At 38.5% G+C, this 57,671-nt stretch carries 38 protein-coding genes, 2 tRNA genes, 3 rRNA genes and 2 pseudogenes (1 of these 45 only partly in view); 13 read left to right on the top strand and 32 right to left on the bottom strand.

The window, feature by feature from the left end; all coding sequences use genetic code 11:
• The first annotated feature begins 87 nt into the window (after nucleotides 1-87).
• The 5 genes from AC0IWE_RS00725 (at nucleotide 88) to AC0IWE_RS00705 (ending at nucleotide 5,464) form a co-directional block, all read left to right on the top strand.
• On the top strand, nucleotides 88-306 hold the full coding sequence (locus tag AC0IWE_RS00725; protein ID WP_055912256.1) for a hypothetical protein: 219 nt from the start codon (nucleotides 88-90) through the stop codon (nucleotides 304-306).
• Between the two features lie 49 nt (nucleotides 307-355).
• Nucleotides 356-1,660: a DEAD/DEAH box helicase gene (locus AC0IWE_RS00720; protein WP_471791534.1), complete on the top strand. Its 1,305-nt coding sequence runs from the start codon at nucleotides 356-358 to the stop codon at nucleotides 1,658-1,660.
• A 108-nt stretch (nucleotides 1,661-1,768) separates the two neighbouring features.
• Complete coding sequence (locus AC0IWE_RS00715; RefSeq protein ID WP_029274124.1) at nucleotides 1,769-2,002, top strand: DUF1456 family protein; 234 nt, start codon at nucleotides 1,769-1,771, stop codon at nucleotides 2,000-2,002.
• A complete protein-coding gene (locus AC0IWE_RS00710; RefSeq protein ID WP_471791533.1) occupies nucleotides 1,986-4,682 on the top strand; it encodes a TonB-dependent receptor in 2,697 nt (898 codons plus the stop codon). The genes AC0IWE_RS00715 and AC0IWE_RS00710 overlap by 17 nt, the downstream gene beginning before the upstream one ends.
• A 44-nt stretch (nucleotides 4,683-4,726) precedes the next feature.
• On the top strand, nucleotides 4,727-5,464 hold the full coding sequence (locus AC0IWE_RS00705; protein WP_471791532.1) for a GDSL-type esterase/lipase family protein: 738 nt from the start codon (nucleotides 4,727-4,729) through the stop codon (nucleotides 5,462-5,464).
• 414 nt (nucleotides 5,465-5,878) lie between these two features.
• On the opposite strand, the pseudogene ettA reads toward AC0IWE_RS00705, so the two are convergent.
• A pseudogene (ettA, locus tag AC0IWE_RS00700) lies at nucleotides 5,879-7,557 on the bottom strand (energy-dependent translational throttle protein EttA).
• Between the two features lie 122 nt (nucleotides 7,558-7,679).
• On the bottom strand, nucleotides 7,680-8,747 hold the full coding sequence (locus tag AC0IWE_RS00695) for an SDR family oxidoreductase (RefSeq protein ID WP_471791531.1): 1,068 nt from the start codon (nucleotides 8,745-8,747) through the stop codon (nucleotides 7,680-7,682).
• 149 nt (nucleotides 8,748-8,896) lie between these two features.
• Here AC0IWE_RS00695 and AC0IWE_RS00690 point away from each other — a divergent pair, with 149 nt between their 5' ends.
• A complete protein-coding gene (locus AC0IWE_RS00690) occupies nucleotides 8,897-9,478 on the top strand; it encodes a Crp/Fnr family transcriptional regulator (protein WP_471791530.1) in 582 nt (193 codons plus the stop codon).
• A 382-nt stretch (nucleotides 9,479-9,860) separates the two neighbouring features.
• Here the strand turns inward: AC0IWE_RS00690 and AC0IWE_RS00685 are convergent, their stop codons facing one another.
• Both AC0IWE_RS00685 and AC0IWE_RS00680 read right to left on the bottom strand, forming a co-directional pair.
• A complete protein-coding gene (locus AC0IWE_RS00685; RefSeq protein ID WP_471791529.1) occupies nucleotides 9,861-11,390 on the bottom strand; it encodes a DUF4394 domain-containing protein in 1,530 nt (509 codons plus the stop codon).
• A 178-nt stretch (nucleotides 11,391-11,568) separates the two neighbouring features.
• The gene (locus AC0IWE_RS00680; protein WP_471791528.1) at nucleotides 11,569-11,877 is read right to left on the bottom strand and encodes a hypothetical protein; all 309 of its coding nucleotides are present in this window, start codon (nucleotides 11,875-11,877) and stop codon (nucleotides 11,569-11,571) included.
• Between the two features lie 757 nt (nucleotides 11,878-12,634).
• On the opposite strand from AC0IWE_RS00680, the pseudogene AC0IWE_RS00675 reads away from it, so the two are divergent.
• Nucleotides 12,635-15,188: pseudogene (locus AC0IWE_RS00675) on the top strand (ATP-dependent Clp protease ATP-binding subunit).
• A 63-nt stretch (nucleotides 15,189-15,251) separates the two neighbouring features.
• On the opposite strand, the gene AC0IWE_RS00670 reads toward AC0IWE_RS00675, so the two are convergent.
• From AC0IWE_RS00670 to AC0IWE_RS00600, 15 genes are all read right to left on the bottom strand, one after another.
• Nucleotides 15,252-16,124, bottom strand: coding sequence for a hypothetical protein (locus AC0IWE_RS00670; protein WP_471791527.1), 873 nt, complete (start codon nucleotides 16,122-16,124; stop codon nucleotides 15,252-15,254).
• A 224-nt stretch (nucleotides 16,125-16,348) separates the two neighbouring features.
• Nucleotides 16,349-17,221, bottom strand: coding sequence for an ATP-grasp domain-containing protein (locus AC0IWE_RS00665; RefSeq protein ID WP_471791526.1), 873 nt, complete (start codon nucleotides 17,219-17,221; stop codon nucleotides 16,349-16,351).
• Nucleotides 17,222-17,280: 59 nt separating this feature from the next.
• The gene (locus AC0IWE_RS00660; RefSeq protein WP_471791525.1) at nucleotides 17,281-18,348 is read right to left on the bottom strand and encodes a PA0069 family radical SAM protein; all 1,068 of its coding nucleotides are present in this window, start codon (nucleotides 18,346-18,348) and stop codon (nucleotides 17,281-17,283) included.
• An 88-nt stretch (nucleotides 18,349-18,436) separates the two neighbouring features.
• Nucleotides 18,437-19,690 (bottom strand): carboxypeptidase-like regulatory domain-containing protein, encoded by a 1,254-nt coding sequence (locus tag AC0IWE_RS00655; protein ID WP_471791524.1) that lies wholly within the window; start codon nucleotides 19,688-19,690, stop codon nucleotides 18,437-18,439.
• Between the two features lie 782 nt (nucleotides 19,691-20,472).
• On the bottom strand, nucleotides 20,473-21,156 hold the full coding sequence (locus AC0IWE_RS00650; RefSeq protein ID WP_471791523.1) for a carboxypeptidase-like regulatory domain-containing protein: 684 nt from the start codon (nucleotides 21,154-21,156) through the stop codon (nucleotides 20,473-20,475).
• 196 nt (nucleotides 21,157-21,352) lie between these two features.
• Nucleotides 21,353-23,005: a DNA repair protein RecN gene (recN, locus tag AC0IWE_RS00645; RefSeq protein ID WP_471791522.1), complete on the bottom strand. Its 1,653-nt coding sequence runs from the start codon at nucleotides 23,003-23,005 to the stop codon at nucleotides 21,353-21,355.
• Between the two features lie 96 nt (nucleotides 23,006-23,101).
• Nucleotides 23,102-24,412, bottom strand: a complete 1,311-nt coding sequence (locus AC0IWE_RS00640; protein ID WP_471791521.1) for an alpha/beta fold hydrolase — start codon at nucleotides 24,410-24,412, stop codon at nucleotides 23,102-23,104.
• 126 nt (nucleotides 24,413-24,538) lie between these two features.
• Nucleotides 24,539-26,578: a M56 family metallopeptidase gene (locus tag AC0IWE_RS00635; RefSeq protein WP_471791520.1), complete on the bottom strand. Its 2,040-nt coding sequence runs from the start codon at nucleotides 26,576-26,578 to the stop codon at nucleotides 24,539-24,541.
• A 93-nt stretch (nucleotides 26,579-26,671) separates the two neighbouring features.
• Nucleotides 26,672-27,043 carry a BlaI/MecI/CopY family transcriptional regulator gene (locus AC0IWE_RS00630; RefSeq protein WP_463496437.1) on the bottom strand — a complete coding sequence of 124 codons (372 nt, stop codon included), beginning with the start codon at nucleotides 27,041-27,043 and terminating at the stop codon, nucleotides 26,672-26,674.
• Nucleotides 27,044-27,429: 386 nt separating this feature from the next.
• The gene (locus AC0IWE_RS00625; RefSeq protein ID WP_471791519.1) at nucleotides 27,430-28,551 is read right to left on the bottom strand and encodes a redoxin domain-containing protein; all 1,122 of its coding nucleotides are present in this window, start codon (nucleotides 28,549-28,551) and stop codon (nucleotides 27,430-27,432) included.
• A 163-nt stretch (nucleotides 28,552-28,714) separates the two neighbouring features.
• Nucleotides 28,715-29,608 carry a type IX secretion system protein PorD gene (gene porD, locus AC0IWE_RS00620; protein WP_055912802.1) on the bottom strand — a complete coding sequence of 298 codons (894 nt, stop codon included), beginning with the start codon at nucleotides 29,606-29,608 and terminating at the stop codon, nucleotides 28,715-28,717.
• Complete coding sequence (coaBC, locus tag AC0IWE_RS00615; RefSeq protein WP_471791518.1) at nucleotides 29,605-30,801, bottom strand: bifunctional phosphopantothenoylcysteine decarboxylase/phosphopantothenate--cysteine ligase CoaBC; 1,197 nt, start codon at nucleotides 30,799-30,801, stop codon at nucleotides 29,605-29,607. Before coaBC ends, porD begins: the two co-directional genes overlap by 4 nt.
• A 72-nt stretch (nucleotides 30,802-30,873) precedes the next feature.
• Nucleotides 30,874-31,200: a DNA-directed RNA polymerase subunit omega gene (locus AC0IWE_RS00610; RefSeq protein ID WP_025145617.1), complete on the bottom strand. Its 327-nt coding sequence runs from the start codon at nucleotides 31,198-31,200 to the stop codon at nucleotides 30,874-30,876.
• Between the two features lie 3 nt (nucleotides 31,201-31,203).
• Entirely contained in the window at nucleotides 31,204-31,836 is a 633-nt protein-coding gene (locus AC0IWE_RS00605) for an outer membrane protein assembly factor BamD (RefSeq protein ID WP_471791517.1), read from the bottom strand.
• Complete coding sequence (locus AC0IWE_RS00600; RefSeq protein ID WP_471791516.1) at nucleotides 31,751-32,152, bottom strand: outer membrane protein assembly factor BamD; 402 nt, start codon at nucleotides 32,150-32,152, stop codon at nucleotides 31,751-31,753. The genes AC0IWE_RS00605 and AC0IWE_RS00600 overlap by 86 nt, the downstream gene beginning before the upstream one ends.
• Nucleotides 32,153-33,282: 1,130 nt before the next feature.
• Here AC0IWE_RS00600 and AC0IWE_RS00595 point away from each other — a divergent pair.
• The 6 genes from AC0IWE_RS00595 (at nucleotide 33,283) to AC0IWE_RS00570 (ending at nucleotide 40,358) form a co-directional block, all read left to right on the top strand.
• A 16S ribosomal RNA gene (locus AC0IWE_RS00595) occupies nucleotides 33,283-34,804 on the top strand.
• 254 nt (nucleotides 34,805-35,058) lie between these two features.
• Nucleotides 35,059-35,133, top strand: a tRNA-Ile gene (locus tag AC0IWE_RS00590).
• Nucleotides 35,134-35,150: 17 nt separating this feature from the next.
• Nucleotides 35,151-35,224 (top strand) — tRNA-Ala (locus AC0IWE_RS00585).
• A 412-nt stretch (nucleotides 35,225-35,636) separates the two neighbouring features.
• Nucleotides 35,637-38,512, top strand: a 23S ribosomal RNA gene (locus tag AC0IWE_RS00580).
• 127 nt (nucleotides 38,513-38,639) lie between these two features.
• A 5S ribosomal RNA gene (gene rrf / locus AC0IWE_RS00575) occupies nucleotides 38,640-38,751 on the top strand.
• The 16S, 23S and 5S rRNA genes sit together here with 2 tRNA genes alongside, the layout of an rRNA operon.
• Before the next feature lie 626 nt (nucleotides 38,752-39,377).
• A complete protein-coding gene (locus AC0IWE_RS00570; RefSeq protein ID WP_055906548.1) occupies nucleotides 39,378-40,358 on the top strand; it encodes an acyl-ACP desaturase in 981 nt (326 codons plus the stop codon).
• 124 nt (nucleotides 40,359-40,482) lie between these two features.
• Here the strand turns inward: AC0IWE_RS00570 and AC0IWE_RS00565 are convergent, their stop codons facing one another.
• The 13 genes from AC0IWE_RS00565 to AC0IWE_RS00505 form a co-directional block, all read right to left on the bottom strand.
• The gene (locus AC0IWE_RS00565; RefSeq protein WP_471791515.1) at nucleotides 40,483-43,878 is read right to left on the bottom strand and encodes a methylmalonyl-CoA mutase family protein; all 3,396 of its coding nucleotides are present in this window, start codon (nucleotides 43,876-43,878) and stop codon (nucleotides 40,483-40,485) included.
• A 451-nt stretch (nucleotides 43,879-44,329) separates the two neighbouring features.
• Nucleotides 44,330-45,988, bottom strand: coding sequence for an alkaline phosphatase PafA (gene pafA, locus AC0IWE_RS00560; protein ID WP_471791514.1), 1,659 nt, complete (start codon nucleotides 45,986-45,988; stop codon nucleotides 44,330-44,332).
• 67 nt (nucleotides 45,989-46,055) lie between these two features.
• Complete coding sequence (locus AC0IWE_RS00555; protein ID WP_471791513.1) at nucleotides 46,056-47,345, bottom strand: bifunctional folylpolyglutamate synthase/dihydrofolate synthase; 1,290 nt, start codon at nucleotides 47,343-47,345, stop codon at nucleotides 46,056-46,058.
• Between the two features lie 309 nt (nucleotides 47,346-47,654).
• Nucleotides 47,655-48,494: an energy transducer TonB gene (locus AC0IWE_RS00550; protein ID WP_471791512.1), complete on the bottom strand. Its 840-nt coding sequence runs from the start codon at nucleotides 48,492-48,494 to the stop codon at nucleotides 47,655-47,657.
• Nucleotides 48,494-48,895 carry an ExbD/TolR family protein gene (locus AC0IWE_RS00545; RefSeq protein ID WP_025144642.1) on the bottom strand — a complete coding sequence of 134 codons (402 nt, stop codon included), beginning with the start codon at nucleotides 48,893-48,895 and terminating at the stop codon, nucleotides 48,494-48,496. The genes AC0IWE_RS00550 and AC0IWE_RS00545 overlap by 1 nt, the downstream gene beginning before the upstream one ends.
• Nucleotides 48,895-49,599 (bottom strand): MotA/TolQ/ExbB proton channel family protein, encoded by a 705-nt coding sequence (locus tag AC0IWE_RS00540; RefSeq protein ID WP_055906534.1) that lies wholly within the window; start codon nucleotides 49,597-49,599, stop codon nucleotides 48,895-48,897. Before AC0IWE_RS00540 ends, AC0IWE_RS00545 begins: the two co-directional genes overlap by 1 nt.
• Nucleotides 49,599-51,440, bottom strand: coding sequence for an HU domain-containing protein (locus AC0IWE_RS00535; RefSeq protein ID WP_471791511.1), 1,842 nt, complete (start codon nucleotides 51,438-51,440; stop codon nucleotides 49,599-49,601). The genes AC0IWE_RS00540 and AC0IWE_RS00535 overlap by 1 nt, the downstream gene beginning before the upstream one ends.
• Nucleotides 51,441-51,807: 367 nt before the next feature.
• Nucleotides 51,808-52,224, bottom strand: a complete 417-nt coding sequence (locus AC0IWE_RS00530) for a glycoside hydrolase family 18 protein (RefSeq protein WP_471791510.1) — start codon at nucleotides 52,222-52,224, stop codon at nucleotides 51,808-51,810.
• The gene (locus AC0IWE_RS00525; protein WP_471791509.1) at nucleotides 52,142-52,774 is read right to left on the bottom strand and encodes a glycosyl hydrolase family 18 protein; all 633 of its coding nucleotides are present in this window, start codon (nucleotides 52,772-52,774) and stop codon (nucleotides 52,142-52,144) included. Before AC0IWE_RS00525 ends, AC0IWE_RS00530 begins: the two co-directional genes overlap by 83 nt.
• A gap of 269 nt (nucleotides 52,775-53,043) precedes the next feature.
• The gene (locus AC0IWE_RS00520) at nucleotides 53,044-53,262 is read right to left on the bottom strand and encodes a SusD/RagB family nutrient-binding outer membrane lipoprotein (RefSeq protein ID WP_471791688.1); all 219 of its coding nucleotides are present in this window, start codon (nucleotides 53,260-53,262) and stop codon (nucleotides 53,044-53,046) included.
• Nucleotides 53,263-53,299: 37 nt separating this feature from the next.
• Nucleotides 53,300-54,712 (bottom strand): SusD/RagB family nutrient-binding outer membrane lipoprotein, encoded by a 1,413-nt coding sequence (locus AC0IWE_RS00515; protein ID WP_471791508.1) that lies wholly within the window; start codon nucleotides 54,710-54,712, stop codon nucleotides 53,300-53,302.
• 11 nt (nucleotides 54,713-54,723) lie between these two features.
• Nucleotides 54,724-55,224, bottom strand: coding sequence for a hypothetical protein (locus AC0IWE_RS00510; protein WP_471791507.1), 501 nt, complete (start codon nucleotides 55,222-55,224; stop codon nucleotides 54,724-54,726).
• Between the two features lie 232 nt (nucleotides 55,225-55,456).
• Nucleotides 55,457-57,671: the 3' portion of a SusC/RagA family TonB-linked outer membrane protein gene (locus AC0IWE_RS00505; RefSeq protein ID WP_471791506.1), read on the bottom strand. 164 nt of this gene lie beyond the right edge of the window; the window shows 2,215 of its 2,379 coding nt (coding positions 165-2,379); its start codon lies beyond the right edge, outside the window — the gene reads right to left on this strand; its stop codon occupies nucleotides 55,457-55,459.

Here is a 57,671-nt window from a genome sequence, read left to right as displayed (position 1 = left end):
AAAATAGTTTGAATGCTATTATAATTTAATGAAACAAATCATAATTCGGCCCGTTAATATTTGTACATTCATTAAAAATTCTAAGTTATGAGAGCAGAATTAATTCAAGAACTTCAATTATTGCAAAATAGCAGGGCCAATAAATTTGCAGATGAACTGGCTGACAGTATTTTATCTTCAGTTGATGCTATTAATGAAAAAGTACAATCTTCAATGTCTAAACGTGGTAGCATGTTAATGCTTTTGGATAAAAGATTAAATTTTTCTACTCTTCGTAAACTCAGAAACAGATTTTTCAAACCATAATTTTCAGTCTCTTTTTGCCCTAAATGTAAATGATTACCTTTATGGCGGAATGATAGAAAATGCCTTAAAAAAACTAAATATTTCTGCACTTAATGAGATGCAGGAATCTTCTTTAAAAGCAGCTAAAACTGGTAAAGATGTAATATTGATTGCGCCCACCGGTTCAGGAAAAACATTAGCCTTTTTATTGCCCTTACTTTCCAACCTAAAAATGGGTGTTAAAGGTGTTCAGGCTTTGGTTTTAGTTCCTTCAAGGGAACTGGCGCTTCAAATTGAGCAGGTTTTTAAACAAATGGGTACTTCATTTAAAGTAAACTGCTGTTATGGTGGCCATGCCGTAAGGATAGAAAAAAATAATCTTGCACATCCGCCTGCCGTACTTATAGGAACGCCCGGAAGGATAGCTTACCATCTGGAACATCAGAATTTTGATGAATCATTTATCGAAACTTTGGTTTTGGATGAATTCGATAAATCGCTCGAGTTTGGCTTTGAGAAAGATATGTCATATATCATTGGTTCGTTGCGCTCGTTAAAACAGCGCATGCTTACTTCAGCAACTAAAATGGAAGAAATTCCTCCATTTGTGAAACTAAATGCTGCGGTTGAAGTCGATTTTTCAAAAAATATAGAAGCTAAACCCGATTTAAAGCTTAAAAAAATTACTGCGCCTGCAGCCGATAAACTGGATTATCTTTTTAGGTTGTTGAGTAAAATTGGTGATAAAAATACTTTGGTTTTCTGCAACCATAGGGAAACGGTAGACCGCATCAGTGATTTACTTTTTGATAATGGTTTAGGGCACGATGTATTTCATGGTGGCATGGAGCAAATCGACCGTGAAAAAGCTTTACTAAAATTTAGAAATGGCAGCCATAGGATTTTAATTACAACAGACCTCGCCGCTCGCGGTTTAGATATACCTGAAGTAGAACATATTGTGCATTACCAGTTACCTTATACAGAGGATGCGTACATTCACCGCAATGGTAGAACGGCACGTATGCATGCAAAAGGAACAGCATACGCCATTTTAACCACCGAAGAAAACTATAAATATTTACCTGATGATATTGAAGAAGAAATTTTATCAGATAAATATAAGTTGCCCGAAGCTAGTGACTGGGTAACTTTATATCTGGCCCACGGTAAGAAAGATAAAATTAACAAAATAGATATTGTTGGTTTATTTTTACAAAAAGGTAATTTAGGAAAAGAGGATTTAGGCCTTATCGAGGTTAAAGATACCACCAGTTATGTGGCTGTTAAAAGGAATAAAGTCGAAAAATTGCTGAAAACATTAAGCGGAGAAAAAATTAAAGGGAAAAAACTTAAATTAGAAGTAGCGAGTTAGTTTGGCTCATTAATCATTGGCTTATTGGTTATTTTACACCTTTTACAACCTTAATATTAGCGCAATCAGTCAATCAATCCTTCAACAATTCAATCATTTATAAAAAGCATGAGCAATAACGATATATTAAAGAAATTAAGGGTAGCATTATCACTAAAAACAGAAGATATCATTACCATTTGCGATTTGGTAGGTTTTAAAGTAACCAAGGCAGAATTGGGAGATATTTTTAGAAATGAAGATCATGAAAATTTTAAACCTTGCGGCGATCAGATTTTACGTAATTTTTTAAATGGTTTAGTAATTTATAAAAGAGGTCCGAGGGATGAGAAAAAGCAATAATATATGCTTTTTAATATTTTTTATACTGATCACGCTCTCTTTTAACGCTCTCGCTCAGTCTCAGTTTAAAATTAGTGGCAATGTAATCGATTCTTTAAAAAAGCCCATTGAGGGTGTTAGTATCCGGTTAATTAACGATAAAGATACCCTGCGGTCTAATTCTGACTCCAGGGGTAATTTTACATTCCCAAAAGTTGGCCACAACAAATTCTACCTCAGTATTACTGCGCTGGGTTATAAGCCCTTTGCTTCTGTTTATGAATTTGAATCTTCAAAAAAAAGCATGGTTTTAGAACCCATTATACTTAAAATGGAAACCATCAGGTTGGAAGATGTAGAAGTTAAAGTAAAGGTAGATCCCATTAAAATCAAAAAAGATACCATTGAATACAATGCCGGCGCCTACACGGTTAGGGAAAATGATAAAGTAGAAGATCTTTTAAAACAGCTTCAGGGCATTGAGGTAGATGATAAAGGTGCGGTTACTGCCATGGGAAAAAAAATGACCAAGCTGCGGGTTAATGGCGAAGATTTTTTTACAAGCAATGTTGAAGATTACATCAGGCAATTGCCGGCAGAGATTATTGCTAAACTCCAGGTGATAGATGATTATGGCGACGAAGCCAATTTTACGGGAATTAAAACGGGTACACCACAAAAAATGCTAAATCTTGTAACCAAACCTGGAATGGATAAAGGCGTTTTTGGAGGGGTAAACGTAAGTTCGGCAACAAATAATGCCCATAATTTAGGCGGCAACGGAAGCATCTGGAAAAAAACCAAACAGATAGGTTTTGGTGGGCGTTATGGAATTACCAATAACGAATTTGCCAAATTAAACAATGGCGGCCTTAACGGCAATATCAGGGATAAAATCTCGAAAGAATTTAGTATCAACGGAGGTTATAATTTCAGCAGCGGCATAAATAAATCCATACAAAGTAATTATCTGGAAACATTTAATCCACAAGGAACCATTTACGATTTGCGGGAGAGTGCCAACAGCTCAAATTCTTTAAATAATAATATTAACCTTGGTTTAAATGGGGCTACCAAAAAGAATTATTTCAATGTATCACTTGCCGGGGCTTTGGCAAATACCAGAAATTATGCGCTTACTACATCAAATAAAACAGGTTTTATAAAACAGGATCTCATTTCCAACACAGGTTCAAAAAATAGCAATCCAAATGTTAACGGAAGTATCAATTGGTCGCGCCGATTGGCTAACAATAAGCAATCTTTATCTTTAGGTTTTAATTTTGGTACCAGCGGCGGCAGTTCTAACAGCACCATCAACGATGTTATCCGCTATTATAACGAAACCACCAATATCTTGGTTAAAGATTCGCTTTTAAACCGCTTGGTAGATAATAACACTTCAAACGCTAATTTTGGTGGTAACATTCAGTTTTCCAATTCATTAAAAAAAGCAAGCGATAGTACAGGATATAGTTTTATTAATATGTCATATCGTTTTTCAGTCAGCAGAAGTCAGAATTTGCAAACTACTACGGTAACCAATCCCTTTGGAAATAAATTTGTAGTCGATTCGCTTGGGCAGGATTACGTATCGAACTTTATTAACCAGAATTTTAGTATAGGTTACAATACCAATGCAAAGCGGATCAGTTATAATTTGGGACTTAATTTTTCGCCAAGTATCATTATTGGTAAATATCAGAATACCGGACAGGAGCTAAAAAATTATCAGCTAAATTTTTCGCCATCTGCCAATTTAAGTTATCAGATTAAAGAAAACGGAAATTTGAGTTTTGGTTATAATGGTTACACCAGTTCGCCCGATTTTAATAAGCTTCAACCCATCAGGAACAATAATGATGTGCAAAATCTTATTATTGGCAACCCTGATTTAAAGGCCACCTCGAGCCATACTGCCGATTTGAGCTATAACAGGTTTAGCCTGAAATCAGGATTGAGTATTATGGCAGGTTTATCTGGTAATTTTGCCTTTAATAGTGTAGTGAGCAATACCATTTTTCTGCGGGATACCCTAAATAGCCTGAAACAGCAAACTACATACGAAAACGTGAATGGCATTTACAATGTGGGTGGTAACTATTCATTTAATAAAAGGATGTTGGATAATAAACTTTCTTTATCCTTAAACGGGAATATTGCTTACAGCCGCAATGTTTTTTATACGGATAATGTGTTAAACCGCAGTAGTGGAATTAATATTTCAAACGGTTTCAGGTTTAACTTAAATCAGAAGAAATATGTTTTTAACAGCAGTATTTCTTATAGTTTTAGCTCTAATACCTATTCTGTAATGAACCAGAACATTAAAAATGTACAAGTTTTGGCCTTAAGTGGGGGAGGTAGCTGGATTCCAAGCAAACGTTTCAGAATTAATGCTTCGGCCTCTAAGAGTTTGAATTTTGGTTATAGTTTATATGCCGGAAACCCTTTACTGGTGAACATGGGATTAAACACCTCCTTTTTGAAAGGAAATAAGCTCGTTTTCTCAATACAGGCGAATGATTTATTTAACCAGGGTTCACTTTTTAGTACCAGTATCAGCAATAATTCCATTTCCGAAAATAGAACACGTTTTATCAGTCGTTTTGTACAGGCTACATTGAGCTATAATTTGAGCCAGTTCGGTAATAAAAAAGGCCGTTCGGATGTAAATTTAAATGGAAATGAGATATTTTAAACCAGAAATAATTAGTTTAGCATTTCTGTACAATTCCATATCCCATGAAAAGAAAAATCATACTCTTTCTTTTATTAACCGCTACAACTAAATTATTTGCCCAGGATGCCAAAACAGATTCGCTAAATAATAAGCAGAAAAAAGAAAATTTTGCCGATGATTGGGCAGCTTTAACCAAATATCAAAAAGAGAATGAACTTTTGCCAGCTCCCACCAGAAAGGAAAAAAGAGTTGTTTTTTTAGGAAGCTCAATTTTCGAATTCTGGAAGCAAAAGGACCCTGAATATTTCGAAAATAAGCCTTATTTGGATAGGGGAATAAGTGGGCAGATTTCGCCACAGCTATTGATCCGTTTCCGGCAGGATGTGATTAACCTAAAACCTAAAGTGGTAATTATTTTAGCAGGTAGTAATGATATTGCAGGCAATACGGGCCATGTTACCATTGATAAAATTATGGATAATGTAAAGTCGATGGCAGAACTGGCAAGGTTACATCATATAAAAGTTGTGCTCTGTAAATATTTGCCAGTTTACGAGTATCCTTGGAATAAAAGTATTAAGGCAGCAGATCTTATTGTGGATTTAAACGAAAGAATTGTAGCCTATGCCAAAGAGAAAAATTATACTGTTTTGGATTATTGGACACCCTTGGTTGATGAACGAAAAGGACAACGTGCTGAGTTAACCGTTGATGGTGTTCACCCCAATTTTGCCGGTTATAAAATCATGGAAGGTGTAACGGAGCTTGCGATTAAAAAAGCTTTAAAGAACAGACACTAGGTTATAAACTAAGATGTTGTGATGTTGATATTAAAAAAAATGTAACAATTCATTTACCGATGGCTCTAAAAAGATATCCGTAAATGGTGAATAAAGCAGAAATTACAACAAATAAAAAAATGGAAATGATCACCCTTGGTTTAGGGTTTTTATTCCTTTTATTGGTTTTAATTAATCAATCAACCAGATTTGAAACACAGCTTTTTTCGGCTAATTATGTTCCAGTCTTACTCAGCTTAAGTATGGTTTGCATGTTGCTTAGTTTTTATTTTGGGATTAAACCAAAACTTAAAACCAAACACTTTTTTGCTTACGTTAATTATCGCCAATTATTAAGATTGGTAGGCTTTGCAGCTTTAGTTGTTTACGCCTGGGCAATAACTAAAAATGTCCCGGTTTTCGCCGGGACTTTTATTAATCTAATTTCTTATATCTAATGCGTTTCGGTGTAACATCACCCAAACGTTTTTTGCGGTTTTCTTCATAATCTGAATAATTACCTTCGAAGAAATAAACTTCTGAGTTGCCTTCGAAAGCCAGGATGTGCGTACAGATCCGATCCAGGAACCACCTGTCGTGACTGATCACCACGGCACAGCCACCAAAGTTTTCTAATGCCTCTTCCAATGCACGTAAAGTATTTACGTCGATATCGTTGGTTGGCTCATCCAGCAGCAATACGTTAGCTCCTTTTTTCAGGGTAATGGCCAGGTGTACGCGGTTACGTTCTCCACCCGATAGAATGCCTACCTTTTTTTGCTGATCGCCACCATTAAAGTTAAATTTCGATACATATGCCCGCCCGTTAACCGCTTTAGTACCCAACTGGATATTGTCTAAGCCATCGGTAATATTTTCGTATACCGTTTTATCGGCATCCAAATCATTGTGCATCTGATCTACATAACCCAATTCTACCGTTTCACCAACACGGAAAGTACCAGCATCAGCTTCTTCCTGCCCGGTAATTAAACGGAATAATGTGGTTTTACCAGCACCGTTGGGGCCAATAATGCCCACAATACCTGCAGGTGGAAGTGAGAAATTCAAGTTATCGAACAATACCTTATCGCCATAAGTTTTGGTAACATTAGTAGCTTCGATCACTACATTGCCCAAACGCGGCCCGGCAGGGATAAAAAGCTCTAATTTATCTTCTCTTTCTCTGCCGTCTTCTGAAGCTAATTTATCGTAGTTGGCTAAACGGGCTTTAGATTTTGCATGACGTGCCTTAGGGGCCATACGTACCCATTCTAGCTCACGCTCCAACGTTTTTTGGCGTTTGCTCTCTGTTTTTTCTTCCTGAGATAAACGTTTTGCTTTCTGATCTAACCAGCTGCTGTAATTTCCTTTCCATGGAATACCTTCGCCACGGTCTAATTCCAAAATCCATCCGGCAACGTTATCTAAGAAATACCTATCGTGGGTTACTGCAATAACGGTTCCTTCGTAATTTTGTAAAAATTGCTCTAACCAGTCGATACTTTCAGCATCCAAGTGGTTGGTAGGCTCATCCAAAAGCAATACATCAGGGTGTTGAAGCAACAAACGACACATGGCCACCCGACGGCGTTCACCACCTGATAATACACCGATTTTGGTTTCAGGATCCGGACAACGCAAAGCATCCATTGCCCTCTCCAATTTCGAATCGATTTCCCAGGCACCTAAAGCATCAATTTTATCCTGAAGCTCACCTTGTCTGGCCATCAATTTATCCATGGCATCAGGATCAGAATAGTTTTCTTCCAAGCCAAAAGCTTCGTTTACTTCCTCATATTCTTTTAAAATAGCAGTTACTTCTGCCACACCTTCTTCAACCACTTCGCGCACCGTTTTCTAGGGTCTAAAATCGGCTCTTGTGCCAAATAACCCACCGAGTAACCTGGAGAGAAAACAACCTCACCTTGATAAGATTTATCTAAACCAGCAATGATTTTTAAAAGAGATGATTTACCCGAGCCGTTTAGACCGATAACACCAATTTTTGCACCGTAAAAGAAAGAAAGGTAAATATTTTTTAAAACCTGTTTTTGTGGAGGGTAAATTTTATTTACCCCGGCCATTGAAAAGATTATTTTCTCGTCTGACATATTATAGAATTATCGTGCAAAGATAGGGGTAAAAAATGGAAGAGGTAAAATGTTATCACAAATAAAGAAGTGCCTGCAATCATACACAATTGCAAGCGCTCCTTAATTTATTAATGGTTGTTTTAAGGAATTAATTTCGAAGCACGTAATTTTTCGAATAATTGAAAAAAGGATTCCTCGGTATCTTGAAATATGGTAAAACCCAGTTTTCTGCTTTTAGCCATATCAGTCATTACTTCAATTGGCCTGCCCAAATCAAGGTCTGTATGCCAGGGCGACGCCAGTCGGTTTAAATTATCTTCTTTCAGATTATACTTTTTGGCAATTTGTTGCCAGGTAGCTGCATCATTAGCCAATACTTGTTCAAGAGGCTGAATGTTGCCCTCAAATCCTGAAGATTCTACATTAAAATAGGCTGCTATCCGTTTCCATAATCTGCTCCAACGGAATACATCTCCATTAACAACATTAAAAGCTTCATTTCTGGCCGCATCGGTTGTTGATGCCCAAATTAAATGCTCTGCCAGTACTTTCGCATCAGTTACATCCGAAAGTCCGTTCCATTGTGCTGCAGAACCTGGCCATTTAAAAATGTGACCAGTTTCCTTACATATTGATGCATATACTGCTAAAGTAGTTCCAAGATTCATGGCGTTGCCTACAGCTTTACCAATAACCGTATGTGGACGGTGGATACTCCAGGTAAAACCATCACGTTCTGCTGCTGCATATACTTCATCTTCCTGTGCATAATAAAAGTTTTCCATTTCCAGTCTTGGATGTTCCTCTCTTAATGGCGTTTCGGGTAAAAATCCTTCTTTGGCATAGGCTTCAAACGGACCTAGGTAATGTTTTAACCCGGTAACCAATGCCACATGTTCAACTGATTTTTTTTCGGATAATACATCCAGCAGGTTGCGTATCATCAAACTGTTAACCCGTATGTTTTCTGCCTCTGTATCATTACGCATCCAGGTGGTAATATAAATATGGGTCGGCCTTATTTCAGATAAGGATGATTTAAGGCTGTTAATGTCTAAAAGATCTGCTGCAACCGGCTTTAGGTTTTCAATTTCCTGATTAGGTGTTCTGGCCAGGCCATAAGTTTCCCAGCCTTTTGCAATCAGGCTTTCGGCTAAATTACTTCCTGCTATGCCACTTGCGCCAACTACTAATGCTATTTTATTCATGGTATTTTAATTTTACACAAAATTAAGGCACTTATAATTAACATAACTTGACCTGGATCAAATAATAGGCTTGATTAAGATCAATGAAGTTGTTCCACTTTCTTCCACCTGAAAATTTATCTTTGTGTGCAGTTAAAATAAATTCCACCATGATTGATGTACTTTTTAGCCATATCCAGGAAAAAGTTTCGCTTACTGACCATGATCGGGAAGTGATAAAAACCTTTTTTGAAGCTAAAAGATTGAGGAAACGACAGTATTTGTTGCAGGCAGGAAATATTTGCAAGCACCTGGCATTTGTAGCGAAGGGCTTGTTACGTACTTATAATGTAGATGAAAAGGGCGATGAGCATATGAGTATTTTCGGCTGGGAAGGATGGTGGCTGTCTGATTTTAATAGTTTCTTAACTGGCGAACCAGCATTATTTAACATTGATGCAATAGAAGAATCGGAACTGCTTTTGATTTCGAGAAATGATTATGATGCTTTAACGGTGGCTGCACCAATTATGGATCGGTATTTCCGAATACTTTACCAAAATAGCCTGGTTACTAAAGAACGTAGATTAATGAGTTCCATTACGCACAGTGCTGAAGAAAAATACGTCTTACTTATGGCCTCAAATCCAGAAATTATTAAACGGATACCCCAAAACCTGATCGCTTCTTATCTAGGAATCGCTCCAGAAACGCTTAGTCGCATCAAAAAAAATCTGGCTTCAAAAAAATGAGGTCGATCAATGTAGCACCCTGAATTTAATGTTCAATAAGGCTATTTATTGCTAAATATGGTTTAAGCTGATAAATAAGATCGGTTCCGGGCAAAATAAGCATCAACGAGGGTGAAATAGTATCAAAATGGCATATACTCAACTATGATAGTTAGATCCTTCGATAATTATTTTATGTTTTATAGGAGATGATAGTATTTTAATCCCGTTTTAATGTAATTATCAAACTTTTTTCAAAAAAGGAAGTATCCTATACAGCGAAAAGCAAATTTTATACTTTTAAAGTGCGGATTAATTCTTAGTAGATACCGTAAACATTAGTTAATGTAAAAAGCCTTTCAGGATTGAAAGACTTTTACAATTTTTAACAGATTATGTTGTTTTATAAACCCAATCCCAGTGTGAAACCGCGTACGGCTGTAGCAATGGTAGCACCAGCTGTTGCAGCACCTGTAGTTAGGTTTACGCTATAAAGTTTTTGCACACCGCCAACAGTAAATATACCGTAAGCATTGCCGCTTGTACCACCAATATCAAAGCCACTGTTTGCTTCAATATTTACACCAAGTGGACCAACATCAACCAGTGCTCCGCTATTAGGTGGATCTTGTTTGTATAAGCGATCTGTTGTAGCATCAATATCAAACAATGCTGTAGATGAAGCACCCGCAAAGTTATTGGTATAGGCAGCACCAGAAATGGCTGCGGTACTTAATGTAATAGGCGTATCAACAATTAAAGTAGCATCAGTTGGTACAATTCTAAAATTTTGGCCATTGTTACCTACAATTCTTATGCGGTCGGCCATTGGGTTAAAATCGAATCCAATTTGTGTAGCTGTTAATAAAGTAGCCAACGGCCCTGTTCCAACCATGGCTGCCGCACCCGAAGATGCATTAATAGTGTAAATTCTGCTTGTACTTCCTACGGCATAAAGCTGTCCGTTAACCGGGCGCATATCGATGCCTAAAATACTTTCACCTGTTTGTATGCCAGTTATTGCTTTTATCACAAGTGTTGGTGTTGCAGCGTTTGGATTAAATATAAGCAGTTCGTTATTGGTTGATACTGCATAGGCAACAGGCTCTGTAGGTATTGCAAGGGCGGTAATTTGTTGGTCTACATTACTGATTTTTGAAGCTTTGCCCGAAGTAAGATCGATCAGGTATAAACCCGATTTACCACTTACATTTAAAGCCGCAAGTGCTGCAGTTCCGTCAGGATTAATGTCAAAGCCGCCAATATCTTCAGCATCCAAACCAAGGCTGCCTACTTCAACAAGTTTCCCATCATTTGGTGGATCTTGTTTATGAAGTTTATCATTCGCAATGTCGATATCAAATAGAACTGTTGAGCTTGCGCCAGCCTTATTTTGAGTATAAGCAACTGATGATACTTTGGCATTTGTAACACCGTTTACCACACCATCGGTTGCAGCCACCGTGCCAGTTTCAGGGTTTAAACGTAAATTCTGGCCAGATGAAGTAACCAAACGGATTCTATCTACAGTAGGATTAAAATCGAAACCTACTGAAGTTCCGCTTATTGCAGGTGTGAAAGGAGCCGTAGCAACAGATCTTGCAACACCTGTTTTCTGATCGATTACATATATGCGGCTACTACTGCCTACACCATATAACTGACCTGTTGCAGGGCGAAAATCAATTCCTAAAATGGTTTCACCACTCTGTAAACCAGATATTGTGACTGAAGCAGTTGTTGAATTCGGATTTTTGGCATTGATCAACAACAGTTTGCCATCGGCAGTGAGGGCGTAAAAGTTAACATCAGGGCCAGGTGTAAGTACCTCTTGCTGAGGATCGTTATTGCGGTCTTTTTTACAGGCCGAAAATAAAATAGGGGTCATAATAGCCAACAATGCTATTAAGATTAAATGTTTGATTTTAATCATGGTTTTAATGTTTAATTAAGAAAAGTATTGGTAAAGGGATATATTAACGCAATGCGATTAACCTTTTTGAGATAAAAGGCTCGTTATTCATTCGGAAGAGGAACTCTACCGACGATTTTAATTTTCAGGCTTGTTGTTCGCTATTAACAGGAACTCATTGCTGAAATAAAGCTTTTAACTATTTTGGAGGATATTCCAATGTTTGGAGGTAACACTTAACAAGGCTGTAATTGCCAGAAAACAATCTCCTTTTTGAAGAAAAAATACTCAGAAATTCAATTTTTGTGAAATCGGTTTTCATCAGATCTTCTAATTTGACTTTATCTTCCAACTGATCATCATTTTGATCCGTATCCGATTTATCAGCATTTACTTTCGAAATTTCCACCGAAACTTTATGGATGGGCATGGCACTAATCGCAATCCGACCCGCAAATGCGAAAAAGAGAAGGGTTGCAATTAAAACTTTTTTGTAAAGTGGTGCCATTCCAGTGTTTGAGATTGTGCATATATACGGAGGTTAGCATCAACGGGTTTTTTGATAATAAGATAATAAAAAAGATTTTTGCTCTTATTTAACGCAAATTGGTTTAACTGAAAGATTATTTGATTTAAAATTTAGCTTTACCTAATGTATACGGCATTTAATAATACCTAAAGCGATATTCCATTTAAGTAAACTAATTATTGTAAAATGCCAGCCTATCATTTTTCTCATTACTTAAAGAGGAAAACGATGCCAAAAGCTTAGAGATTGTCTTCGGAAACCTTCGTTGTTTCAAAACAAAAGCAACCTTTGCACAGTTAATTCCGTATAGATTCTATCGTATCGAATGCTGCAAAGGGAAAGGGGTAGAGATAATTGTCTGGAGAATTTGTTAAATGATGTCACGTTCTTTTTGTTTTTCTGTCAAAACTTGTAAATTGCTTTAGTAAAAAGCAACAAATTGTCAGTTACTCAAATCGAAAAAATCCTTACAATAAACCGACAAAATGATAACTTATAAGGTAAGCGATTTAAAAAGCACCTTTTAAAACCTGTAAAACAGTTATTACGTAGATAGATATAGCGGAATTTATCTTTATCGAAACGATATTCTTACCGTAATTTTTAGGTTGGTGGATATGTATACTGCCTTTTATCCACCCGTATGGCGCAATTGTTGATAAAATAAACGAAATGGTACAGTCGCTTTTTATAATTTATTTTATAGTTTAGGGACGTAGCTGTTAAGAAAGGTATTATGGAAGCAAAATTTTCACCACAGGTTAAAGATGTAATCTCTTTTAGTAGGGAGGAAGCGCTCCGATTAGGGCATGATTACATTGGAACCGAGCATTTATTATTAGGCCTCATCCGCGAAGGCGATGGTATGGCTATAAAAATTTTACGATCGTTAGGAGTTGATACCGGTAAATTGCGCCGCTCAATTGAAGATGCCGTTCGCGGTACTTCGAGTGTTACAGTAAACTTAGGCAATATTCCATTAACTAAACAGGCAGAAAAAGTTTTAAAGATTACTTACTTAGAAGCTAAAATATTTAAAAGCGATTTAATTGGCACCGAACATTTATTGTTATCGGTTTTAAGAGATGATGATAACATTGCCTCTCAAATCTTATTACAATATGGTGTTACTTACGATGTTTTTAAACAGGAGGTTGAAGTGAATAAAAATGGATTCAGAGATGATATCTCAAACAGTGCTTCTACAGGAGGCGACGATGATTATCGCGAAGAAGAAAGCTTTAGTACACCTAAAAAGGTTTCGGATATAAAATCTAAAACACCGGTTTTAGATAACTTTGGTCGTGATTTAACAAAGGCTGCAGAAGAAGGTCGTTTAGACCCGATTGTAGGCCGCGAGAAAGAAATTGAGCGTGTATCGCAGATTTTATCCCGCAGAAAAAAGAACAATCCGATTTTAATCGGCGAGCCAGGTGTTGGTAAATCTGCAATTGCTGAAGGTTTAGCCTTACGTATTGTTCAACGTAAAGTTTCGCGTGTGCTTTTTGGCAAACGTGTAGTTACCTTAGATTTAGCATCGTTAGTGGCCGGCACAAAATACCGTGGCCAGTTCGAAGAACGTATGAAAGCCGTGATGAACGAGCTTGAAAAATCGACAGATGTAATCTTGTTTATTGATGAGATTCACACAATTGTTGGTGCTGGTGGTGCATCGGGTTCATTAGATGCATCAAATATGTTCAAACCTGCTTTGGCAAGGGGCGAAATTCAATGTATTGGTGCCACAACTTTAGATGAATACCGTCAATATATTGAAAAGGATGGTGCTTTAGACCGTCGTTTCCAAAAAGTGATGGTAGAGCCTGCTACTCCAGATGAAACCGTAGAAATTTTAACCCGTATTAAAGATAAGTATGAAGAACACCACGGTGTAACATATACCGACGAGGCAATTTTAGCTTGCGTTACTTTAACATCACGTTATATTTCAGACCGTTTCTTACCAGATAAAGCTATTGATGCTTTAGATGAAGCCGGATCTCGTGTACACTTAACCAATATTCATGTTCCACAGAATATTATTGATATCGAAGCGAAAATCGAGGATATTAAGTTAGAGAAAAACAAAGTGGTACGCAGTCAGAAATATGAAGAAGCTGCAAAACTTCGCGATACAGAGAAAAATTTAATTGAAGAATTAGATAAAGCCAAAGCTGAGTGGGAAGCTGAAACCAAAACTAAACGTTATGAAGTATCAGAAGATAATGTAGCCGAGGTGGTTTCGATGATGACTGGTATACCGGTACAACGTGTTGGCCAAACAGACAGTGCAAAACTGTTGAACATGTACGATAAAGTGGCTGAGAAAATTATCGGTCAGGATGATGCGATCAAGAAATTGACTAAAGCTATTCAACGTACGAGAAGCAGGATTGAAAGATCCTAAAAAACCAATCGGATCATTCATTTTCTTAGGCCCAACAGGTGTAGGTAAAACAGAATTGGCAAAAGAATTGGCCCGCTTCATGTTCGATAGTGATGATTCATTGATCCAGATTGACATGAGTGAATACATGGAGAAATTTGCAGTTTCACGTTTAGTAGGAGCGCCTCCGGGATATGTAGGCTATGAAGAAGGTGGCCAGTTAACTGAAAAAGTTAGAAGAAAACCTTATGCCGTAATCTTATTGGATGAGATTGAAAAAGCGCACCCTGATGTATTTAATATCTTGTTGCAGGTTTTGGATGAAGGCCAGTTGACTGATAGTTTAGGACGTAAAGTTGATTTTAGAAATACAATCATCATTATGACATCAAACATTGGTGCCCGTCAGCTAAAAGATTTCGGACAAGGTGTTGGTTTCTCTACAGCAGCAAAAACAAATCAAGCAGATTCTCACAGTCGGGGTGTAATTGAAAGTGCATTAAAACGTGCTTTTGCACCTGAGTTCTTAAACCGTGTTGATGATGTAGTTGTATTTAATAGTTTAGGTAAAGATGAAATCTTTAGAATTATTGATATTGAATTAAAAGCATTATTCGGCCGTGTTCATACCTTGGGTTATGAAATTGCCTTAACTGATAACGCTAAAGATTATATCGCTGATAAAGGTTTTGATAGTAATTTTGGTGCCCGCCCTTTAAAAAGAGCGATCCAGAAATATTTAGAAGATCCAATTGCTGAAGAAATCCTTAAAGGTGATTTAACCGAAGGAGATGTTTTAGAAATTGATTACGATAAAGCTACCGAATTGATTTCTATCAACCATAAAAAAGGTGAGAAGAAAAAAGAAGAACCGAAGCAAGAAGAAGATTCTTCTAGTAAATAAATAAGAAACTCCCGATGAAAATCGGGAGTTTTTTTTTGAAGAGATTAATTTGTGAAAATATGTTTAGTCTTTTATTGCATAAAACTTTTTTACTGCTTCATAATCCGTGAGCTTCAAGCCCTCATCTTTTGCCAGTGCCACCGCGGTTCCACCGGGAATAATTACATACCGGTATTGTAAAGCTGTAGATAGTGGAATGCTGTTGCTGTTATCAGCAGTAAACCTTGTGATAATAAAATGCCCTAATCTGGGAAAATAGCTGATGGTATTTAATTTTCCTCCGGCATACGATGAATAAGGTAAAGCATAAACACCACCTCCAAAGTTAAAATATACCTGCACCAAACCGCCATTAATTACCGCTGTGGTTAATGCTGGTGCTAGCAAATCTGCAGCCTTCAGCGCTGTGTTATCTGAAGTTGTATCTCTAAAATTCTTGGCAACATTCCAACCTGAATAAATAACATTTGCAGTTCCTTTTAAAGATAATGCCGTGCCCCAACCAGTGGCTACTTTAGGTCCGTATAAGTTATAACTGTTTTTATCCAAAAAATAATCTCCTACTGTACCAGTTACCGCATCCGGAATTCCGGTTCCACTTATAATCTGACTGCCAGGTGCACCGGTGTTTCCTACAGCACCTGTATTACCAGTTGCTCCGGTTTGGCCTTTTAACAAAAAGGCAACTCCCCAGCCATCAGCTTTTTTTGGTCCATAAAAATTACTTGTTGCTAAATCCAGGTAAAAATCGCCAATAACTCCGGTAGCCGCTGCAGGTACACCATTTCCGCTTAAAACTGTGCTTCCGGCCGGCCCGGCTATTCCTTTTTCGCCTTGTGGTCCTTGTGTTGCGATTTCTTTTTTGCAGGCAACTCCCAGACTTACAAAAATTAATATCAGAATTAAAGTTTGTTTAGTTTTTGTTCTTGTTTTCATAATTTTATTTCTAAGGATTTGTAAATCAGCTTGATTGATTTAGAATAAAATTATGAATTGAAGGTATTGTAATTTGGCTAAATGGGTGAGCAAGTATTTAAAATGAGTGGATTACCTGTTTTAATGAGTTAAAGCATATATTCCAGTTAAAATTTCCGGTTGTATTGCATTGTGCTCAAAATAAGAAGCTTATAATTGCTAAATAACTTTGTTTCTAATCGTTTTTACATGAGCTCTTGAAGTGCCTTATAATACCTTTCATAATTTTCGGGTTCTGTATTCAGAAACAGGAAAGGCTCTATTAACTCAAGTTCCATTAATAAAAATTCTCCATTCACGATAGTGCCATCTACTCTTGCATAAAGGCAGTTTTTTGCAAATGAAGTAACATATTGTTGTGCTTTGGCAATTAATTCAGCATTTGACTTTTGTGGATGAACAGATCCGCCATGTGCGGGCTGTACCCTGAAATCGCCAGCTTTAGCCTGTTTTATCAATGAATGGCTATATACGCCGTTAAAGAAAATGAAAGACCATTCTCCATTCTCTAATATTTCTGGTAAAAAAGGCTGCACAATAAAATCTTCTTCCTGCAGAAGCTGGTTTAGCTGCACATTTATTTCTTCCACATTTTCGGTGGTTACTTTAAATGTATTTTTTGCACCACCACTTATACAGGGTTTTACAATCAGCTTGTTGGTGTCGAACTGTGCAAAGGAATGTTTTAGATCAATATTTTCTTTCCGTTGTATAAAGTAACTCGGCGTAATTTTAAGCCCTGCGGCTTCGATCTCTTTCAGGTATTTTTTATCCGAATTCCATCTTACCACTTCAATGGGATTGAGCAGATTTATGTTTTTTGTCTCCAAAAGAGTTAACCAGTTATAGAAATCATCAATCAGATCAAAATAATCCCATGGTGATTTTAAAATCGCAAGCGAATAATTCTCCCAATTTATGTTTTGATCGTTCCAGATTACTTTCTCAATTTTTAAACCCTTTGCTGTTAAAAAATCCAAAAGCTTATCGTCTTCGCTTTCTACAGTTGTGGTATCGTAAGCACCTTTATCCAGGTAGGTTACTAATGCTATATTCATGGCAATAAAACTAGGTTTTAAAAAGTTTTAATACAAACCGGCAATCCACTTTGCTAATTTTAAAACAGACTCACCTGGTTGCTAGGGATTTTAAATAAGGTATGATCAAGAATTATATCTTTTGCATTTAACCCATTTAAACGGCAATGCAGCCTGAAATTATCCCTTATCATTTGCGAAATATTTCCATCACCGCGCATTCTGTCGCCAAACCTGCTGTCATTCACATTTCCACCATGGCAACTTTGTATCATATGCCAAACCTTATCAAAGCGATCTGGAAAATTTTTTCGCAGCCAATCTTCAAATATCTGTCCGATAGCTCCATTTAAACGTACAACAGTATAGCCTGCTTTAATGGCTCCTGCATTGGCTACTGCTTTTAAAATTTTTGGTATTTCATGGTCGCTCAATCCTGGTACAAGCGGTGCAACCATTACGCCCATGGGGATACCGGCTTTGCTTAATTCTTCTACAACCCTTAAGCGTTGTTTTGCAGTTGTGGTTCTTGGTTCCATTACCTGACGGAGATCTTCGTTTAGGCTATTGATGGATACATATACCATGCAGAGGTTTAATCTGGCCATTTCTTGTAAAATATCCTGATCGCGGAGGATTAAAGAATTTTTGGTAATCATGCCGATAGGCTGCTTGTAAGCCAGTGCTATTTCCAGTAATTGCCGGGTAAGTTTAAATTTCCTTTCGGCAGGTTGGTAGCAGTCGGTATTACCTGATAGTGAAACGGTAGATGCATCCCATCCCTTTTTTTCTAAAAACTTTTTAAATAATTCGGGGGCATCCTTTTTAACAATTATTTTTCTTTCAAACTCTATTCCTGCGCTGTATCCCCAATATTGGTGAGAATTGCGGGCGTAACAATAGGTGCAGCCATGCTCACATCCCTGATATGGATTTAAGGAATAGGCCATGCCTACATCTGGGCTATCTACTTTATTTACAATTGTTTTGGAGTTTTCAAAAATAAAGGCTGTTTTGCGGTCGCTTTCCTCCCAGTCATCTATCCCTTCCTGGTGTTCTTTCACATAAACATCTTTTAAAAATTTATTGTGTGGATTAACCTGGGCACCCCTGCCTTTAAAATACTGTTTTTCTTCTTCACCGATCATGAATTAAAATTACTAATATATTTAGTAATTTTAAAGCTCACTATAGCTTACTTTTCAACATTTATATACAGGGTTTTATTCGGTTAAGTTATTTTTTAAGGAGTGGCACATAATCCATCGGTACCATATCGGCTACTTTTTCGTAAGCCCAAAATCCTTCATATAAAAGCGAACGTGAATCGTAAATGCCTCCGTTCTCGTAAAAACGGACACCTTCTCCGGTTAAATTGGCTACAGAAATTTCATTTTCAGGCACATCCAATGGTCTGAAAATCCAAAAACCTGTATTGGAGTAGGCAAGCGATTCTTTTTCTTTGGTATATTGGATCAACAGTGCATCGGTGTAGCTCAGGTACTTTAAATTCTGGTTAAAATAATGCACCAAAGTATCGGTAAGTACTTCTGCCCTTGAAAACCTGTCGATTGTTTTCGGCATTTCTTTTTGCTTCATCCAGAAATTAAACAAGGCTGTATCTATTTTTCCTTTGTTTTGTCTGATGCCTGTTTTTTCTGGTACCGCTTTTATCTTTTCTAAATTGGTATTGATAATGTATTCGGGATAGCGGTTAGGGTTAGGCACTTTAATCATTTTATTGATGATAAAGCCTTCTTCTTGTGTTTTATTGGCATAAAGTGAGCGGAAAAAATGTTGCGATGAGCCATAATAAGCAACTTCTCTTGCTGCGATGTATTTTTTCTTTTTGGCCGCAGAAGCTTTTAATTCTTCGAAAAACGGATGACCGGAATAGTAAATAATATGTGTGCGCGAATTATATTCGAAATGATCGAGCATATATTTAAGGCGGTACCCTAATGCTTTGTTCTCAACCACTAAAAATTCTGTTGTAGAAACGGTAAGTGTACTTTTAGTAATATCAAAATCAACATTTAAAACCTGCGGATTTAATATTTTGCATTGTAAGGCATTGGGGGTTTTGCCGATAAAAAACTCTTTAAACTGATTGATGTATTTCTGGCGGTTAGGATCTGCCCGGATAACAACTTCTTCTAATTGCGCCACATTTTCTTTCAAAACCAATTCTACCTGGACAGATTTATCAGAAATGATTACGCTTTTGGAATAGGGGAGGTAGCCAACCAGTTGAACAAGGATATCATAACTGCCGGGTTTAAGGTTAGCTAATTTAAACCTCCCGTCGTTATCGGCCACTGTAGCAATTTTATAACCGCTCAAATAAATACTTGCGCCGGGCAATCCATCTTTCTGATCTCTAACCAGACCACTGATTGTAAAGGTGTTTTGAGCAATGGCATTAGTACCCAAAATGATCAGCATGAGGGCCACTAAAAAGCTTTTAATCATGGAGACGAATGTAACCAAAAGGCTTAAGATTTATTAAAAACGAAAAAGATTTTTAACAATTTTAACATTTGGGAGTAATCATTAATAATAGTAGATATGTTACCTACCAGAGTAGGTTAGTTGGACTATTGCGCTTTATTATTCGTGATGAAACAACTATAGCATTTTCTTTTTTTAGCATGATTGCAATTAACATATCAACAAACCGAAATTAGTACATAGCCGTTGGTTGTTATTTCAATTTTGTTTCTACATTAAGCGGAGGAAGATAATCCATGGGGACACTATCGGCAACTTTTTCCCAGGCCCAGTAACCTTCATTGATCATTGACCGTGCATTATTGATGCCTCCATTTTTATAAAAGAAAACTGATCCTCCACGCAGATTAATTAAGGAGATTTGTGCCCTTCCTAAGTCTGACGGCCTATTTATAGACATTCGGACCCTGCTTAAATAACTGCTGCTTTCCTTTTCTTTTGTGTAAATTACATATAATACATTGGTGAAATTTATTCTTCTAATGTCGTCATTATACCAATGTACCAGTGTATCTGTCGAAATTTCTGTTCTGTTCAGCATTGCGACGTTATGGCCCAGACTAAGTTTTTCTAGTTTATCTTTTGCAACTGTTTTTTTTGGTTGGATAAAAGTGGTAGCACCCGGTAGCGTTAATGTTCTGGCTGTGAAACCGCTTTCCTGAGATTGTGCAATGCTATCTGCAAGTGATTCCTGCGCTTGGTTTTTGATCAGTTTATTGATGATAAAACCCTCTTCTTTGGTGCGGTTGTTAAACAGCGCACTAAAGAAATGTTGAGAAGAACCGTTGTAAGCTTCTATTCTTTTTTTTCTCCCATTTTTCTTTTTTGGCTGCGTTTCCAGGCAAATCTTCATAATGTGGAAAGCCTTCATAAAAAACGATTCCAGCGCGATAATCATATTGAAATTCTTTTACTAAAAATTTAATTTTATAACCTAATGCCTGGTTTTCGATAATCAAAAAATCATCTGTTGTGGCATTCAAAATCCGTTTTTCACTATCATAATCAAACCTGATCAATTCTGAATTTAGGATTTTGCACCTGTCGGCATTATCGGTCAAACCTATAAAGTATGCTTTAAAAGTATTAAGATAAGCCATGCGGTTGGGATCGGGTTTAATGGTTACTTCTGCGAGCTGCGTGCTACTTTCTGTAAGTAAAATATCTGCACGAACATCTTTATCCTCAATACTTATGGCTTTGTCAGTAGATTTAAAACCGATTAGCTGCACTAAAATAGTGTAATTACCAGGCTTAAGTTTTAGTACATATTTTCCCTGGTTATCTGTAGCAGTAGCCAATTTATAATCGCTTACGTATATGGCCACGCCGGGTAAAGGTTCTCCCTGTTTATCTTTAACCAGACCAGAAAGTATATAGCTTTGCTGCGCGAAGCAAAAATTACCAATGATTATTATCGAGAAGATAAGCGCAATCGTTTTCATCGCTTAAATATAAACTAATTGGATAGTTATTTAAAAATAACATTTCATTTATTGATACGATTCCAGTCTTTTTAAATAGATCATGCTGCCAGACGCTAACATTTGCTAGCACGTTAATAAACAATCTCTGAAATGGTTTTTGCCCCGTTCGCTTTATCTTTTTCTACTTTATAACACATTTAAGTGTTTTGGTACACTATGCAAGCAATTCCTTGGCATTTTCGATTGCGGAAGCTCCAGGGTTTTTGCCGCTTAACATTTCGGCAATTACACCAATCCGCTCTTCTTGTTTAAGTTTGCGGATTCCTGTGGTGGTTTTTCCACCGTCTTCATGTTTATGCACAAAATAGTGAGATGTTCCTTTGGCTGCAATCTGAGGTAAATGTGTAATTGAAATTACTTGCATATTCTCGCCTAAATCAGAAATGACTTCTCCAACCTTTAGTGCTGTTTCACCAGAAATTCCGGTATCAATCTCATCGAAAATAATCGTAGGAAGTGAAGTATGTTTCGCTAAAAGGGCTTTTATGGCCAACATTAACCTGGATAATTCACCACCTGAAGCAACTTTATTTACCGGGGCCGGAGCCTGACCTGCATTTGCCGTAAATAGTAAGTTAATTTCATCCAAACCATCTTTATTTAAGTCGGTTAAAGGCTTTTGATCCAATACCAGTTTAGCATTCAGCATCCCAACTTGTTTAAGGGTAATGCCAGTTTGATCTTCTACTACTTTAATTGCCTTTTTGCGGTTAACACTTAACTGATTGGCCTGTTTTTGTAAAGCTATTTTAAGCAGATCAATTTCCTGCTGTAATTTTTCAATGTGCTCATCAGAAGATAAAAGTTTGGTTAAATTGTCTTCAAGTTGTTTTTGAAACGCAATTAACTCAGCATTATTGGCCAGCCTGTGTTTTTGTTGAAGTGTATAAAATAGATCGAGCCTTTGGTTTACAATTTCAAGTCGATCGGCACTGTGTACGGTATTACCCTCTATGGTAGAAACCTCATCGGTAATGTCTTTTATCTCAATAATAGACGAGCGCAAACGTTCATATAGTACGTTAATTTCGGGATCAAATTTTTCTATACTCTGCAATTGTAATGAAGCTTCTTTTAAAATTTGCAGGGCAGAAGGTTCGCTTTCATTAATTAAGCCAGATGCAGTAAGTAAGGCTCTCTTAATGGTTTCTGCATGGGTTAGTCGCGCTAATTCTTGTTCAAGCTCTTCTTGTTCACCATCCTGTAATTTTGCCTGCTCGAGTTCGTTAAAAAGAAATTGTTCATAATCTTGCTTGTTTCTAGCTTCATCAGCTTCGGCAACTAGTTTTTTTAAAAGGCTTGTATCGTGCTTCAGTTTTTTAAATCCGCTGCGGTAATCAAGCAACAGGGATTGATGATTGGCCAGAGAATCTACAATTAACAATTGAAAATCGGCATCATTTATTTCTTGTGTTGCGTGCTGTGAGTGGATATCAATCAGCTTTTCGCCCACTTGCTTTAAAATAGATAAATTAACAGGCGTATCGTTAATAAACGACCTGGTTTTACCGTCTATTGATATTTCTCTCCGTAAAAGACTTTCTTTCGAAAAATCCAGGTCATTTTCTTCAAAAAAATCTTTTAAGTTTTCATCAGCAAGGGTAAAGCTGCCCTCAATAACGCATTTTTTATCCTGGTTAAAAAAATATTTGCTCTCTGCCCGCTGACCCAAAATTAGCGATAATGCACCAAGTATGATTGATTTACCTGCGCCGGTTTCACCAGTTATAATATTTAAGCCTTTATCAAATTCGATATCAAGACTATCAATTAATGCGTAATTACGTATAGAAAGTTTGTGTAGCATGCTTAGCAAAAATATTAAAATTTATTCAACAGGACGGTACAAAACAAAAACAGCGAAGAATAAACTTTGTGTTAAAGAAGCTATATTTATATCAGCTTAATTTAAAAAATCAAGAACAGTTTGGTTAAAAAGAGTGGGATTTTCACTTGGAACCATATGTGTCTCTTTTTTGAAAATGATTAATTGAGACTGAGGAATATTATTTGCAATCAATTTGGTGTGCTCAGCTCTGATCACATCTTTTTCTCCTGCCAATACCAATGTTTTTGAATGAATTTTATGTAATTCGTCTAGTTTAATGTTTGGCTCTGTAGAAAGCATTATGAGTAATCTTGCCATTTGTGCGGATTCAACATCTTTTTGTTGTTGCAGCACTTTTAAATCTTTCTTTAGTTTATTCAACATGTTTTTTTCAACTGCATTTTCCGTGGGATTTAAATTTGCACCCATTACAACTAGCTTTCCTACATATTCGGGATATTTAATTGCCATAATTAAAGCAGTATTTCCTCCATCGCTCCAGCCTAAAATATTTACTTTTTTAAGGTTAAGCGAATCTAAAAGTACTTTCATATCAGCTGCAAAAATATCGTAACTTAATTTACTGCTATCATTGTCTATACTCTTTCCCTGTGCACGACTATCAACTGTAATGACCTGATAATTTTTTGCCAATACCGGAATCTGGTTGCTGAAATCTACTATAGATTGACCATTTCCATGCAACACTAATAAAGGTTCTCCTTTTCCATAAATTTCAAAATAAATTTTTATTCCATTTACATTGCAGTATTTTCCAGTTCGTTTATTGCTTCCATAATTTGTTTTCCATATTATTGCTGCCTTGGTAGATTTAATAAGAAGTGCTTTACCTTTTACCGAATCTGTTCTGGGCTGTATACTAATAGTTGTACCATCTGGTATTTTGGCACTTGTTAAAAAACCTTTCAATGGATTATCTTCGTGGTTCTCGAAGTCTGCATTTTTAATTGGAATTTCTCTCCAGTTACCGTCTTCAGTTTTCACTTCAAATTTTAAATTATCTGCAAAAAAGTTCCCGTTACCTTCAAAGGTTGCATAGAGCCACATTTCTTTGGCTTTGAAATTTATTTTGCCGTTTACATTAATCTGATGCCATAAAGTATCTTTAACCAAGTCTTTTGCAGCATTCGCCTTTAGCATTTCATCTTTACTAACTACCTGGCGGGTTTGAATTACAATTTTTTTAAGTGAATCTGTCTCGGTAGACTTAAGTTCAAGCGAATATCTAAAATCTTTACCTTTAAATTTTTCGATGTTTAAGATGGTTCCAAAATAAAATGAGTTCGATGTTATCTTGGTTTGGGCAAGTGCAGATAGATTTAAAAGAATTAGAATAGGAAGAATTTTGAACCTGATAGCGCGCATTATTGATATGTTTTAGAATTTCGCTAAGGTACAATTTTAGGCTTGGTTAGAAATTCGTAAACAAAAACAGCGAAGAATAATCTCCGCTGCTAATGATGTGTTTGGTTTAATATGTATTTTTTTGTTTTATCTAATTGCAGATTGGATGGCAATGGCGATATCATTCGTTTGTACAAAACTTTTTGAGGCCAATTGATCGGCAACTTTAAAATCCTCTTTTTTGTAGGTTACCATCGCATTTTCAATCTTCAAAACTTTTGCAGGGTTTGAAAAATCTTTGTTGTTGAAATTAATTACCGCAGGACTAATTTGTGAGCGTTTATTACCGCCTTCAACTTTTTCCTTTTTTTCTTTTTTCTCCATTTTCTCTTTCAGCTCTTTTACTTCACTGTCGAATTTTTCTTTCAGTTTTTTATATTCTTCAGTCTGTCTTACTTTGCTGTTCGCATTATTGTTTTCGTTAAGAAATAATACTGTTCCATCTGGACCGGTAAGGGCATTTTTGTTGCCTTTAAATATAGAATCAACATTCAGTTTTGTTAATCCTGACAAGCGAATCATATCTCCTGATTTCAATGCCTGTATCCTGATGTTATCAATTTGTGCCCTAAATTCTGGTGTATTCATTTTGGCCGCCATCTCTTCACCCATTTTTTTCCATTTAGCCTGTGCCTCCGGTGTATTGTACTGTTTAGCAATATCATCACCAAATTTTTTCCACTTTGCCTGTTCTTCTGGTGAGTTCATTTTCTTGCCCATTTCTTCTCCCATTTTTTTCCATTTGGCCTGTGCCTCCGGTGAGCTGTATTGTTTGGCAATGTCTTCGCCGAACTTTTTCCATTTGGCTTGAGCTTCAGGGGAATCGAATTCTTTAAATATTTTTCCTTTTAAAAGTGAATCGCTGAATTTAATCTTAAATGAACTGTCAGCCTGAATGTGGTAGATACTTTTACCAGCAAAAAGCTCGTCTCTGTAGAAATCTTTCCTTAGGCTGTCTGGCATTTCTTTAACGGAATTGTACTCTTTTTTATTTCCATTTGCATCAATGGTAACAATTTTAATCTTGCGTTTTTTTGTTGTATCCGTACAAATCACATTGTTTATTAATCCGTTTGATAGCTGTACAGTTAAAATTTCTTGTTTGTGCTGTTTTTTGGTTTCTTTCTTCTTTTCTGTAGGATTGATCCAGGCAATAGAAAACAGGCACGCTACACCCAGTGTTAGGGCTGCCATTTGTTGTTTGGCGTTTAAATAATTTGTTTTCATGTTGGTTATTCTTTTAATGCGTTGATATAAATTTTGTGTTTTACCTGTTGCTGCCAATGCATAAGCCTGGCTGTTTTTATCTTTCAATAACTCGAGTTTAAGTAGGGCATGCGCATAGTTTAATGGTTTTCCGGTCACTTTTAATACCAGATCGTCGCAGGCATGTTCGCGTTCAATATGTATAAACCTGCCGGCCATCCAAACAAATGGATTGTAGAACAATAAAGTTTCTATCGCAGTTTTAATCAGGTTCAATAGAAAATCGTTTCTTCTGATGTGCGATAGCTCGTGGATTAAAATGGCCTCAACCTGATCGTTATCCAATTGGTTTACCAATGCCAGGGGAAACAATACCACAGGTTTTAAATAGCCGATAACCAAAGGCACGTTAACAATAGAAGAAAGGTTAAACTGGATGCTTTTTTTAATTTTAAGGTGCGCGGTTACCTGCTCGAAAATTGCTTTCCAACCATCAGGAATAGCACTTAAACTTTCTTTTTTTAGTTTAGAAAGCTGACTGTAACCTTTCACAATCACAAACAACTGTAGCAATATACCGATGAGGTAAAATGCCACCACGATAGGGAAGTATTGTTCGGCTTTACTGCTAAAACTTGGTGGCAGGTTGTTAAAATATTGATAAGCCTGTATATTTTGTGGGTTGATTGCAGCTGCCTGATTATTTATGGTTAATGTTAACTGATGAATAAAATTATAGCCAAAACCGATAAACATTAAAATTATGGCACCAAAAGCGAGGTTGTGCTTATGTTTTGCGGCCATTTTCGGGATGCTTAGCATCACAATAAATAATATGCCATAAATAACAGCACTTTGCCAAAGGGAGTTTAAAATGCTCCAGCCAAATGCCTTGATGAATTGTTGTAATAAAGTTTCCATAACGGTGGTTTTAATTTTTTTACCGGGATACCCCGAAGTGTTATTGCATAATTAGGGAGCTATACCCTACACTTTCTAACCTTCAACTATGCCTTATTTCAGGCTGTCTAAATATTTCTTAATTTCATCAATCTCATCCGCACTTGCACTGTGATTACCCAGGGCCTGCATTACCAATCTCGCCGCCGAGCCATTAAATACATTGTCGATCATTTTAGTTACCAATTGCTTTTCGGTTTTATCCTGACTTACCAATGCTTTATAGATGTGTGTTTTTTGATTGGTATCTCTTTCTACCATTCCTTTTTCATGCAAAATCTGCATTAATTTTAAGGTAGTGGTATAACCAGAATCTTTTTTATTCAACGCCTCATGAACTTCTCTTACCGTTGCATTCCCCTTTTGCCAAAGCACCTGGAGGATTTCCATTTCACCTTCTGTTGGTTTGATGTTTTGATTATTCATATGTTACAAGTTGTACGAATTATTTCGTATTCAAATGTACGAAGATATTCGTAAGATCAAAATATTTTAACAAATTTTTAACTTTATTACTTAGTTCTTGAAATTGGTCAGCTGGTTAACTGTTTATCAGACGCCCAAGAATGAAGAATGTTGCATCTACAGTATGGTTAAGAAACCCCCAATGAAAAACTGACTTTGTTAATTAAACCTGATTGATGTGGATACCGGCCTGTGTTTAAGGCCTGCAGGCATATGAACAAAAAGCAGGACTGGCTTTAATTGAAATGCTGAGATTGCTTTTCTAAACAATTAATCCCACAAATAGGGGAAACTACTTATCAGTTAACAGATGAAACTGGTTAATTAGTTTACTGACGGGCTTGAAATTATTTAGCACCTAATAATTCAGCCATTTTATCGCGTAATTCTTTTCCTTTAATATCCTTGGCAATTATTTTTCCATTAGGACTGATAAGTACATTTGCTGGTATAGTTGTAATACCGTAAAGCTTAGCTGCTTCGTTTTCTTTTTTAAGATCAGAAACCTGCATCCATGGTAACCGGTCTTCCTTGATAGCGTTTAACCATTTGGCTTTATTTGCCAATATATCGATTGACACACTTAAAACCGTAAAATTTTTCTCCTTGTATTTTTCATAAACAGCTAAAACATTTGGATTTTCTTCCCTGCAGGGCAGACACCACGAAGCCCAAAAATCAACAAGAACATATTTATTCAGATAGGATGAAAGTTTAGTGGGCTTGCCATTTATATCATTTTGAGTAAAGTCTTTTGCCATCATTCCAACTGAAATCTTTTTCCCTTCTTTAATCCTGTTGGCAATTTCTAAACCTTCTGGCATTGCTTTGAGCGCAGCAGATAATTTGGCAAAACTTTGTTCTACCTCTGATAGATACTTACTGGAGCGTACCATTTTAACTAAAGCGAATAAGCTTACATAAGAATTTGGATGTGTATCTACAAAATTAAATTGGATGGGAAAAGTTTCATCATATGCATCTATAATACGTGCTTTTGTTAGGTTTACCAAGGCTGTATCTTTCAATTCCTCTGCGCTTAGTTTATTTGGGTCTTTTAATTTTCTTGTTTTTTCTGTCACAGGCCGTAATGCCGCACAAAGTGTGGCATAATCATTATTTAATGGAGTCCCCGAAATAATGGAATTGTTTAAAGTATCTGGAGAACGCAGTGTAATCTGTCCTGATTCGATGTAAACATCAAACGCATCAAATAGTTCGGATGCGTAACGAGGGTTGTCATTTCGGCAAACATAGCCTCTCACTTTAGTTTTAAAAGTTCCTTTAAACTCAAACGATCCTTTGTTTACTAAAGTAGAATCTTGAATTAACTGGTCACCTTGCCTAAAAGATAAAAACATCTTATCGCCATCTTTATAAGCCTTGCCATAGCCTTTAATGCTAAATGAAGATTGCGCCAGTAGGTTTAATGGTAAAAGACAGATCGTAATCAATAAAAATCTTTTCATCGTTTTTAGAAACTATATTTTGAGCGATTATAATTCAGTTAACCGATTTAAGGGCTCAATCAAGTAATTAATGTTGTATAAAGGTTAACCGTTGAAACCGATTAACTGATGGGCACGATGTACAATGAACCAATTTAAACAATTAACCAGTTAACCAAAGAAACTAATTTTTCTTTAGTCCCTCGTATTTGCCAATATTTGCCGGATCAATTTCTGCCAACATGTTGTAAGCTTTCATCCGTTCCTGTCCGTTAAGTTTAGAAAGAACATTGGTTACTTCTTCAGCCTTGGATGCGAAATAAACATTAGGGAAAATTGAGCCTAGTTTTTGTTTATCCATTTGTTGCAACGCGGGCAGTGCAGCAACAATTTGTGTTAAGCCTTTATCATTATCGGTAAGCTGATCCAGGCCGCTAAAATGATAACTGTAAATGAAATTACGGAGTTCTGCAAAAATAGGATTTAAAACATTTTCGTTAAACCAAAAACGGTTGCGTAATCCATCTGCTGCTTTCCAGCCGGTATTGCCCGAAGCTTGCGCCAGATTAATGATATTCTGTGCTTTTTTATAATAGGGCGTACCACCCATTTTGCTAAAACTATCCTTATCCATACCGATAATGGTATATGCATAATAGGAGAGGAGTGCACTGATATTGGAAATATAATTCTGATCAGAAAAATCGATTGTGGAGCCATCGTTAAAACTGAAATCGAAATTTTTATCGCTCATGTTTAACAAAGTGCTGTTGTAGGAACTGTTAAAAACCGGGCGACTGCTCTGAATCTGCGCTTCGGCGGTATAACCAGATCCACCATCCCAGGAGTTAATGGTAATGATAAAACTGCAATCGATTCGTTCCTGAGGCTTGTAACTTTCGTTACTAAATTTATTATTGTTCAAAAAATCGCGGATTGTTTTTTGCAAAGCCTCTATGGTGGGTTTGCTAATGTTCGAAACCTGGGGAGCAAGCAAAGTTACCCTTGCATTTAACTCCTGCGCCTGTAGCTTACCAAAACCAATCAATAGCAATATCCAAACAATCCTTTTTATCATTTTGTAATTTTTAAAATGGCAGCACATATATCTTTAGCCACATCTGCCTTGGATTTCGTTTCAAATACAGTCCGTTCTAAAGCCTTGTTAAAAATAGTAATTTTATTGGTATCCGATTTAAAACCTGCACCCTTATCATTTAAAGAATTTAAAACAACCAAATCTAAATTTTTCTTCTCCAATTTACCTTTGGCATAGTTCTCCTCATCATTGGTTTCTAAGGCAAAACCAACTAAAATCTGATTTGCTTTTTTTGTCGCACCTAAAGAAGCTAGGATGTCAGTAGTTTTTTCTATTTCCAGAAAGAGATCACTATCCTGTTTTTTGATTTTTTGTATAGCAACTAATTTCGGGCGGTAATCTGCCACAGCCGCACACATTACTGTTATGTCAGTTTCTGAAAATATAGATGAACAGGCATCAAACATATCCTTTGCGCTTATTACATCAATTCTTTTTAAAGTTTGGTCAGCCTTTTGTGCCGTTGGTCCGGCAATTAAAGTTACCTCAGCACCAAGTTTTACCAATTCGTCTGCAATTGCAAAACCCATTTTACCAGAAGAATGGTTCCCTATAAATCGAACCGGATCAATCGCTTCATAGGTAGGGCCGGCAGTTACCATCACTTTTTTGCCAAAGAATGGCATCGATTTTTGTATGGCATTGTTCAGAAAAGAAACAATTTCTTCAGGCTCTGCCATTCTGCCTTCGCCCCAAAGTCCGCTCGCAAGTTCCCCATTGGCAGGAGCTATAACCGTATTTCCAAAACTGATAATCTTTTTAATGTTTGCCTGGGTAGTTTCATGTTTCCACATATCCAGATCCATTGCCGGAGCTACATAAACAGGGCATTTTGCAGAAAGATAAACAGCAGTTAATAAGTTATCGCAGATTCCTGTTGAAAGTTTAGCCAGCGTATTGGCACTTATCGGAGCAATAATAATCAGATCGGCCCAAAGCCCTAGTTCAACATGATTGCTCCATACCCCAGTTTCTTCTTCGAAATATTGGGTGTAAACAGGGTTTTTAGAAAGCGTAGCAAGGGTTAGTGGTGTTATGAAATTAGCACCATCAGGGGTAAGGATAACCTTTACGTTTGCACCAGCTTTAACAAGCAATCGAACTAAAAAAGCCGATTTATATGCTGCAATGCTACCGCAAACGCCAAGGATTATATTTTTATGTTTCAGCATAGCGTGTTGGGCATGAGGCATAGAGCATTGATATGCTTATAAAACTGCGCCATGCTCTTTGCCCTCTGCTAATTACTTTTGTTCTTTAGCAGGATTTCTGTGATAAATTTTCTCATTCAAAAATTCATCAATAGCAACCAAAACAGGCTTAGGCATACGCTCGTAGTGCTTGCTGATTTCAATTTGCTCACGGTTTTCGAAAATTTCTTCTAAATTATCGTTGCTCGATGCAAATTCTGCCAATTTACCGTGTAACTCCTCTTTAACGTTATTCGAAATCTGATTTGCTCTTTTAGCAATTACAACTAAAGATTCGTATAAGTTATCTGTAGTTTTATCTAAATCGTGTACGTTTCTGGTTACTGTAGTATTTGGTACAGCAGGTTTGTTAGTATTCATGTATTAATCGTTTTTAATATTCGTGTTATCAGCATTAGTTGGTTTTGTAGAAATGGTATCTTTTAATTTACCCGTTCTGATCAACATTTGCTTGTATTTTTCTTGGTCAACTGCATATAATGCAAGTTCTTGTTTTGTAGCCGCAATTCCTAGTTCAACATCTTCTTTAAGTACCTTTGCATCTTTGGTATACTTACTGTCAGGATGGTTTTCAGTAAACTCAGTATATAAAGCAAGGGCTTCATTATAACGGTCTTCCTGGCGGATTACATAACTATTTTTAGCATATAAATACTGAGCCTTAATCATTAAAAAGTCCATTTCCTCAGCATATTTAATATCGGGGAAATCTCTTTGAGCATTTTTTAAAGCAATAACCGCTGCCCTGTAATTATCTACGTTACTTGGACCAGTAGTTAAATACATTTTAGCATTTTCAAAAGCTTTATCCTCTAATTTACCCCTTAAAGTGGCAATATATTTACCTGCAGCAGCAGCGCGATCGCTGGTAGGATATAAGTTAATGAATAATTGTAATGCATCGATAGCCTTATAAGTGTTTTCCTGATCTAAAGAGAAACTTGGCGATTCTAAATAGAAACAATAGAGCTCCCATATACCTGGCCTCTTCAGCATTTTTACTCGCAGGGTAAGTATCTGCGAAACTTTTAAATTGGTACCTGGCCGTTGTATAATCACTTAACCTATATAAGGTATAAGCATAATAATAATTTAAATCCTCAGCTTCAGCACGGCCACGGTATTTTTGAGAAAGATCTTCAAAAAGTACCAATGCTTTACTGTAATCGCGTTTATTATACAAACGAAGCGCTTCCTGGTATTTTTTTGCAACGTCGTTACTCGCCCTCAATTTCTCGAAACGACTTTTACAACCCGCAATACCCAAAGCGGCAACAAAAACTAAAATAATTAAGTGTTTAACTTTAAACATTCTGCAAAGATAATTAATAATACGATAACATCAATAAAAACAATTGGCCGCTAAGCTATGCAAAGCAATTCAGTACAATATAACAGTTAACAATTTTTAACATATATAATATAGGCTATTATTTAAGCCTTTATGCTTTTCTATATACTATATATGTACGCAATAACTTTCGAAGCATTTATGGGCTAAGCGCTAAGCAAAATTCGAAAGGCTGGGTTTGGTCCGTTATCATTATACTATATGTAATAGTGTGTTTGTTTTATTAGCAAAGCAGGGTGGGTGCTGCTATATAAGTTTCTTCCCGCTTTTCATTGCAAGTCCTCGCTGCGCTGCGGGCTTTTCATTTTAATCGGGTTTATTTTGCAGGGTCTTCCCGTGGTTTTAAAAGGCTGGGTGCATGGAAACGCTGGAAGCCTGAAGAGACTAGACAGATACAAACAGCCCTTACTTAAAAAAGTTTGGCCCTGCGGCATATTTTTTCCTGTTGAAAACCATATAGTTAGATTGGATCTTCCGGTAATCTGTAAAAAAGCTTTGCGTTAGTGTTAATTTTCCCTACTTTTGCATCCCGCTTCGGAGGAAGGGTTTTGAATGAAAGGATGGCAGATGATGATGATAGGGCAGTACTTATTTTAAAATAAATGTTGCAGGTGAGGAAAAGATTGCTACCTTTGCAGCCCGCTCCGGAAGGACGGAAAGCTGAATAAAATCAGCAAGTTGAAATAAGGGGAAAGGAAAAAAGAAGATCAAAAAAATAAAATTTATTTTATTTGGAAGTTTGAAAAAGATCCTTACCTTTGCACTCCCAACTGAAAGGAAGGGCAAAAAGCTGAGCAGCGGATGTTGCGGAAAGCAAACAGAAAAAAGATTGAAACGGATGAAACACGGGGAAGACGAAGAAGACTTTTCCAAACTGAAACCGAAGATATATAAATGGCCGGCCGTGAGGTTACCAGGTCAACAAGTTCTTAAAAGAGATGTCAATGTAGCGTAGCGAGGTAATGGAGTACCGATCAAAGTACATGATTACGTAGCTTTATTTTAAAGGTGGTGTCTAACAGACAACATAACAAAAAAGAAGACTATTTTTAACAATAGTTAAAACTGGTCAGCATCTTACAACACATTTTACAATGGAGAGTTTGATCCTGGCTCAGGATGAACGCTAGCGGCAGGCCTAATACATGCAAGTCGAACGAGATTATCCAGCTTGCTGGATTTGAAAGTGGCGCACGGGTGCGTAACGCGTATGCAACCTACCTTAATCTGGGGGATAGCCCGGAGAAATCCGGATTAATACCGCATAAAATCACAGGATGGCATTATCCAATGATCAAACATTTATGGGATTGAGATGGGCATGCGTGTCATTAGCTAGTTGGCGGGGTAACGGCCCACCAAGGCGACGATGACTAGGGGATCTGAGAGGATGGCCCCCCACACTGGTACTGAGACACGGACCAGACTCCTACGGGAGGCAGCAGTAAGGAATATTGGTCAATGGAGGCAACTCTGAACCAGCCATGCCGCGTGCAGGAAGACTGCCCTATGGGTTGTAAACTGCTTTTATCCGGGAATAAACCTTTCTACGTGTAGGAAGCTGAATGTACCGGAAGAATAAGGATCGGCTAACTCCGTGCCAGCAGCCGCGGTAATACGGAGGATCCAAGCGTTATCCGGATTTATTGGGTTTAAAGGGTGCGTAGGCGGCCTGTTAAGTCAGGGGTGAAAGACGGTAGCTCAACTATCGCAGTGCCCTTGATACTGATGGGCTTGAATGGACTAGAGGTAGGCGGAATGAGACAAGTAGCGGTGAAATGCATAGATATGTCTCAGAACACCGATTGCGAAGGCAGCTTACTATGGTCTTATTGACGCTGAGGCACGAAAGCGTGGGGATCAAACAGGATTAGATACCCTGGTAGTCCACGCCCTAAACGATGAACACTCGCTGTTGGCGGTACACAGTCAGCGGCTAAGCGAAAGCGTTAAGTGTTCCACCTGGGGAGTACGCTCGCAAGAGTGAAACTCAAAGGAATTGACGGGGGCCCGCACAAGCGGAGGAGCATGTGGTTTAATTCGATGATACGCGAGGAACCTTACCCGGGCTTGAAAGTTAGTGAATCATTTAGAGATAAATGAGTGAGCAATCACACGAAACTAGGTGCTGCATGGCTGTCGTCAGCTCGTGCCGTGAGGTGTTGGGTTAAGTCCCGCAACGAGCGCAACCCCTATGTTTAGTTGCCAGCACGTTATGGTGGGGACTCTAAACAGACTGCCTGTGCAAACAGAGAGGAAGGAGGGGACGACGTCAAGTCATCATGGCCCTTACGTCCGGGGCTACACACGTGCTACAATGGACGGTACAGAGGGCAGCTAGCCGGCAACGGTATGCGAATCTCACAAAGCCGTTCACAGTTCGGATTGGGGTCTGCAACTCGACCCCATGAAGTTGGATTCGCTAGTAATCGCGTATCAGCAATGACGCGGTGAATACGTTCCCGGGCCTTGTACACACCGCCCGTCAAGCCATGGAAGTTGGGGGTACCTAAAGTATGTAACCGCAAGGAGCGTCCTAGGGTAAAACCGATAACTGGGGCTAAGTCGTAACAAGGTAGCCGTACCGGAAGGTGCGGCTGGAATACCTCCTTTCTGGAGTAGCACCGCCTACTCGCCACGCAACATGATATTTCAAATAAGGTAAAAGGTAAAAGACCAAAGCTGAAAGGCGGAGGGCACAGATACCGGATACTTTAAAAAAACAAGAGAAAAAAGAACACCCAGAAGAAAACGGTGGGCTGCTATAAAGGCAAGCGCAACGGAGACATGAAGGGTAAGCCAAAAAGGGAAGCAGTAGCGGTAAGATACTATATACTGCAACTATTAAGCCTACCTTAAAATCAAGAAGTCCCGTAGCTCAGCCTGGTTAGAGCACTACACTGATAATGTAGGGGTCTCCAGTTCAAATCTGGACGGGACTACACATTAAGATCCTTTTGGGGGATTAGCTCAGCTGGCTAGAGCGCCTGCCTTGCACGCAGGAGGTCAACGGTTCGACTCCGTTATTCTCCACATTTGAGCATAAAGCTTAAAGACCAAAGCTGAAAGCTTTCAAAAAACACATAATACAACCTTATTATCGGGATAGATAATATACATTGACATAAAGATTAAGAAAAGAAGAAACGCCATGGGGCACATACGATCAAATGTATGGAACGGTTCGAGACCGCAGTTTTTTACTAACGGAGCTGAAACGGAGCTTAGGTTGGGGACAATGAAACCCTCCGCCTTTATACCTTCGGCCTTCAGCCTCAGTAAAGTTCTTTGACATATTGGAAGAAGTTAAAAAAGAAGAGCAAACAACAATAGGCGACTGTTGTGTTTGTGCTCGCTTAAAGGGATCGCAAGAAACCGATAAGTATGAGACATCATGACAAGAGCAAAAAAAGCATACCATATGGCGCAAAAGGCATATGAGTAGAAGAAAGTAATAAAGAGTACACGGGGGATGCCTTGGCTCTCAGAGGCGATGAAGGACGTGATAAGCTGCGATAAGCTTCGGGTATTTGCAAATAGGAACTGATCCGAAGATTTCCGAATGGGGCAACCCGGCTAGTTGAAGACTAGTCACATATAATGAGCAAACCTGCCGAACTGAAACATCTAAGTAAGCAGAGGAAGAGAAAATAACAATGATTTCCTAAGTAGTGGCGAGCGAAAGGGAAAGAGCCCAAACCTACTTTGTTACGGCAAAGTGGGGGTTGTAGGACTACGATGTGGCATTGGTAAACAGAAGTGGAACGGGATGGGAAGCCCGGCGACACAAGGTGATAGCCCTGTACACGTATAGAATACCAGTCTAGTAGTATCCTGAGTACCGCGAGGTCGGAGACGCCTTGTGGGAATCTGCCGGCACCATCCGGTAAGGCTAAATACTCCTGAGAGACCGATAGTGAACCAGTACCGTGAGGGAAAGGTGAAAAGAACCCCGAACAGGGGAGTGAAATAGAACCTGAAACCGTGTACTTACAAGCGGTCGGAGCATCCAAGTGGTGTGACGGCGTGCCTTTTGCATAATGAGCCTACGAGTTACTCCTCTCTGGCAAGGTTAAGTGCTTCAGGCACGGATCCGAAGCGAAAGCGAGTCTGAACAGGGCGTATAGTCAGAGGGGGTAGACGCGAAACCTTGTGATCTACCCATGGACAGGTTGAAGGTGCGGTAACACGTACTGGAGGACCGAACCGATAAACGTTGAAAAGTTTCCGGATGATCTGTGGGTAGGGGTGAAAGGCTAATCAAACTGGGAAATAGCTCGTACTCCCCGAAATGTTTTTAGGAACAGCGTGGATATTAAGTTTCATAGAGGTAGAGCTACTGATTGGGTGCGGGGGAGTCAAATCCTACCAAATCCAGACAAACTCCGAATGCTATGAAATATGATCTGCAGTGAGGCGCGGGGTGCTAAGGTCACGCGCCGAGAGGGAAAGAACCCAGACCATCAGCTAAGGTCCCCAAGTGACAGTTAAGTTGAACTAACGAGGTCCGATTGCACAGACAGCTAGGATGTTGGCTTGGAAGCAGCCATTCATTTAAAGAGTGCGTAACAGCTCACTAGTCGAGCGATCGGGCATGGATAATAAACGGGCATTAAACTGTTCACCGAAGCTATGGGATTGAAATATATCGGTAGGGGAGCATTCTATATGCAGCGAAGGTATCTGGTAATGGGTGCTGGAGCGTATAGAAAAGCAAATGTAGGCATAAGTAACGATAAGGCGGGAGAGAAACCCGCCCACCGAAAGGATAAGGTTTCCTGATCAACGCTAATCGGATCAGGGTCAGTCGGGACCTAAGGAGAACCCGAAGGGGAAATTCGATGGACAACTGGTTAATATTCCAGTACTTTTTATAACTGCGATGTGGGGACGGAGTAGTGACACTGCCGCGATCTGACGGAATAGATCGTTAAAGACAGTAGGTATTAGAACGGTAGGCAAATCCGCCGATCTAGCTGAAAGTCGATAGTACCGCGAGCCTTCGGGTAAGCGGATAGCGCAGGTAATCAGACTTCCAAGAAAAACCGCTAAGCTTCAGGTTATAAAAACCCGTACCGCAAACCGACACAGGTATCCGGGAAGAGGATTCTAAGGTGCTCGAGTGAATCATGGCTAAGGAACTCGGCAAAATGGCCCTGTAACTTCGGGAGAAGGGGCGCTTGCAGCAATGTAAGCCGCAGTGAAAAGGCCCAGGCGACTGTTTAACAAAAACACATGGCTTTGCAAAATCGAAAGATGAGGTATAAGGCCTGACACCTGCCCGGTGCTGGAAGGTTAAGAGGGGATGTCATCGTAAGAGAAGCATTGAATCGAAGCCCCAGTAAACGGCGGCCGTAACTATAACGGTCCTAAGGTAGCGAAATTCCTTGTCGGGTAAGTTCCGACCTGCACGAATGGTGTAACGATCTGGGCGCTGTCTCAGCCATGAGCTCGGTGAAATTGTGGTCCCGGTGAAGACGCCGGGTACCCGCAACGGGACGGAAAGACCCCATGCACCTTCACTACAATTTAACATTGACATTGGATACAGGATGTGTAGGATAGGTGGGAGGCTTTGAAGCGGCGTCGCTAGGCGTCGTGGAGCCAACGTTGAAATACCACCCTTTCTGTATTCGGTGTCTAATCCCGATCATTCGGGAGACATTGTTTGATGGGTAGTTTGACTGGGGTGGTCGCCTCCAAAAAGGTAACGGAGGCTTTCAAAGGTAAGCTCAGTACGCTTGGTAACCGTACGCGGAGTGCAATAGCATAAGCTTGCTTGACTGTGAGACAGACAAGTCGATCAGGGTCGAAAGACGGATATAGTGATCCGGTGGTTCTGCATGGAAGGGCCATCGCTCAAAGGATAAAAGGTACGCTGGGGATAACAGGCTGATCTCCCCCAAGAGCTCATATCGACGGGGAGGTTTGGCACCTCGATGTCGGCTCGTCACATCCTGGGGCTGGAGAAGGTCCCAAGGGTTCGGCTGTTCGCCGATTAAAGTGGCACGCGAGCTGGGTTCAGAACGTCGCGAGACAGTTCGGTCCCTATCTGTTGTGGGCGTAGGAATTTTGAGTGGGGCTGACCTTAGTACGAGAGGACCGGGTTGGACCAGCCTCTAGTGAATCTGTTGTTCCGCCAGGGGCATTGCAGAGTAGCTACGCTGGGAATAGATAAGCGCTGAAAGCATCTAAGTGCGAAACTAGCCACGAGATGAGAATTCCATATAGGACCGTAGAAGACTACTACGTTGATAGGCTACAGATGTAAAGCTGGTGACAGCACAGTCGAGTAGTACTAATCATCCGAAGCTTTCAAAGCAAACAGACTGTTGTTTGTTCTTCATAATAACTTCTTTCAATACTGTTTAAGGTTTAAGGCGAAAGGCTTAAGGTTCAGGGTTTCCCTCCACCTTTACACCCTCCACCTTCTACCTCAATAAAATATTTAGGTGCCTATATCGGTGGTGTCCACCTCTTCCCATTCCGAACAGAGAAGTTAAGCCCACCAGAGCCGATGGTACTGCGGTAACACGTGGGAGAGTAGGTCGGTGCCAAATCTTAAAAGAAACCCTTCAGCAGAAATGCTGAAGGGTTTTCTTCGTTTATGGCAGTCCTATCAGCATTTCTGATTTTTCTTCCCGGCATGAAGAAGCACTATGTTGGCATGGAAACCCTTTCTTTATTTACCTCAATTTCTAAATAGTAAGAAGGCTGTTTCCTACAGATTATGCAGATCTCCGCAGATTTTTTTTTATCACCATTAAGAATGGTAAGCAAGATTAAGGTATTATATCGTAACAAATTTTTCTTAATGACCTTAATAAAGGTTTTTTGGTGATTATGTATAGTATTGTAGGTTTCGCTTTTTATCTAGCATTAAGAAGTTAGGTATAGTATTAAAACGTATCTCTAAAGCTACATTGTAATGAAGATGGATTTTCACTAGTAAGGATGAAAGGCTAAAAGAAATCAATTTTCCTGCTACTTACACGAATTGCAATCTGGGAATATAATTATGAAGATTATGCTTTTTGCCTCAGATGAACTTTGCGTTAAAGATTTTCAATGAATATTAATGATTTAGGTCACATTTAAAACTACTTTCATGCTAAATATGTTAATATCACAAGGTTTGCCGTAATATTTGGTTATCTTTGTTGTTAACAATATATAAACAAAAGTAATGAGTTTTTTTGCAGATAAAAGAAGGGAAGTAATGGTGCATATTGAAAAGTATATGCTGGAGATGATGGATACCTATCTTAAACCAATTGATACTAACTGGCAACCGTCTGATTTTCTTCCCGATTCTACTAGTGATACATTTTATCAAGATATCAGAATATTAAGGGATAATGCAAAGGACCTTTCTTATGACCTTGTGGCTGTATTGATCGGTGATACCATTACTGAAGAAGCTTTACCTACTTACGAATCGTGGTTAGCAATGGTACAAGGTCCAAGTATGAAGGAAGATGGTGGATGGATGAAATGGAACCGTCATTGGACTGCAGAGGAGAACCGTCATGGTGATTTGTTGAATAAATATTTGTATTTATCTGGTCGCGTTGATATGCGCCAAATGGAAATTTCTACTCAATACCTTATTGCTGATGGTTTCGATATTGGAACTGGTCATGATCCATACCGTAACTTTATTTACACTTCTTTTCAGGAGATGGCAACAAACATCTCGCACAGAAGGGTAGCCTCTTTAGCTAAAAAAGATGGCGATACTTTATTGTCTAGAATGTGTGGTGTGATTGCTTCTGATGAAGCGAGACACGCAAAAGCCTATAAAGATTTTATGAACCGTATTTTTGAGGTTGATCCTAATGAAGCAATGTTAGCTTTTGAAGATATGATGCGCCAGAAAATTGTGATGCCAGCACATTTTTTACGTGAGGTAGGCTTAAAAATTGGTCAAACATTTGGTCACTTTACCGATGCTGCACAACGTTTAGGCGTTTATACTGCAATTGATTATGTTGAAATTATGCAACAGTTAATTGTTGACTGGAAAATTGAGGGGATGCGCGATTTAAATGAAGCTGGTGAAAAAGCCCGTGATTACATCATGGCTTTACCTTCTCGTTTATTACGTGTGGCAGAAAGAATGAAAACGCCAACTATTGATTATAAATTTAGCTGGATTGCTGGTTAACAGTAATCATTAAGATATGAAAGCCTCCCGATATTACATCGAGGGGCTTTTTATTTTTGTTGTAATTTTTGATGAGTTAATTTTGATTCACGACTTGATAAAGCATTGTGATTAAAAATTAACGTTACATGTTTCTTCTGTATTGCCCACCCACTTCGTAAAGTGCTTTACTGATTTGGCCCAATGAACAGATTTTACAGATTTCCATCAATTGTTCGAAGATATTATCGCCTGCTATAGCTGACTTTTGAAGTTGTTTTAAGAGATCTGTAGAACGGTCGGCATTACGATCCTGAAACTTTTGCAATGCTAAAATCTGGTATTGTTTTTCATCCTCAGTAGCGCGGATTACTTCGCCAGGAACAATAGTAGGCGATCCATTTTTATTTAAAAATGTATTTACTCCTACAATCGGATATTCACCAGTATGTTTCAGCGTTTCATAATACAAACTTTCTTCCTGAATTTTTCCACGTTGATACATCGTTTCCATTGCTCCTAAAACGCCCCCACGATCGTTAATGCGTTTAAACTCGGCAAGAACAGCATCTTCAACTAAATCGGTTAATTCTTCGATGATAAAAGCACCTTGTAGAGGATTTTCATTTTTTGCCAGTCCTAATTCTCTGTTAATGATCAATTGGATGGCCATTGCTCTCCTTACCGATTCTTCAGTAGGTGTGGTAATGGCTTCATCATAAGCATTGGTATGCAACGAATTGCAGTTGTCATAAATGGCGTAAAGTGCCTGTAAAGTCGTACGGATATCATTAAAATCAATTTCCTGGGCATGTAAAGAACGACCAGATGTTTGGATATGGTATTTTAGTTTCTGTGAACGGTCATTACCCTTATATTTGTTTTTAATGGCCTTAGCCCAGATTCTTCTTGCTACGCGCCCAATAACTGCATATTCAGGGTCGATTCCATTAGAAAAGAAAAAGGATAAGTTAGGAGCAAAATCGTCGATATGCATGCCTCTGCTTAAGTAATATTCTACAAAAGTGAAACCGTTACTTAGCGTAAAAGCAAGTTGAGAAATGGGATTTGCCCCAGCTTCGGCGATGTGATAGCCCGAAATAGAGACTGAATAAAAATTTCTTACTTTCTCATCTATAAAATATTTCTGAATATCGCCCATCATGCGTAAGGCAAATTCAGTTGAAAATATACAGGTATTTTGTGCCTGATCTTCTTTTAAAATATCAGCCTGAACGGTTCCTCTAACCGAACTGATTGCTTTGGCTCTAATCTGGGCATAAACATCCGCTGGCAAAACCTGATCTCCTGTAACGCCTAAAAGCATTAATCCTAAGCCATTGTTTCCCTCAGGAAGTGCACCGTTGTAGGTTGGTTTTTCAATGTTTTTCGTTTTATAGATCGCATCGATTTTTGCCTTAATTTCTTCGGTCAAACCGTTTTCAATAATGTATTTTTCACATTGCTGATCGATTGCCGCATTCATGAAAAAGCCCAGTAACATCGGTGCCGGTCCATTAATAGTCATGGATACAGAAGTTGAAGGTGCACAAAGATCAAACCCTGAATAGAGTTTTTTGGCATCATCCAAAGTTGCAATGCTTACGCCTGAATTACCGATTTTCCCATAAATGTCGGGCCGGATGTGCGGATCTTCGCCATAAAGGGTAACCGAATCGAAGGCGGTAGATAAGCGGTGTGCAGGCTGACCCAAAGAAACATAGTGAAAACGTTTATTTGTTCTTTCGGGGCCACCTTCTCCTGCAAACATTCTTGTTGGATCTTCACCTTCTCTTTTTAACGGAAATACACCTGCTGCATAAGGGAATTCGCCTGGAAGGTTCTCGGTTAAAAGCCACCTTAAAATATCGCCCCAATCTTCATATCTCGGCAAAGAGACTTTAGGAATGTTCAGCTTGGAAAGGGATTCGTAAAATAAGGGTTGTTTGATCTCTTTATCACGAACTTTATAGATAAAGAATTCTTCTTTATAAACCCTTTTGGTATCTGGCCACTGGCGCAATAAGCGTCTGCATTCGCCATCTAACTGCTCCTCGAAGAAATTGTAAGTTGTACTTAAACTCTTAGATAGCTCATCCTGCTGAAAACCATTTGGTAGAGGGGAATTGTTATCGCCCAATAGATTGATTACTCCTTTGAGTTGGTAGATTTTACGCGCGATTGTGGCTTGTTTATCAACCCATTCGTTGTATAGCTGACTTGATTCAGCAATCTCTGCCAAGTAACGGATGCGATCGGGTGGGATGATATAGATTTTTTCAGACTGATCGGAGGTGAGTTCCATTTTGGCCTTAAAATCAGTTCCGGTTTTTAGTTTAATCTGATCCATTAAGGCAACAAACAGATTATTCATCCCCGGATCATTAAATTGCGAGGCCATGGTGCCATAAACAGGTATTTCATCGTCTTTAGCGTCGAAAATGTTATGGTTACGCTTGTATTGCTTACGCACGTCCCGCAAAGCATCCAAAGCGCCTCTTTTATCAAATTTATTAATGGCTACCAGATCGGCAAAATCAAGCATATCGATTTTTTCCAATTGGGTAGCGGCACCAAATTCTGGCGTCATTACATAGAGTGAAACATCACAATGTTCAGTAATTTCGGTGTCTGATTGTCCAATACCCGAGGTTTCTACAATAATTAGATCGTAGCCGGCAGCTTTACAGATGTCGATACTTTCTTGCACATTTTTAGAGAGCGCAAGGTTGGCCTGCCTGGTGGCTAACGAACGCATGTAAACCCTTGGATTATTAATGGCATTCATCCTAATCCTGTCGCCCAATAAAGCGCCACCTGTTTTTCTTTTTGAAGGATCAACGGAGATGATGGCTAGCGTTTTATCTTTCACTTCTACGAGGAAACGACGTACGAGTTCATCTACCAAAGATGATTTTCCTGCTCCACCGGTTCCTGTAATACCTAAAATAGGGGCAGTATTATTTTTTGAAAGTTTTTTTAATTCATCAACAAACTTTTGAGCGCCTTCGGGATCATTTTCTGCAACGGTAATGGCACCAGCAATGGCTTTGACATCTTTTGTTGGAATGGTTTCGAGTTCGTTGGTGATATTTGCTTTGGTAACGAAATCAGTTTGGATCAGCATGTCGTTAATCATTCCCTGTAAACCCATTTTCCTGCCGTCATCAGGAGAGTAGATTTTTGAGATACCATAGGCTTGTAATTCTTCAATTTCTGAAGGTAAAATTACCCCGCCACCACCTGCAAATATTTTAATATGGCTTGATCCTCTTTCCTGCAAAAGATCGTACATGTATTTAAAATATTCGATATGTCCGCCCTGATAAGAAGTCATTGCTATGCCCTGAACATCTTCCTGAATGGCACAATTTACCACTTCATCTACAGATCTGTTGTGGCCAAGATGGATCACTTCGGCACCTGAAGATTGTAGAATACGGCGCATGATATTTATGGTTGCATCATGTCCGTCGAAAAGGGAGGCAGCGGTTACGAAACGAATTTTATTTTTAGGCTTATAGATTTCTACTTGTTGCATACTATGGGATTTTTAAGATCGGGATGCGCTATTGACCGATCCTTGTTTCCAAAAATATTTGGTATGCAAATGTACTAAATTAAGCAGTTTAAAGCGCGCATACCCTATACCGTTATGGCTTTTGGTTCAGTTATAAATCCTACCCAATTACTGTAAACAGCCACTATTATCGTAAATGCAAACTTCCCTCATGTTGTAATAAAATCTCAATTGGATAACAGATACATGATTTATACATAAAAATCATTGAGATAGGAGAGGAACTTAAAGGGAATGGATCTCCTTCAGGTTGCCGTTGTTGCTGGCACGAAGCAATCTTAATGCACTCGCTGGTAGCGATAGTTGTAGAAATTGCCTAGTCCGTTCCTCCTCGCAATCAAAATACTTTTTAAGGACCTATCACTGTTGGGTTAAACAAAAAAAACTATGCTGGTGGGCATAGTTTTTAGAATTATTTATTTGTTATCTCTGTAATCGGCTCCCCTACGGTTCCGTTTGGTGTTTGAATGTGGAGCAGAGCAGCCAGGGTAGGTGTAATGTCTGTCATGTAGTGCATTTTGTTTGTTGCACCAGCTTTAATTCCCCATCCCATAAAAACCAATGGAATGTGTGAATCGTATGGATTCCAGTTTCCGTGAGTTGTTCCTGTACTGCTACCGTTAAACCAGTTTGGCTGTAATACGTAATAGATATCGCCGCTTCTACGGGCATTGTATCCATTGGTGATCATTTTTTTCTGAATTTCCTGCAAAGTAGACTGTGATATTTTAGCAATATCAACTGCATTTTGAAAACCATCTAATCTTTTTAAGAATTCTACAGAAGCTGATTTGATTACATCGAAGCTAACATCGCCTTTATCGGTTTTTTCGTGATCAAAAATAATTTGATTGTTCTGAGATTTCAAAACGACGTTGTTTACCTTAAATTTATCGTTCAGATATGTATTTAGCTTTGTTGCAACATCCCTGTCGCTCACCACACCTGAAGGTAATTTGTTCTCTTGCATAAATCCGGGTACATGTGCTGCACCATGATCGGCAGTTAAAAATACAGTATAGTTTCCTTTACCAACTTTTTTATCCAGGTAGTTAAAGAACTCTTCAAAATCTTTGTCTAAACGCAAATACGTATCTTCAGCTTCTATCGAATTCGGACCATAAGCATGACCTACATAATCGGTTGAGGAGCAACTTACCGCAAGGAAATCGGTAATGTTGTCCTGACCTAAATCTTCAGAAAGGATGGCCAGTTTAGCTAAATCCAAAGTGATGGTATTGCCATACGGCGTGCTTCTGATGGCATCATAGTTTTTATCAATATTTTGGGTAAGCTGATGTGGAAAAGTGCTCATTTTACCTTCATAAGCTTTCTCATCAGCTGTACTGTTTACGTAGGTGTTAATTGGATAAAGTGTTTCCCAGTTTTTTGCATAAAACTTATTCGCTAATTTTAGCTTGTTGTAATCTGCAATCCAGGTTGGTACTTCTTTCATGTAATAAGTGCTTGTAATCCAGTTTCCGGTGCTGCCCTGATACCAGTATGCCGCATTTGCTGCATGCCCGGCAGGAAGAATTGAGCCTCGATCTTTTAATGAAATGCCTATTACCTTTCCTCTAAAATTTGTGGCTAACCTCAATTCATCGGTAATGGTTGTTGTTAACATATTTTTAGGAGACATATTTCCTTCTGATGAAGGTGTACTGCCCACGGTTGATACTGAAGAATCTTCCGTACAATAAACATTCTTTTTGGTTTCCGGATCGTACCAATCGTTACCAATAATGCCATGTACCGCAGGCACTGAACCGGTGTAAATACAGGTATGGCCGCAGGCGGTGTAGGTTGGAGTATAAGGAATAAATGTATTTTCTACAGAAAAACCTTCATTAATTAATCTTTTAAAACCTCCGTTGGTATATCGGTTATAATAACGGTAAAGGTAATCCCAACGCATTTGATCAACCACCAGGCCAACCACTAATTTTGGGCGTGAAACTTCTGCAGGAAATGCCTTAGGCTGTGCTGAAATGGTCTTTTTAGTTTGGGCTGAGGTGAAAGCGATTGAAAAAATAGAAATGGAAAAGATTAGACAAGATATTTTCTTCATTGTGTTTTTGTTAAACGGCTAAAGTAATAAATTTAGGTAAAGCTACTTTGAAGTTTATGTAAAGATTTTATATCGCTTCGGCCACTACAAATGTGCTTCCGCCAATAAAAACCAGGTCATTAACTCCGGCAGATTGAATCGCAGTTTCTTTTGCTTTAACTACTGATGGATAACTGTTTCCTTCCAGATTAAATGAATTTGCCTGTTTTTTTAGTTCGTCAGCTGCCAAACCCCTTTCTAAATCTGGTTTGCAAAAATAATAAGTGGCATGTTTAGGCATCAGCGATAAAACTTTGGAAATGTCTTTATCGTTTACCATCCCGAAAACAATGTGCAGGTTTTGATAAGGCGTTTGATTTATATTTTTGATTACTTCTGTTATGCCGGCTTCATTGTGCCCGGTATCGCAAATAACCAATGGATTTTTACCTAAAGTTTGCCAGCGGCCTTGCAGACCGGTTTGTTTTTTAACCTGAATGATTCCTTTATAAATCGCGTTCTGATCGGTTTTAATATCAGTTTCATTATTAAGTACTGCGAGGGTTTCTAAAACGGTTAAAATGTTTTTATGCTGGTAAACGCCGGTAAGATCACTTTGCAGGTTTTTGTATTTGATATTATTTCCCTGATAGATGGATAAGGTTAGTTTATTGTGCTTTATTTTAAAATCTTTTGCACTTAATATCGCGTCGGCAAAAACGATTGGTGCACTCAATTCTTTTGCTTTGGTAATGAATACCGGAGCTGATTCTTCCTGTGTTTCGCCAATAACAACTGGAATATTTTTTTTGATAATTCCTGCTTTTTCACCTGCAATTTCGATGAGTGTATTGCCAAGCATATTCATATGATCGAGGCTAATGTTGGTAATAACCGAAATTTCGGGCGTGATGATATTGGTAGAATCCAACCTTCCGCCTAAACCCACTTCAATTATGGCTACATCTACCTCGTGTTTTGCAAAATGATCGAATGCCATGGCAACGGTTACTTCGAAGAATGAAGGTTCGGTCTTCTCGATTAGTTTTTGTTGTACTTTAACAAATGATACGACTTCTGTTTTGCTAATCATTTTTCCATTAATGCGGATGCGCTCACGGAAATCTTTTAAATGCGGAGAAGTGTATAGTCCGGTTTTATAGCCTTGCGATTGTAGTACTGAAGCCAACATGTGGGAGGTTGATCCCTTTCCATTTGTACCAGCCACATGGATGCTTTTAAATTTATGCTGAGGGTTACCCAAAGCTTCGCAAAGAATTATGGTATTGGTTAAATCTTTTTTGAATGCAGATGCGCCAACGCGGGTAAACATGGGAAGTTTACTGTATAAAAAATAAAGCGTTTGTTGGTAGTTCATAATAGGTGTCAAATATAAGTCGACTGGAGTTATTATGGAACGAATTGGGAAGATTTTGTTAATATATAATAATGGTCTGTGGGGACACAGACCAAGGATATGATATAAGCGATCATCTTGCTGAATTTATTTCAGCATCTTTAGGAATAAAAAATGGTCTGTGGGGACACAGACCATGGATGTGTTTGCAAGCTATCGTGTTGCTGAATTTATTTCAGCATCTTTAGGAATAAAAAATGGTCTGTGGAGATACAGACCATGGGTATATTTTGTAAGCTATCATCTTGCCGAATTTGTTTCAGCATTATTTTACCTCACCTTGAAGTTAAACATTACAATTCCGGTTTGCACATCGGGTGCCGATTCTAATTTATTTAAACTAGCTCCCAATACCGCCTGTTCGCATTTCCGCCATAGTGCTAAATCAGATAGGGTAGTACCTTTTGCCCCTGCACGGGCCTGAACCACTTTACCATTTTTATCTACACGGATTTGAACGGCAATTTTTCCTGCACTTTGTCCATCATCCTGTATCCTGGGGATATCAATAAATTTTCTACTGGCCAACGAAAGCTGAACATTTCCATTTCCGGAGCCGCCTTCGCCATAATTAGATGCTAATGGATCACCATCTTTATCGCCCTGGTTACCTGGCGTTTTTCCGGTTCCATCACCCTGGCCCTGGCCTGTGTTCTTTTTACCCTTGTAAAGCGCATTCTGGTTAATTACGGGTTTGGCAGGTTTATCTTCGGTTATCGGTGTTGGTGCAGCCTTAGTTGGTTGTTTTGTAGGCTTGGTATTTACGGCTATCGCATCTTCGGTATTTTGTGTTTGCACTTCTTTATCGCTACTTTCGGTAGAGGTGGTTGGTATAACTTTTTCTTCAGGCGTTACTTTTTCAGGTGGTTTTCCATTCGCGTTCGGATCTGCTGATGGCTCTTCAATACTGGTGTAATCATCGCCCATACCTTCTGCTGAAGTTCCATAATTTACAACCATTCCGCCCATACCCACTTCTTCAGGTGGCTGGAAAGAACCAATCACGATAAAAAAGCTGATCAACAATAAAAAGCCCATAATTCCGCTTGCTATTGCAATGGCTTTTGGGTAATTATTTTCCTCGTTAGGTATTTGTGCTTTGTAGTTCATTATTTTTTAGGCTCAACGGCTACAACAAGTTTCAACTTTAATTTATTGGCAATATCGTTTACCACAAATCCATCCTGATAAGTCACATTGCGCGAAACATATAAAAGGATCGTCATATCAGGTGCCAGTTTTTGGTACGATGCCAATGTAGGCTCTAATTCTTCAATACTAACTGGTTTCTTTTCAACGAAATATTTAAGGTTTTCGTCTATGGTAACCGTTACTGCTTTTTTGGCGGTAGATTGTTGTCCGCTTGAAGATTGTGGCAACAATAGTTTAACTACTGTAGGATTTACCACAGCTGAGGCCAATAAGAAAAACAGCATCAGGAAGAACATAATATCGTTCAACGCTGAAGTATGTACTTCTACCGATCCTTTTGTTCTCTTGCGTAAATTCATTATTTGCCTGGTTCTTCTAGTAAATCAATAAAATCAATTGCATCGGTTTCCATTTTAAGAATGATTTTTTCAACCATAATGTTTAAAATGTGGTACAATACGTATGCGATGATACCGATAATCAATCCAGTTGCCGAGGTAATCATTTTGGTATATAAACCGCCCGAGATGGTACCGATTTCGATAGCACCTTTTATTGATACCTGGTGGAAAATGGTAATTACCCCCACAATTGTTCCTACGAAACCAAGCATTGGTGCAATACCCGCAACAATACCCAATATGCTAATGTTTTTTTCCAATTTTGAAACTTCCAATTTACCTACATTTTCAATTGCACCTTCAATATCTTTAATCGGGCGGCCAATGCGTTTTAAACCTTTTTGCAACATGCGCGAAAGGGGTGAATTGTTGTTTCTTAAAAGTGACATTGCACCATCTAAATTTCCCGATTGGATATAAGACCTGATCTGTCCCATTAGGTTTGATTCGTCTTTAGTTGCTTTTTTAATGGTTAAATAACGTTCAACAAAGATGATTAGGGCTAAAAAAGCTAGAAAAGCCAGTGGAATCATTACCCAACCGCCTTTAAAAAGCAGATCTATAAAATGAAGTTCTGGCTGTGGTTGTGTTACTGCTTGGTTAACCGCATTTGCTGTGTCTTGTAATGCTTGTGTGGTGTCCTGAATTAATAAAGTTATCATTATGGTTGTGTGTTGTTAGATTCTTGTTGTACGAAATACCCTTTTCCCTTTAATTTTTTCTGTAAAATTTCCTTTTGTTCTTTCGCTTCTTTTTCTGTTTTGTAACTGGCTATACTTACTTTTTTTAAACGGCCAGGTACTTTTGCAATTTCGGCTTTTAAACCGATTTTTTCCATTTGTTTAATAAACACAAGTGCTTTTTTCTCCGATTGGAAAGAGGCTGCAATAACGTAGAACGTAGAAGGACCTGGGTTTGGTACAATTTTATTTTCTTTTGGTGTTTCAACAGGTAGAGCCGTTACTGGTTTTTCAACTGTTTTAACGTTAGTTTTTTTTACGGTATCTGCTTTTTGCTGAACCTGATTGGCCTTTAAAATACTGTCGGTTTTAGCTATCGAATCTTGCTTTGCCTTTAAAGTATCTACAGCAACTTTTGGCGAATCTACAACAGTTTGTGCCGGTTTTGCAGGCTCAGCAATTTGACTGGAGAATAATTCGGGTTTAACCAGATAAGTTATCGCTGCTATAACTGCCAAAGCTAAAATTGCAATGGTGATCATTAACCAGGTAGACATGCCTTGCCTCGTATCACCTCCATGTTCAATCGGATCATGGCTAAAACGGTTTGGGTGTTCGGCATGTTGTTCTTTGATAAAGGCAGGGGCTTCAATTACAGGTTCTTCTTCCTTGGTTTCTTCATCTAAATTGATATAAGTTTTAGGCTCCTCTGTTTCTGAGCGAAGTGAAAAACGGCTTGGCGTATCTTTTGGTGCAAGAATTGTTTCTATTACTTCAGGATATTCATCATGCTGTGCATTGTCTGATTCAGGTGTTTCAATTATATGATGCGTTGCTGCAATATTTTCTACCTCAGATTCTGGTGTATGCCCAAAACGGTTCGGGTGTTCTTCATGCTGAATTATAATAGATTCTGGTACTTCTACTTCTTCAGTATCACTGGTTGCCTCAACTGTATTTTCAATCTCAGTTATTTCATTTTCTGCATTTGTAGGAACAATATTTTCTACCTCCGATTCTGGAGTATGACCAAAACGGTTTGGATGTTCCTCATGCTGATTTACAATCGACTCCGGAACCTCAACTTCATCAGTATGTTCTGCATTGTTCTGATCCTCAGTAGTTTCAATAGCATGGTGTTCTGCGGCAATATTTTCTGATTCCGATTCTGGCCTATGACCAAAACGGTTGGGGTGTTCTTCGTGTTGTTCTTTTATAAATTCTGGTGCCTCAACAACCTCTTCCGTATGTTTTAAGGTGTTTTTAAGGTCATCTTTAACTTCATCAAGTTCGATATTCTCGATAACAGGGGGTTGATAAGATTTATTTCCAAAAGGTGAAGGGGCAACGGGTGCTTCGGCAATTTCGTCGTAAACTTCTTCATCTTTTTTAGGTAAACTGGTAGTTACTTCATCAGTAGCGGTTTCTGCCAATGATGGTAGTCCATAAAATTCAGAACCATAGTTCATGTTTTTTACCGGTTCGAAACCTATTCCCTGTTCGGTGAAAAATAATCGTCCGGTATATTCAAGTTCGGCTTCGTGGTTTAATTCCAGTTTCTGATTTACTTCCTCAACAAACTGTTCGATATAGTATTTGGCACTATCGGTTGAGATATTTCTTTTTGCAGAGATGAAATCAGCTAAGGCTGCTTCTTCAGTTAAATCCGTAGCAAACTGCAGGGTATATCCAGGAGGTAAAAACGTTTGTTTTTCCTTATCGTATCTTCCTGGGTATTTCTTCTTATAGAAGGTGCCCAAGCCGGTAATACCAACTTCTTTGCGTTGCTGCAAGAGTTCTAACAGGTATGATAAGATATCCATTCGGGTAAAATTAAGCGTTTTAAAATTAAAAAATATATTCTACCTTCAAATAGTGTCTATTGATGTTGTTACGCACCATATTCCAAAAAGGGGACAAAAACGGTTACAGTTTTATTGTTATAATCATGAAGTTTCATAGTTTTTATAACCTCTTAGCTGTATCCGTGCAAAGATAACGGTTACAAAGATAGAAATGGTATGCTAGTAAGCAAATGGCTAAATCGATATAATGCCGAATGGCATGGTACGCAATAAGATGGGGGGAATAAAAAAGTAGGACAGCTTATGCCGCCCTACTGCTTGTATTTATAGCGATTACTGATTTATTAAATTATCTCTCTTACTTATAAGTATAAGGATTTACCTGTTAAGGTGTGTATGTAGTGGTTTTGCCACCATATAAGTTGCTTGATATGCTTGATAAATAAGTATGCACATCGCTGTTGGGTAAATTATAATAAAGGTAAATTCCATAACCATTATTTACGGTTTGGGTGGCTAAAGATGCTGCTGTAGATGAACTGGTAGCCTGAATATCTATTGCTGCCGGGCCAAGATTTGCTTTTGCCAATCCGGGTACATTTGGAACAGAATAACTTCCGTAAATGGCATTCCAGCTATAGTTTACTTTAGATCCTACGGTAACTCCGTTATATGATAATCTTGAAGCAGCCGGGCCATAGAAGTAAAATGAAATGATTTTATTCGGCAGTAGTGATCTTAATGCTGTTACCAGGTATACAAATGAACTGAAGTTTGGCTGGCCTGTACCATTGTTGCCCATATTCTGCATATTCATCATCAAAATCAATACCATCAAGGCCATAAGTGTTAACAGCATTTGCCAATTGTTGCGCAAAGGCCTGTGCCGAGGCTTGTGATGTGAAATTACAAAAACCTGCACCCTGGTGGTTACCCAAAATGGAAAGCAACACTTTTATGCCTTTGTCTTGTAAAGGTTTAATGTAGGTTGTTTTATTGTTCAAAACATTGGAAACATTTGTGTTAAAAAACAATTCAGCTTTTTGAGTTGAGGTGTTGTAATTGATGTTGGCAGCAAAAATAATCGCAATATCGAACAACTGTTGCCCGGTAGAAAGTTTGTATTTTCCTACGTTTCGGATATCGGCATTGTTTACTTCTACATAACATACACCTTTTGGACCGGTTACACCGATTGCCGATGGTGATGCGGTTGATTCTTTTTTAGCCGGACCAGTTAAGGTTTCATCTTGGGTAATGTCTTTTTTCTTACAGCCGCTGATAGAAACGGTTAAAAAGAATGCAATGGCTAGTGCAGCATTTTTGCATGTTAACAATTTGGTAGTTGTCATAATTTTTGTTTTAAATTGGTTAGAAATTGATTGTAATCGCTACAAACAGGTTTTTATGAAGGAGAGATATTTATTTTTACTGATATTCATCCCATAACATAGGTTTTTGAAGGATGGATTTGCTTTTTCAGTGCAATTAAATAAATGTAAATGTGTAAGTAAGGGGGAATTGAGTTTACAGCAGTACGCCGAAAACAGTAAGTTTTCTCATAGGTTTAAAAATTTTGGTTAGAAATTGGTTTGATATAAAAAAGGTAGGATAACTTTCGTCATCCTACCTGGTATTGTTTGTGTGTTAAAAATTGCCTTTGTTTACATCCCACCATAATCTTGGTGCCACCATTATCAGGGCCACCAAGCAAAGTAACGGCTTTACGTACCTCATCTTTGTTTCCGTTTCCAAATTCTGCCGTTGGGTATGGCAACCTGCGAATCTGTACTTGGGTATTAATTGTACCGCCGCTGTTGTTGTTGGCTACTGTAAACAGTTTTGGATAGCCAGTTCTGCGGAAATCAGCCCAAGCCTCAGCTCGCGTCAGGAAAAGTAGCTAACCATTTTTGTGTAATAATGCGTTCTAATTTTACTTCATTAGATGCAGTTCCATCCCATTTAACAGTAATGGTACTTGCTGCAGCCGCATTGTTAGCCGGGTTTTTTGGATCTACATAATCAGTTGGTTTACCTGTGCTATTGTTTAGGTAGTTGCTGATGTTGGCATTCCATTGTTGCATTGATGTAGTAATACCGGTTTCATAATTGGTCTGTGCATCTCCGGCACCTGTCCAGCCGCGTAAAGCAGCCTCAGCTTTTAAAAACCAAACTTCGGCAGCCGTCATTAATATTTGCGGTGCTTTTTGTCCGATAGGTGCTTTTGAGTTATCTGGAGTAGAAGAATTCAAACTTGAATAGGTTTTATAACCAGCTTTACCTAAACCATTAAAAGAGGTATTGGCTCCTGATCTGATTCCTACAAACTGCCTAGCAAACAGTGGATCAGTTGCTGGCGTACAGTATATCGGTAATCGAGGATCAGTATAACCAACCATATATGATTGTAATGCAGCACCCATTGCGTTATCTCCATCGTAATTTACCGTTACATTCCAAAGGTCGTTGTTTCTATTACCCGATTGGGCAACTGCGGCATTATCAGCTGGTACGGTCATTAATCCACCTGTTGCAGCCATTGCTTTTTCTGCCTGCAACTTTGCTGTAGCCGGATCAACTTTAACAATGCGCATGGCCAAACGTAACCTTAACGAATTGGCCAATTTAAGCCATTTGGCAACATCGCCACCATAAACTAGATCGCCAGTGTCGTAATATGCTTTCTTACCCGGATTGGCTGTGATAAAAGCTTGAAGATTATTTGCCGCTGTATCAATCTGTTTAAAAAATTCGGTATAAACCGTTTTCTGGTCGTCGTAAGGTTGAGAAATTAACGATTTACCTGCTTGTGTATACGGAATTGGGCCAAATTTATCAGTTACCCTATCCATTGCAATTACCTGTACCAAAAGAGATATTCCCCATGATTCAGGCGAGGTTGTTTTCAACGGAGATATGGCAATTTTAGAAATCGGCGCCATTACATTGGTGTATTGGTCGTTAAAACCTGTTTCATTCCATCCGTTATTAAGCGAATAGTTCATGTTGTTAATACCTCCACCAAATGGTGTTGGAGGCATCATATAACCACTAAACACATCAGAACTTAAATTCTGAGCAATTTGATAGTTGGAAAATATATTTTGCTGGATGGGGCCGATTGCCGATCGCAATAATGCTAAACTCTGCTCGGTTGTTGGTAAATTATCGTTGGTGTTAAAACTTTCGAAGTTTTTCTTACAGCCCTGGTTTAAACCTGCTACGGCTAAAAGTAAAATTAAAGACAAGCCTTTAATTTTATGTTGTGATAAATGATATATCGATTTCATGTTTGTTGTAATTAAAATATAACATTAAGGTTAAAACCAAAACTTCTGGTAACCGGTTGGTTAAAAACATCTATTCCTGATAAACCATTACCGGTAGACATGGTTACTTCTGGATCGTATGGGGCTTTTTTGTAGAAGTAAAACAGGTTTCTACCAATTAGCGAAAGACGCATGCTTTTAAATGTTCCTTTCAAAGGTAAGTTGTAACCTATTGAAGCTTCGCGCAAACGAACCACGGTAGCACTGTAAACATATTCTCCGGTTACACCGTTTCTATCACCTAAGAAAGAATAATAGCTTTGGGGATTAATGGTAGCCGAAACTGCTTTTCCGCTGGCATCTACACCATCAATTTTAACACCACCTTGCGCGCGCGCATCGCCTGATGCTTTTGAAGCACCAGCCTGATCCATCAATGCTTCGGTTAGCGAAAGAACTTTACCGCCATATTTACCATCTACCAGAAAGCTTAAGCTGAAATCCTTATAATTAAAACTGTTGTTCCAACCCAACTGAAATTTAGGGTTTGCATTTGCAATCAGACTATAATCATTGCTTTTAACCGGAAAGTAAGAACTTGCAGTTGTTCCATCGCCACTTAATAGGATACGGCCATTTGCATCTCTTTGTAAAGTATAGCCATAAATGTCGCCATAAGATCCACCGGCTGCAATGCGAGAGATATACGCATTGTTGCCACCACCTGTTAAATCAATCGAATTTAGACCTTGTGAAGCAGCAACATCAATAATTTTGTTTCTGTTTAGTGATCCGTTTATAGCGGTATTCCAGTTCAGGCCATCTCCTTTTAATACATCTGCCTCCTAAAGTAAACTGTATACCCTGATTTTGAACATCGCCTGCATTTAAATAGCCCGTAGCTACCAGGCCAGAAGGTGCTGGTTTAACCGGTATATATTGATTTTTAGTGTTTGTTTTATAATAGGTAAAGCTAAAGTTTAAGCGGTTGGCCAGAAAACGCATGTCAGTACCAATCTCAAATGATTTTGTTCTTTCTGGTTTTAACTCAGCAAATGCCCTGTTGGTGTTAATGTTAAGTGCACCGCCATTACCCAAAGTATTTTGAATAAAGGTTAAATAAGGTGGCACGGTATTACCCACTTCGGCATAAGTACCCCTAATTTTGGCATAGGTAATAGCTTCTGGCAGTTTAACCATTTGTGATACAATAAATGATAAGCCTACCGATGGATAGAAATAAGAACTATTTGGTGTATAGGCAAGGTTTGATGACCAGTCGTTTCTACCTGTTAAAGTTAAAAAAGCCCAATCTTTGTACGATAAGTTGGCATTTGCAAATACAGCTTGCAACTGGCTGTGGAAAGCATCATTTGCTTTAGTGGTATTTAATACATCTGAAGTGTAAGTACCTGCATTTGCTACAATAGTATTATTTGGTGTAAATAAATCAACAGCAGATAAATCGCCTGCTAAAGATAATCCATTTGTTTTCTGATCGTTGATGCTACCACCAATTAATCCGTTAATTTTGAAGTCTGATCCTTTTAATGGCACAGTAACATTTAATATCGCGTCGGCATATTTTTGAACATAAGTTTGCGTGTTCTGCGATAAGTATCCTTTACCGTTTGAGTTAAAGTTTCCGTTGATACCAGAATAACGTCTGTTCTCGAAATCATCAGTAGTACGGTCTATATTTCCCCTTACCTGAAGGTTTAACCATGGTGTAAACTCATATTTCATATTTCCACTTAATAAGAAGCGGTTTCTGATGGCTGTATTTGGGTTTAAATTGGTTAAAAACCATGGGTTCTGACTTAAATCTGTCGAACCACCTAACCAGTTCTGGCGTGCTGTACCCACATTGCCGGCAAGCAGATAATTATCTTTGTAAGGTGTAATGTCGACACCTCTAGGGAAAAGATACAATCCAACCAATGGGTTGTTGTACAAACCAATTGATGGGCTATTGTTGATGCGTTGGTTAATATAACTCACATTTCCATCAACAGTTAATTTATTGTTTAGAAACTTGGCAGTTTCGCGCAGGTTAATATTATGCCTGTTTAACTTGTTACCTTCTTGTATACCGCTTGCATAAGTATTGGCATAAGAAAAGTAAGTTTGTGCGATTTCAGACCCGCCAGAAAAATTGATTGAATTGGTTGCATTTGTTCCCGTTTGGAAAAACTGATCAAGGTTATCAGTCGCATTGCTGATTGCACCTCCCCAGCTGTCGCGTGTTTTGTCAGATGCAGGGCCATAACTGTTTTGGAATTCGGGTTTGTACGCAATTTTATCAAAAGTTAAACTCGATGAAAAACCAATCTGCGTTTTACCTGCTTTACCTTGTTTAGTGGTAATTAAAATTACACCATTTTGCGCTTGGCTACCATAAAGGGCCGCAGCCGATGCACCTTCAAGCACGGTTAAGCTTTCAATATCATCAGGATTTAGGTTCGATATACCATCACCACCATCCTGGCCACCACCAAAAACACTGTTCTGTTGTGCATTGGCATTACCGTTATTGCTGATGGGTACCCCATCAATTACATATAAAGGCTGGTTATTACCGCTTACTGAACGGCTTCCCCTTAAAATTACTTTAGCCGAACCACCAACACCTGAAGAACTCGGACTAATCGTCATCCCGGCAACTTTACCATTTAACGAATTTACCAGGTTGGGGCTTTTCACTTTATTCCATTCTTCTCCAGATACCTGTTGAGTGGTATAAGTTAAAGATTTCTCTGATCTTTTAATCCCTAATGCTGTAACCACAACGGTTTCAAGATTTTTAGAATCCGGGGTTAAAGATACATCAAGAGTGCTTTGCGTGCCAACGGTAACTTCTTTGCTCTGGTAACCGATAAATGAAAACACTAACACATCGCCTGTTTTAGCTGCAATGCTATATTGGCCTGATGTATTGGTTTGTGTTCCACCTTGTGCGCCTTTAACGGTAATGGTTGCA

The sequence above is a fragment of the Pedobacter sp. AC402 genome (genome assembly GCF_979252805.1).
This window is presented reverse-complemented; position numbering and strand designations above follow the sequence as displayed.

Coding starts and splice junctions, on each gene's coding strand:
- AC0IWE_RS00725 (WP_055912256.1), top strand. CDS start 88: ATGAGAGCAGAATTAATTCAAGAACTTCAATTATTGCAAAATAGCAGG.
- AC0IWE_RS00720 (WP_471791534.1), top strand. CDS start 356: ATGATAGAAAATGCCTTAAAAAAACTAAATATTTCTGCACTTAATGAG.
- AC0IWE_RS00715 (WP_029274124.1), top strand. CDS start 1,769: ATGAGCAATAACGATATATTAAAGAAATTAAGGGTAGCATTATCACTA.
- AC0IWE_RS00710 (WP_471791533.1), top strand. CDS start 1,986: ATGAGAAAAAGCAATAATATATGCTTTTTAATATTTTTTATACTGATC.
- AC0IWE_RS00705 (WP_471791532.1), top strand. CDS start 4,727: ATGAAAAGAAAAATCATACTCTTTCTTTTATTAACCGCTACAACTAAA.
- AC0IWE_RS00695 (WP_471791531.1), bottom strand. CDS start 8,747: ATGAATAAAATAGCATTAGTAGTTGGCGCAAGTGGCATAGCAGGAAGT.
- AC0IWE_RS00690 (WP_471791530.1), top strand. CDS start 8,897: ATGATTGATGTACTTTTTAGCCATATCCAGGAAAAAGTTTCGCTTACT.
- AC0IWE_RS00685 (WP_471791529.1), bottom strand. CDS start 11,390: ATGATTAAAATCAAACATTTAATCTTAATAGCATTGTTGGCTATTATG.
- AC0IWE_RS00680 (WP_471791528.1), bottom strand. CDS start 11,877: ATGGCACCACTTTACAAAAAAGTTTTAATTGCAACCCTTCTCTTTTTC.
- AC0IWE_RS00670 (WP_471791527.1), bottom strand. CDS start 16,124: ATGAAAACAAGAACAAAAACTAAACAAACTTTAATTCTGATATTAATT.
- AC0IWE_RS00665 (WP_471791526.1), bottom strand. CDS start 17,221: ATGAATATAGCATTAGTAACCTACCTGGATAAAGGTGCTTACGATACC.
- AC0IWE_RS00660 (WP_471791525.1), bottom strand. CDS start 18,348: ATGATCGGTGAAGAAGAAAAACAGTATTTTAAAGGCAGGGGTGCCCAG.
- AC0IWE_RS00650 (WP_471791523.1), bottom strand. CDS start 21,156: ATGAAAACGATTGCGCTTATCTTCTCGATAATAATCATTGGTAATTTT.
- recN (WP_471791522.1), bottom strand. CDS start 23,005: ATGCTACACAAACTTTCTATACGTAATTACGCATTAATTGATAGTCTT.
- AC0IWE_RS00640 (WP_471791521.1), bottom strand. CDS start 24,412: ATGCGCGCTATCAGGTTCAAAATTCTTCCTATTCTAATTCTTTTAAAT.
- AC0IWE_RS00635 (WP_471791520.1), bottom strand. CDS start 26,578: ATGGAAACTTTATTACAACAATTCATCAAGGCATTTGGCTGGAGCATT.
- AC0IWE_RS00630 (WP_463496437.1), bottom strand. CDS start 27,043: ATGAATAATCAAAACATCAAACCAACAGAAGGTGAAATGGAAATCCTC.
- AC0IWE_RS00625 (WP_471791519.1), bottom strand. CDS start 28,551: ATGAAAAGATTTTTATTGATTACGATCTGTCTTTTACCATTAAACCTA.
- porD (WP_055912802.1), bottom strand. CDS start 29,608: ATGATAAAAAGGATTGTTTGGATATTGCTATTGATTGGTTTTGGTAAG.
- coaBC (WP_471791518.1), bottom strand. CDS start 30,801: ATGCTGAAACATAAAAATATAATCCTTGGCGTTTGCGGTAGCATTGCA.
- AC0IWE_RS00610 (WP_025145617.1), bottom strand. CDS start 31,200: ATGAATACTAACAAACCTGCTGTACCAAATACTACAGTAACCAGAAAC.
- AC0IWE_RS00605 (WP_471791517.1), bottom strand. CDS start 31,836: ATGCTGAAGAGGCCAGGTATATGGGAGCTCTATTGTTTCTATTTAGAA.
- AC0IWE_RS00600 (WP_471791516.1), bottom strand. CDS start 32,152: ATGTTTAAAGTTAAACACTTAATTATTTTAGTTTTTGTTGCCGCTTTG.
- AC0IWE_RS00570 (WP_055906548.1), top strand. CDS start 39,378: ATGAGTTTTTTTGCAGATAAAAGAAGGGAAGTAATGGTGCATATTGAA.
- AC0IWE_RS00565 (WP_471791515.1), bottom strand. CDS start 43,878: ATGCAACAAGTAGAAATCTATAAGCCTAAAAATAAAATTCGTTTCGTA.
- pafA (WP_471791514.1), bottom strand. CDS start 45,988: ATGAAGAAAATATCTTGTCTAATCTTTTCCATTTCTATTTTTTCAATC.
- AC0IWE_RS00555 (WP_471791513.1), bottom strand. CDS start 47,345: ATGAACTACCAACAAACGCTTTATTTTTTATACAGTAAACTTCCCATG.
- AC0IWE_RS00550 (WP_471791512.1), bottom strand. CDS start 48,494: ATGAACTACAAAGCACAAATACCTAACGAGGAAAATAATTACCCAAAA.
- AC0IWE_RS00545 (WP_025144642.1), bottom strand. CDS start 48,895: ATGAATTTACGCAAGAGAACAAAAGGATCGGTAGAAGTACATACTTCA.
- AC0IWE_RS00540 (WP_055906534.1), bottom strand. CDS start 49,599: ATGATAACTTTATTAATTCAGGACACCACACAAGCATTACAAGACACA.
- AC0IWE_RS00535 (WP_471791511.1), bottom strand. CDS start 51,440: ATGGATATCTTATCATACCTGTTAGAACTCTTGCAGCAACGCAAAGAA.
- AC0IWE_RS00530 (WP_471791510.1), bottom strand. CDS start 52,224: ATGGGCAACAATGGTACAGGCCAGCCAAACTTCAGTTCATTTGTATAC.
- AC0IWE_RS00525 (WP_471791509.1), bottom strand. CDS start 52,774: ATGACAACTACCAAATTGTTAACATGCAAAAATGCTGCACTAGCCATT.
- AC0IWE_RS00515 (WP_471791508.1), bottom strand. CDS start 54,712: ATGAAATCGATATATCATTTATCACAACATAAAATTAAAGGCTTGTCT.